54 protein-coding genes and 1 pseudogene (1 of these 55 running past the window's edge) are annotated in these 56,990 nt (G+C 60.8%); 36 read left to right on the top strand and 19 right to left on the bottom strand.

What is annotated here, in order from left to right; all coding sequences use genetic code 11:
* The 6 genes in view from rfbA to HU742_RS26630 are tightly spaced (at most 36 nt apart) and all read left to right on the top strand, a layout consistent with a single transcriptional unit that may run on beyond the window.
* Positions 1–744: the 3' portion of a glucose-1-phosphate thymidylyltransferase RfbA gene (rfbA, locus tag HU742_RS26655; RefSeq protein ID WP_186638914.1), read on the top strand. Its footprint begins 132 nt before the window's first position; only the last 744 of its 876 coding nucleotides appear in the window; its start codon lies beyond the left edge, outside the window; it ends in the stop codon at positions 742–744.
* Positions 741–1,286 carry a dTDP-4-dehydrorhamnose 3,5-epimerase gene (gene rfbC, locus HU742_RS26650; protein ID WP_186638916.1) on the top strand — a complete coding sequence of 182 codons (546 nt, stop codon included), beginning with the start codon at positions 741–743 and terminating at the stop codon, positions 1,284–1,286. The genes rfbA and rfbC overlap by 4 nt, the downstream gene beginning before the upstream one ends.
* Complete coding sequence (rfbD, locus tag HU742_RS26645) at positions 1,283–2,164, top strand: dTDP-4-dehydrorhamnose reductase (protein ID WP_186638918.1); 882 nt, start codon at positions 1,283–1,285, stop codon at positions 2,162–2,164. The genes rfbC and rfbD overlap by 4 nt, the downstream gene beginning before the upstream one ends.
* Positions 2,165–2,200: 36 nt before the next feature.
* Complete coding sequence (locus HU742_RS26640) at positions 2,201–4,009, top strand: sensor histidine kinase (RefSeq protein WP_186638920.1); 1,809 nt, start codon at positions 2,201–2,203, stop codon at positions 4,007–4,009.
* Positions 4,006–5,397 carry a sigma-54-dependent transcriptional regulator gene (locus HU742_RS26635; RefSeq protein ID WP_186638922.1) on the top strand — a complete coding sequence of 464 codons (1,392 nt, stop codon included), beginning with the start codon at positions 4,006–4,008 and terminating at the stop codon, positions 5,395–5,397. Before HU742_RS26640 ends, HU742_RS26635 begins: the two co-directional genes overlap by 4 nt.
* A 36-nt stretch (positions 5,398–5,433) precedes the next feature.
* Entirely contained in the window at positions 5,434–5,889 is a 456-nt protein-coding gene (locus tag HU742_RS26630; protein ID WP_186638924.1) for a YiiD C-terminal domain-containing protein, read from the top strand.
* Positions 5,890–6,021: 132 nt separating this feature from the next.
* Here HU742_RS26630 and cysQ read toward each other — a convergent pair whose 3' ends face one another.
* Positions 6,022–6,849, bottom strand: coding sequence for a 3'(2'),5'-bisphosphate nucleotidase CysQ (gene cysQ / locus HU742_RS26625; protein ID WP_186644479.1), 828 nt, complete (start codon positions 6,847–6,849; stop codon positions 6,022–6,024).
* Positions 6,846–7,412 carry an ADP compounds hydrolase NudE gene (nudE, locus tag HU742_RS26620; protein ID WP_186612611.1) on the bottom strand — a complete coding sequence of 189 codons (567 nt, stop codon included), beginning with the start codon at positions 7,410–7,412 and terminating at the stop codon, positions 6,846–6,848. Before nudE ends, cysQ begins: the two co-directional genes overlap by 4 nt.
* A gap of 88 nt (positions 7,413–7,500) precedes the next feature.
* On the opposite strand from nudE, the gene yrfG reads away from it, so the two are divergent.
* Positions 7,501–8,163 carry a GMP/IMP nucleotidase gene (gene yrfG / locus HU742_RS26615; protein WP_186638928.1) on the top strand — a complete coding sequence of 221 codons (663 nt, stop codon included), beginning with the start codon at positions 7,501–7,503 and terminating at the stop codon, positions 8,161–8,163.
* Between the two features lie 47 nt (positions 8,164–8,210).
* On the opposite strand, the gene lysM is transcribed toward yrfG, so the two are convergent.
* Positions 8,211–8,651 carry a peptidoglycan-binding protein LysM gene (gene lysM / locus HU742_RS26610; protein ID WP_186638930.1) on the bottom strand — a complete coding sequence of 147 codons (441 nt, stop codon included), beginning with the start codon at positions 8,649–8,651 and terminating at the stop codon, positions 8,211–8,213.
* A 136-nt stretch (positions 8,652–8,787) separates the two neighbouring features.
* Here lysM and HU742_RS26605 point away from each other — a divergent pair, with 136 nt between their 5' ends.
* The 4 genes from HU742_RS26605 (at position 8,788) to HU742_RS26590 (ending at position 13,687) form a co-directional block, all read left to right on the top strand.
* Positions 8,788–9,675, top strand: a complete 888-nt coding sequence (locus HU742_RS26605) for a LysR family transcriptional regulator (protein WP_186638932.1) — start codon at positions 8,788–8,790, stop codon at positions 9,673–9,675.
* A 93-nt stretch (positions 9,676–9,768) separates the two neighbouring features.
* Positions 9,769–10,608 (top strand): formate dehydrogenase accessory sulfurtransferase FdhD, encoded by an 840-nt coding sequence (gene fdhD, locus HU742_RS26600; RefSeq protein WP_186638934.1) that lies wholly within the window; start codon positions 9,769–9,771, stop codon positions 10,606–10,608.
* Positions 10,605–12,953 (top strand): FdhF/YdeP family oxidoreductase, encoded by a 2,349-nt coding sequence (locus tag HU742_RS26595; protein WP_186638936.1) that lies wholly within the window; start codon positions 10,605–10,607, stop codon positions 12,951–12,953. The genes fdhD and HU742_RS26595 overlap by 4 nt, the downstream gene beginning before the upstream one ends.
* A gap of 251 nt (positions 12,954–13,204) precedes the next feature.
* Complete coding sequence (locus tag HU742_RS26590; protein WP_186638938.1) at positions 13,205–13,687, top strand: glycine zipper domain-containing protein; 483 nt, start codon at positions 13,205–13,207, stop codon at positions 13,685–13,687.
* Positions 13,688–13,771: 84 nt separating this feature from the next.
* On the opposite strand, the gene HU742_RS26585 is transcribed toward HU742_RS26590, so the two are convergent.
* The 7 genes from HU742_RS26585 to HU742_RS26555 form a co-directional block, all read right to left on the bottom strand.
* Positions 13,772–14,191, bottom strand: coding sequence for an acyl-CoA thioesterase (locus HU742_RS26585; RefSeq protein WP_186638939.1), 420 nt, complete (start codon positions 14,189–14,191; stop codon positions 13,772–13,774).
* Between the two features lie 48 nt (positions 14,192–14,239).
* Positions 14,240–15,466: a 3-hydroxyacyl-CoA dehydrogenase gene (locus HU742_RS26580; protein WP_186644478.1), complete on the bottom strand. Its 1,227-nt coding sequence runs from the start codon at positions 15,464–15,466 to the stop codon at positions 14,240–14,242.
* A gap of 107 nt (positions 15,467–15,573) precedes the next feature.
* Complete coding sequence (locus HU742_RS26575) at positions 15,574–17,502, bottom strand: RecQ family ATP-dependent DNA helicase (RefSeq protein WP_186644477.1); 1,929 nt, start codon at positions 17,500–17,502, stop codon at positions 15,574–15,576.
* 194 nt (positions 17,503–17,696) lie between these two features.
* Positions 17,697–17,924, bottom strand: a complete 228-nt coding sequence (locus tag HU742_RS26570; protein ID WP_186644476.1) for a hypothetical protein — start codon at positions 17,922–17,924, stop codon at positions 17,697–17,699.
* Positions 17,925–18,234: 310 nt separating this feature from the next.
* The gene (locus HU742_RS26565) at positions 18,235–19,779 is read right to left on the bottom strand and encodes a phosphoenolpyruvate carboxykinase (RefSeq protein WP_186638948.1); all 1,545 of its coding nucleotides are present in this window, start codon (positions 19,777–19,779) and stop codon (positions 18,235–18,237) included.
* A 178-nt stretch (positions 19,780–19,957) separates the two neighbouring features.
* Positions 19,958–20,860: an Hsp33 family molecular chaperone HslO gene (gene hslO / locus HU742_RS26560; RefSeq protein ID WP_186644474.1), complete on the bottom strand. Its 903-nt coding sequence runs from the start codon at positions 20,858–20,860 to the stop codon at positions 19,958–19,960.
* Positions 20,861–21,100: 240 nt separating this feature from the next.
* On the bottom strand, positions 21,101–21,505 hold the full coding sequence (locus HU742_RS26555) for a S4 domain-containing protein (protein ID WP_186639054.1): 405 nt from the start codon (positions 21,503–21,505) through the stop codon (positions 21,101–21,103).
* A gap of 235 nt (positions 21,506–21,740) precedes the next feature.
* Here HU742_RS26555 and rimB point away from each other — a divergent pair, with 235 nt between their 5' ends.
* Positions 21,741–22,223: a retropepsin-like aspartic endopeptidase RimB gene (gene rimB / locus HU742_RS26550; RefSeq protein WP_458132189.1), complete on the top strand. Its 483-nt coding sequence runs from the start codon at positions 21,741–21,743 to the stop codon at positions 22,221–22,223.
* Positions 22,220–23,125, top strand: coding sequence for a 30S ribosomal protein S6--L-glutamate ligase (rimK, locus tag HU742_RS26545; RefSeq protein ID WP_003196697.1), 906 nt, complete (start codon positions 22,220–22,222; stop codon positions 23,123–23,125). The genes rimB and rimK overlap by 4 nt, the downstream gene beginning before the upstream one ends.
* Positions 23,126–23,201: 76 nt before the next feature.
* Here the strand turns inward: rimK and HU742_RS26540 are convergent, their stop codons facing one another.
* Both HU742_RS26540 and ompR read right to left on the bottom strand, forming a co-directional pair.
* On the bottom strand, positions 23,202–24,515 hold the full coding sequence (locus tag HU742_RS26540; protein ID WP_186612585.1) for an ATP-binding protein: 1,314 nt from the start codon (positions 24,513–24,515) through the stop codon (positions 23,202–23,204).
* Positions 24,516–24,622: 107 nt separating this feature from the next.
* Complete coding sequence (ompR, locus tag HU742_RS26535) at positions 24,623–25,363, bottom strand: osmolarity response regulator transcription factor OmpR (protein ID WP_003186825.1); 741 nt, start codon at positions 25,361–25,363, stop codon at positions 24,623–24,625.
* Between the two features lie 356 nt (positions 25,364–25,719).
* Here ompR and HU742_RS26530 point away from each other — a divergent pair, with 356 nt between their 5' ends.
* From HU742_RS26530 to tauD, 7 genes are all read left to right on the top strand, one after another.
* Positions 25,720–28,044, top strand: coding sequence for a Tex family protein (locus tag HU742_RS26530; protein WP_186638951.1), 2,325 nt, complete (start codon positions 25,720–25,722; stop codon positions 28,042–28,044).
* Positions 28,044–28,427, top strand: a complete 384-nt coding sequence (locus tag HU742_RS26525) for a PaaI family thioesterase (protein ID WP_186638953.1) — start codon at positions 28,044–28,046, stop codon at positions 28,425–28,427. Before HU742_RS26530 ends, HU742_RS26525 begins: the two co-directional genes overlap by 1 nt.
* A 179-nt stretch (positions 28,428–28,606) precedes the next feature.
* Entirely contained in the window at positions 28,607–30,190 is a 1,584-nt protein-coding gene (gene gshA / locus HU742_RS26520) for a glutamate--cysteine ligase (RefSeq protein WP_186638955.1), read from the top strand.
* 246 nt (positions 30,191–30,436) lie between these two features.
* Positions 30,437–31,414, top strand: a complete 978-nt coding sequence (gene tauA / locus HU742_RS26515) for a taurine ABC transporter substrate-binding protein (protein ID WP_186638957.1) — start codon at positions 30,437–30,439, stop codon at positions 31,412–31,414.
* Positions 31,415–31,440: 26 nt separating this feature from the next.
* A complete protein-coding gene (gene tauB / locus HU742_RS26510; protein WP_186638958.1) occupies positions 31,441–32,235 on the top strand; it encodes a taurine ABC transporter ATP-binding subunit in 795 nt (264 codons plus the stop codon).
* The gene (gene tauC, locus HU742_RS26505; RefSeq protein ID WP_186638960.1) at positions 32,232–33,071 is read left to right on the top strand and encodes a taurine ABC transporter permease TauC; all 840 of its coding nucleotides are present in this window, start codon (positions 32,232–32,234) and stop codon (positions 33,069–33,071) included. Before tauB ends, tauC begins: the two co-directional genes overlap by 4 nt.
* Positions 33,072–33,120: 49 nt before the next feature.
* Positions 33,121–33,963 (top strand): taurine dioxygenase, encoded by an 843-nt coding sequence (gene tauD / locus HU742_RS26500; protein WP_186644472.1) that lies wholly within the window; start codon positions 33,121–33,123, stop codon positions 33,961–33,963.
* A 182-nt stretch (positions 33,964–34,145) separates the two neighbouring features.
* Here tauD and mgrA read toward each other — a convergent pair whose 3' ends face one another.
* The 4 genes and pseudogenes from mgrA to HU742_RS26480 form a co-directional block, all read right to left on the bottom strand.
* Positions 34,146–35,183 (bottom strand): L-glyceraldehyde 3-phosphate reductase, encoded by a 1,038-nt coding sequence (mgrA, locus tag HU742_RS26495; RefSeq protein ID WP_186644470.1) that lies wholly within the window; start codon positions 35,181–35,183, stop codon positions 34,146–34,148.
* A 60-nt stretch (positions 35,184–35,243) separates the two neighbouring features.
* The gene (locus HU742_RS26490; protein ID WP_186639056.1) at positions 35,244–35,645 is read right to left on the bottom strand and encodes a type II toxin-antitoxin system HicB family antitoxin; all 402 of its coding nucleotides are present in this window, start codon (positions 35,643–35,645) and stop codon (positions 35,244–35,246) included.
* Positions 35,646–35,737: 92 nt separating this feature from the next.
* Positions 35,738–35,815: pseudogene (locus HU742_RS26485) on the bottom strand (type II toxin-antitoxin system HicA family toxin); the annotation flags it as partial.
* Positions 35,816–35,857: 42 nt separating this feature from the next.
* Positions 35,858–36,748, bottom strand: a complete 891-nt coding sequence (locus tag HU742_RS26480; protein WP_186644468.1) for a LysR family transcriptional regulator — start codon at positions 36,746–36,748, stop codon at positions 35,858–35,860.
* Between the two features lie 129 nt (positions 36,749–36,877).
* Here HU742_RS26480 and HU742_RS26475 point away from each other — a divergent pair, with 129 nt between their 5' ends.
* Entirely contained in the window at positions 36,878–37,618 is a 741-nt protein-coding gene (locus HU742_RS26475) for an SDR family oxidoreductase (protein WP_186638967.1), read from the top strand.
* Between the two features lie 12 nt (positions 37,619–37,630).
* On the opposite strand, the gene betT is transcribed toward HU742_RS26475, so the two are convergent.
* A complete protein-coding gene (gene betT / locus HU742_RS26470) occupies positions 37,631–39,592 on the bottom strand; it encodes a choline transporter BetT (RefSeq protein WP_186644547.1) in 1,962 nt (653 codons plus the stop codon).
* Between the two features lie 337 nt (positions 39,593–39,929).
* On the opposite strand from betT, the gene HU742_RS26465 reads away from it, so the two are divergent.
* From HU742_RS26465 to HU742_RS26410, 12 genes are all read left to right on the top strand, one after another.
* Positions 39,930–40,928: a D-cysteine desulfhydrase gene (locus tag HU742_RS26465; protein WP_186638969.1), complete on the top strand. Its 999-nt coding sequence runs from the start codon at positions 39,930–39,932 to the stop codon at positions 40,926–40,928.
* Positions 40,929–41,141: 213 nt separating this feature from the next.
* Positions 41,142–41,942 carry a cystine ABC transporter substrate-binding protein gene (gene tcyJ / locus HU742_RS26460; protein ID WP_186638971.1) on the top strand — a complete coding sequence of 267 codons (801 nt, stop codon included), beginning with the start codon at positions 41,142–41,144 and terminating at the stop codon, positions 41,940–41,942.
* A complete protein-coding gene (gene tcyL, locus HU742_RS26455; RefSeq protein ID WP_186644466.1) occupies positions 41,942–42,607 on the top strand; it encodes a cystine ABC transporter permease in 666 nt (221 codons plus the stop codon). The genes tcyJ and tcyL overlap by 1 nt, the downstream gene beginning before the upstream one ends.
* Positions 42,608–42,610: 3 nt before the next feature.
* Positions 42,611–43,372: an L-cystine ABC transporter ATP-binding protein TcyN gene (tcyN, locus tag HU742_RS26450; protein WP_186638973.1), complete on the top strand. Its 762-nt coding sequence runs from the start codon at positions 42,611–42,613 to the stop codon at positions 43,370–43,372.
* Between the two features lie 458 nt (positions 43,373–43,830).
* Entirely contained in the window at positions 43,831–44,598 is a 768-nt protein-coding gene (locus tag HU742_RS26445) for a hypothetical protein (RefSeq protein ID WP_186638975.1), read from the top strand.
* Positions 44,599–44,890: 292 nt separating this feature from the next.
* Positions 44,891–46,132: an SfnB family sulfur acquisition oxidoreductase gene (locus HU742_RS26440; protein ID WP_186644464.1), complete on the top strand. Its 1,242-nt coding sequence runs from the start codon at positions 44,891–44,893 to the stop codon at positions 46,130–46,132.
* Positions 46,133–46,155: 23 nt separating this feature from the next.
* A complete protein-coding gene (locus HU742_RS26435) occupies positions 46,156–47,349 on the top strand; it encodes an SfnB family sulfur acquisition oxidoreductase (RefSeq protein ID WP_186644462.1) in 1,194 nt (397 codons plus the stop codon).
* A complete protein-coding gene (locus tag HU742_RS26430; protein ID WP_186644460.1) occupies positions 47,349–48,710 on the top strand; it encodes an LLM class flavin-dependent oxidoreductase in 1,362 nt (453 codons plus the stop codon). The genes HU742_RS26435 and HU742_RS26430 overlap by 1 nt, the downstream gene beginning before the upstream one ends.
* 21 nt (positions 48,711–48,731) lie before the next feature.
* Entirely contained in the window at positions 48,732–49,541 is an 810-nt protein-coding gene (locus HU742_RS26425; protein WP_186638981.1) for a MetQ/NlpA family ABC transporter substrate-binding protein, read from the top strand.
* A gap of 2 nt (positions 49,542–49,543) precedes the next feature.
* A complete protein-coding gene (locus HU742_RS26420; RefSeq protein ID WP_186644458.1) occupies positions 49,544–50,668 on the top strand; it encodes a methionine ABC transporter ATP-binding protein in 1,125 nt (374 codons plus the stop codon).
* On the top strand, positions 50,658–51,302 hold the full coding sequence (locus HU742_RS26415) for a methionine ABC transporter permease (RefSeq protein WP_186638985.1): 645 nt from the start codon (positions 50,658–50,660) through the stop codon (positions 51,300–51,302). The genes HU742_RS26420 and HU742_RS26415 overlap by 11 nt, the downstream gene beginning before the upstream one ends.
* Before the next feature lie 99 nt (positions 51,303–51,401).
* Positions 51,402–52,028: a class I SAM-dependent methyltransferase gene (locus HU742_RS26410; RefSeq protein ID WP_186638987.1), complete on the top strand. Its 627-nt coding sequence runs from the start codon at positions 51,402–51,404 to the stop codon at positions 52,026–52,028.
* Between the two features lie 35 nt (positions 52,029–52,063).
* On the opposite strand, the gene HU742_RS26405 is transcribed toward HU742_RS26410, so the two are convergent.
* On the bottom strand, positions 52,064–52,630 hold the full coding sequence (locus HU742_RS26405) for a transporter substrate-binding domain-containing protein (RefSeq protein ID WP_186638989.1): 567 nt from the start codon (positions 52,628–52,630) through the stop codon (positions 52,064–52,066).
* A 133-nt stretch (positions 52,631–52,763) separates the two neighbouring features.
* On the opposite strand from HU742_RS26405, the gene HU742_RS26400 reads away from it, so the two are divergent.
* Positions 52,764–53,189 carry a DUF4399 domain-containing protein gene (locus HU742_RS26400; RefSeq protein WP_186644456.1) on the top strand — a complete coding sequence of 142 codons (426 nt, stop codon included), beginning with the start codon at positions 52,764–52,766 and terminating at the stop codon, positions 53,187–53,189.
* Between the two features lie 82 nt (positions 53,190–53,271).
* On the opposite strand, the gene serA is transcribed toward HU742_RS26400, so the two are convergent.
* Positions 53,272–54,501, bottom strand: coding sequence for a phosphoglycerate dehydrogenase (gene serA, locus HU742_RS26395; RefSeq protein ID WP_030140520.1), 1,230 nt, complete (start codon positions 54,499–54,501; stop codon positions 53,272–53,274).
* Positions 54,502–54,704: 203 nt separating this feature from the next.
* Between serA and HU742_RS26390 the strand changes: the two genes are divergently transcribed.
* Both HU742_RS26390 and HU742_RS26385 read left to right on the top strand, forming a co-directional pair.
* The gene (locus HU742_RS26390) at positions 54,705–56,099 is read left to right on the top strand and encodes a D-2-hydroxyglutarate dehydrogenase (protein WP_186644454.1); all 1,395 of its coding nucleotides are present in this window, start codon (positions 54,705–54,707) and stop codon (positions 56,097–56,099) included.
* A 43-nt stretch (positions 56,100–56,142) separates the two neighbouring features.
* Positions 56,143–56,808, top strand: coding sequence for a fumarylacetoacetate hydrolase family protein (locus tag HU742_RS26385; RefSeq protein WP_186612536.1), 666 nt, complete (start codon positions 56,143–56,145; stop codon positions 56,806–56,808).
* The last annotated feature ends 182 nt before the right edge of the window (positions 56,809–56,990 follow it).

Raw genomic sequence — 56,990 nt, 5'->3', positions numbered from 1 at the left:
GCCGGAATCAAGGACATCCTGGTCATTTCCACCCCGCAGGATCTACCTCAATATCGCAATCTGCTGGGCGATGGCGCCCAGTTCGGCGTGAATTTCAGCTACGCCGAACAGCCAGCTCCCGATGGCCTGGCCCAGGCATTCCTGATTGGCGAGCAATTCATTGGCAAGGACCCGGTGTGCCTGATCCTGGGCGACAACATCTTCCACGGCCAACATTTCGGCGAGCAGCTGCAAACCGCCGTCAACCGGCAAAGTGGCGCAACGGTGTTCGGTTATTGGGTCAAGGATCCGGAGCGTTTCGGCGTAATCGACTTCGATTCAGAAGGGTGCGCGGTTTCCATCGAAGAGAAGCCTGCCGCCCCCAAGTCCAGCTATGCGGTGACCGGTCTGTATTTCTATGACAACGACGTGATAGAGATCGCCAAGGCCATCAAGCCATCCGCACGTGGCGAACTGGAAATTACCGACGTCAACAATGCCTATCTGCAACGCGGGGACTTGCATGTCGAGCGTTTCGGCCGCGGTTTTGCCTGGCTGGACACCGGCACCCACGACAGCCTGCTGGAGGCCTCGCAATACGTGCAGACCATTGAGCATCGCCAAGGCCTGAAGGTCGCGTGCCTGGAAGAAATCGCCTACCAGCAGGGCTGGGTCAGCCGCGAACACGTGCTCGAGCGTGCGAGTTACTTCGGCAAGACCGGCTACGGCCAGTACCTGTTCAAGATTGCTGGAGAAACACGTTGAACGTCATCGCCACACGACTGCCGGACGTGCTGATCATCGAGCCGAAGGTGTTTGGCGATGATCGCGGTTTCTTTTATGAGAGTTTCAATGCACGAGCGTTCGCCGATGCCACGGGGTCTACGCTCCCGTTCGTCCAGGACAATCACTCGCGCTCGGCCAAGGGCGTGCTTCGCGGCCTGCACTATCAGATCGAACAGGCCCAGGGGAAACTCGTGCGGGTCACGGCGGGCGAAGTGCTGGACGTTGCGGTGGACATCCGTCGCAGCTCGCCTACTTTCGGCCAGTGGACCGGCGTACGCCTGTCGGCGCAGAACCACCGTCAGCTGTGGATTCCGCCAGGATTTGCCCACGGCTTCGTCGTGCTCAGCGAGTCCGCCGATTTCCTATACAAAACCACCGACTTCTACGCGCCCTCCGCCGAGCGCTGCATTCGCTGGGACGATCCGCAACTGGCGATTGACTGGCAATTGCAAGGCGCGCCGATCCTGTCGCCCAAGGACCAGACCGGCAAGGCCTTGCATGAGGCAGACCTGTTCCCATGAGTGCTTCCCTGCGCATCCTGATCATCGGCCAGAACGGCCAAGTGTCCCAGGCGCTTCAATCGCGCCTGGCCGGCATGGGCGAACTGATTGTGCTGGGTAGCAACCAGCTCGACATGGCGCAGCCGGATCAAATCCGCCCGCCGGTCGAGGCCGTGCGGCCCGACCTGATCATCAACGCCGCCGCCCACACGGCCGTGGACCAGGCCGAGAGCGAAACGCAACGCGCGTTCGCCATCAACGCCAGCGCACCGGGCATCCTTGCCCAGGTTGCTGCTGAGCTGGACGCTCCGCTGATCCATTACTCCACCGACTACGTCTTCGATGGTCGAAAGCCCGAGCCATACACCGAAGATGACACGCCCAACCCGCTGAGCGTCTACGGTCGCAGCAAACTGGCTGGCGAAGAGGCCATCCACCAGGCCGGTGGAGAACACCTGATCTTGCGCACCAGCTGGGTCTATTCCTCGGCGGGACGCAATTTCCTGTTGACCATGCAACGCCTGCTGCAGGAAAAACCTCACCTTAGGGTAGTGGCTGATCAAGTCGGCGCACCGACCTGGGCTGGCACCATCGCCGAGAGCACCGCGCAGCTGATCGAACGCTGGCAGGCCGGGCGGTGCGGCGCCTGGGGTACTTATCACCTGACAGCCCAGGGCCAGACGTCATGGTTCGGCTTTGCCCAAGCCATCGGCGAAGACCTCGTCGAACGCCACAAGCCTTGCGCGGTGCTTGAGCCTATCCCGTCCAGCGCGTACCCGACCCCGGCGCCGCGTCCACTCAATTCACGGCTGGACTGCACGCGCCTGACCCAGGAATGGGGTGTAAGCCAGCCAGACTGGCGAAGCGCGTTGCAGCAGTGTCTTGCCGGACAAGCCTAGGCATAATGCGCTTGTCACCACAGGCGCCCGATGCTCATGAATTCCACCCTTCCCCGCAGACCTCGTTGGCGCAGCCTGGCCCTGCTTGCGCTGTGCCTGGCGCCATTGCTATGGCCGCTAGAGCATTTGGCCGAGCGTTATTACCGCAGCGAACTGGCTGGACAAAACCGCCAGACGCTTGACCTCTACGTGGCCAACCTCCTCGGGACCCTGCACCGCTATGAAGTGCTGCCGCAGATTCTCGGCGAGCTGCCGGCCCTGCGCGCGACCCTGTCGGCGCCGGACGATGGGGTCACCCAGGGCAATGCCAACCGGTTGCTGAAAAATATCAGCGCCCAGACCGGCGCCGAAGTCATGTATCTGATGGACGCCTCTGGCAAGACCCTGGCGGCATCGAACTGGGACAAGCACGACAGTTTCGTCGGACGCAACTTCGCCTTCCGTCCTTACTACATCGAAGCCATGGCCGGGCGTCTGGGGCGCTTCTTCGGCCTGGGCACCACGTCAGGCAAGCGCGGTTATTTTTTCGCCGCCGCGGTACGCGATCGCGAAAAAGTCATCGGCGTATTGGTGGTCAAGGTTGACCTCGACCACACCGAAAGCCTCTGGGGCAAGACACCTGAGCAGTTGCTGGTTACCGACCACAACGGCGTAGTGATCCTGACCTCGCGCCAGGAATGGAGATTTCGCGCGACTCGCCCCTTGAGCGAGGAAGAAAGCAAGGCAATCAGTGCGGTGCAGCCTTATCCGACCCGAGATCCCAAGCCGTTGAACCTGAACACCAACGCCTGGCTGACCCAAACCCAGACCATCGAAGAAACCGGTTGGAGCGTGAGCATCCTCGCTCCGCGCACGCTGATCGACCGGCCAGTGCGCACGGTGGTGGCCACCGGCGGTGCAGCACTGCTGGTGTTGATGCTGTTGCTCGGGTTGATGATGCAGCGCCGGCGGCATTATCTGGACCGGATCGCCTTCGAGGCCAAGGCTCGTCACGAACTGGAGGGCCGGGTCGCGGAACGTACCAGCGATCTGGAGGGACTCAACCGTCGCCTGAAACAGGAAGTGCTTGAACGCGAGCAGGCCCAACAGGAACTGGTCCGCGCCCAGGATGATTTGGTACAGGCCGGCAAGTTGTCAGCCCTGGGCACCATGTCGGCCAGCATCAGCCATGAACTCAATCAGCCGCTGGCGGCGATCCGGAGTTACGCCGAAAACGCCGAGATATTGCTCGATCACCAGCGCACCGAAGACGCTCGGGGCAATCTCAAGCTGATCAGCGAACTGACCGGGCGCATGGCCTCGATCATCGCCCACCTGCGCGCCTTCGCCCGCCGGGACCGCCACGCCCCGGAAAGCGTCGCCCTGCAACCGGCGCTGGACGACGCCCTCGCGCTGCTCGCCAAACGACGGCGCAGCATGGAAGTGGAGCTGATCCGCGACCTGCCGGCAGCTGCCTTGTGGGTGGAGGCCGGCGAAACGCGCCTGCGCCAGGTGCTGGGTAACCTGCTGGCCAACGCCCTTGATGCTCTGACCGAAAAGGGACCACCGCGCAAACTGTGGCTCAGTGCCCAGGCGACGGAAACCGGCGTCAACTTGTACATCCGCGATAACGGTCCGGGATTCTGCATGGAAGCCCTGGGCCGCGCCGGCGAGCCGTTCTACACCACCAAGACGCGCACCCAGGGGCTTGGCCTCGGGTTGGCGATCTGCGACACCCTGATGCGTGCCTTCGGCGGCGAACTGTTGTTCGCCAACCACAAGGAAGGCGGCGCCCTGATTACCCTGAAGCTGCGCGCCGGTGCGCCCGGGGTGAGCCTGCAACCGTCCGAGGACCGAAGTGTATGACCATCGATAACCAGATTGAGGTGGTGCTGATCGACGACGATCCCCATCTGCGTCAGGCCCTGAGCCAGACCCTCGACCTGGCTGGACTGAAGATCCTGCCCTTGGGCGAGGCCAACGGCCTGGCCGGGCAATTGCCCCGCGATTGGCCGGGCGTGGTGGTCAGTGATATACGCATGCCGGGCATGGACGGCCTCGAACTGCTGGGCCAATTGCACAGCCAGGATCCGGAGTTGCCGGTGCTGCTGATCACCGGTCATGGCGATGTACCGCTGGCGGTCCAGGCGATGCGCGCCGGGGCGTACGACTTCCTCGAAAAACCGTTCGCCAGTGACCAGTTGCTCGATAGCGTACGCCGGGCCCTGGCCTTGCGGCGCCTGGTCCTGGATAACCGCAGCCTGCGCCTGGCCCTCAGCGACCGTCATGAACTCAGCGCCCGGCTGGTCGGACAATCGGCCCCCATGTTGCGCCTGCGCGAGCAGATCGGCGCCTTGGCCGCGACCCGCGCCGACGTGCTGATCCTCGGCGAAACGGGGGCCGGCAAGGAAGTGGTCGCCCGCGCACTGCATGACCTGTCTGGCCGGCGTAACGGGCCGTTCGTGGCCATCAATGCCGGCGCGTTGGCCGAGTCCGTGGTGGAAAGCGAATTGTTCGGCCATGAACCCGGCGCCTTCACTGGCGCGCAGAAGCGCCGTATCGGAAAATTCGAGTTCGCCAACGGCGGCACATTGTTCCTCGATGAAATCGAAAGCATGAGCCTGGACGTACAGGTCAAGCTGCTTCGCCTGCTGCAAGAACGCATGGTGGAGCGCCTGGGGGGCAATCAGCAAATCCCCCTGGACATCCGGGTCATCGCCGCCACCAAGGAAGACCTGCGCCAAGCCGCCGACCAGGGCCGTTTTCGCGCCGACTTGTACTACCGCCTGAACGTCGCGCCGCTGCGCATCCCACCGCTGCGCGAAAGGGGCGAGGACGTGCTGATGCTGTTCCAGCATTTCGCTGATGAGGCCAGCGCGCGCCACGGCCTGCCGCGCCACGAACTGCTGCCGGCCCACCGTGCGCTGCTGTTGCGCCATGACTGGCCGGGCAATGTCCGCGAATTGCAGAACGCCGCCGAACGCTTCGCCTTGGGCTTGGAACTGGCCCTGGACAACAGCGCACCCGACACTGGCCCCGGCGCGCCGGTGGAAATCATCAGCGGCGGCCTGAGCGAGCAGGTGGAGAATTTCGAAAAGACCCTGATTGCCGCCGAGCTGGCCCGCCCCCACGGCTCGGTACGCAGCCTCGCCGAAGCGTTGGGCATTCCGCGCAAGACCTTGCACGACAAACTGCGCAAGCATGGGCTTACATTTGGCGACAGCAACCCTGGCTCTGCCGATGAGTCCGATTGAGCGCCTGCCAACTCACCTTCAAACAAGAGGGCCTGCATGAACCGCGACAGCCGTTACCTGGAAACGACCCTGCACCGGGACATCCCGTTGACCCAGGACATGGGCCTGAGAGTGCTCGATTGGCAGGCGCGACAACTGCGCCTGTTCCTGCCGCTTGCGGCCAACGTCAATCATAAAAGCACCATGTTCGGCGGCAGCCTGTATTGCGGCGCGGTACTTGGCGGCTGGGGCTGGCTGCACCTGGCCTTGCGCGAGGAAGGCATCGAGGATGGACACATCGTGATTCAGGAAGGGCAGATCACTTATCCGCTGCCCGTCACTGGCGATGCGACTGTCATTTGTGACGCACCGGAGGAAAAACCCTGGAAACGCTTCCTGGCCACCTATCGGCGTTATGGCCGGGCGCGGCTGGCGTTGCAGACGCGAGTGATGAATGCAGGCAGCGAAGAGGTGGCGGTGCAATTCGAGGGGCAGTACGTGTTGCACCGTTAATTGGCGCAACAGGCCCCTGTGGCGAGGGAGCTTGCTCCCGCTGGGCAGCGAAGCGGCCCCAAAGCGTCTGCTGCGCAGCCGAGCGGGAGCAAGCTCCCTCGCCACAAAAGCTTCCTGGCCAAAGATCGGGGTTTAAGAACGAGCAAGCTCCAGCAACTTTCCACGCCATGCCGCTTTGGCCGGCAGCGCCAGGAACGAAGTGTTCAACAGTGACTCCCGCGCCGGATAACAAAATGGCTGGCCGCTCAAGTCCAACACTTCGCCACCCGCGCCTTCCAGTACGCCCTGGGCGGCGGCGGTATCCCACTGGGACGTTGGCGCCAACCGCGGATAACAATCAGCCGCGCCCTCGGCCAGCAGGCAAAACTTCAAAGAACTGCCAATGTTGGTCAACTGCAAGGGGCCCAGGCTTTCGCTTAACCCGCTCAACAGGCGCTCCTGCTCCGGGCTGGTGTGGCGACGGCTGGCGACTACGGTAAACACGTCACCGGGCGCCATCGCGTGCCGTGCTGCGATAGGCGAAGGCTCGGCGTCCTTGTCGGCACGCCAGGCGCCCAGTCCCGCTCCGCCAACATAAAAGCGACCACTGGTGGGCATCGAGACCACGCCGAACACCACGCGACCGTCCTCGATCAACGCAATGTTGACGGTGAATTCCTCACTGCCGGAAATGAACTCCTTGGTCCCATCGAGCGGGTCCACCAACCACCAGCGTTTCCATTCGGCGCGCACGCTTTGGGCAATATCGGCGTCCTCCTCCGAGAGGATCGGGATATCCGGTGCCAGCGCGGTCAGCCCAGCCACGATGACATCGTGGGCAGCCATATCCGCAGCGGTCACTGGTGATTCGTCAGCTTTGTGCGCAACTTCTACGTTGGCTCGCCAGAACGGCAGGATCGCCGCACCAGCTTCAAGCGCCAGCTCGATGACGGGCGCCATCAGGGGATGGGGGAATTTCATGGCAGGTAGGCTCCGCGCTGGGTCAGCAGGTCACGCGCCAGATACAACGCCGCCAACGCTCGGCCTTCGGTGAATTGGGGATTCTGGGCCAGGGCCGACAATTCGCCCAGGTTGACCTTGTCCACACGCATCGGTTCGGGCTCGTCGCCCTCCAGCCGCTCTTCATACAGGTCGGTCGCCAGCACCACTTGGATCTTCTGGCTCATGTAGCCGGGAGACAACGACAGTTCGGTCAGATGCTCCAGTTGACGCGCGCCAAAACCGGCCTCTTCCTTGAGCTCGCGCTCGGCCGCCGCCAGCACATCTTCGCCCGGCTCGATCAGCCCCTTGGGCAGCGAGAGCTCGTAGGCATCGGTGCCGCCGCAATATTCTTCCACCAGCACGGCATGGTCGGCATCAAGCATCGCGACGATCATCACCGCGCCGTAGCCTGCGCCCTTGCCCGCCAGGCGTTCGTAGGTGCGCTCAACACCGTTGGAAAAGCGCAGTTTCAGTTCCTCCACGCAAAACAGGCGGCTGGTGGCGACGATCCGTCGGTCGAGTATGGTGGGTTTCTGGCGCATAAACGGCTCCCTGGGCGATAGCGGGCTACTATACCCGGCCTATTCTGATTGTTTGTGTCGGATATCTGCTTACCGCTGGAGAAGTTTTATGGCCTTGTTGCCCTGGCATGAGATCGATACGGTTCTGCTGGACATGGACGGCACCCTGCTGGACCTGCATTACGACAACCACTTCTGGCTGGAGCACCTGCCCCAGCGTTATGCCGAACTGCATGGGGTCAGCCGCGCGATGGCCGAGATGGAGTTGCAGCCGCTGTTCGAGCGCAACGCCGGTCAGTTGCAGTGGTACTGCCTGGATTTCTGGAGCGCCGAGCTGAAGCTGCCGGTGCGTGAACTGAAACTTGAAACCGCCCACTTGATTGCCCTGCGCCCAGACGCGGATACATTCCTCGCGGCCATCCAGCGCGCAGGAAAACGGGTCGTGATGATTACCAATGCCCACCGGGATTCGCTGTCGCTGAAGCTGGAACGCATCGAACTGGCACCCTACTTCGAACGCTTGATCAGCTCCCACGACTACGGTTTCCCCAAGGAGAGCCCGCAGTTTTGGGACGCGCTGCAAGCCGACCTGAGCTTCGACCCAGCCCGCAGCCTGTTTATCGACGACACCTTGCCGGTGCTGCGCAGCGCCCGGGACTTCGGCGTGGCGCACCTGCTGGCGGTCAGCGAGCCGGACAGCCGCAAGGGGCCGAAGGATACGGGGGAGTTCGACGCGGTAACGGATTATCGGACGCTGATCCAAGGGCTCTAGTGCAAGCCTTTGGCGAGGGACTTACTCCCTCGCCACGGGGGTACGGGTTACTCAGGGATACGCAGTGACTGCCCGGGGTAGATCTTGTCTGGATGCGACAACATCGGTTTGTTGGCTTCGAAAATCTTGTTGTACTGGCTCGCGTCACCATACTCGGCCTTGGATATGGCGCTGAGCGTGTCACCTTTTTTCACCGTCACGAAACGCGCGGCCTTTGCCACCGGCCCAGTCACGGTGATCTGGTCATCCACGCTGCCGACACCGACGATGTTGCCCGCGGTCAACAGGATCTTTTCTTTCTCCTCCTGGCTACCGACTTCACCGGTCAGGGTGACTTTGTCTCCGTCTATCGTCGCTTGCACATTCGGATTGCCCAGCCCGACCTTGCTGATGTGTTCCTTCAACTGCTCGCTGGCATTGGCATTGCCGGGAGTCAGCAGGTCGATAAGCTTTTCTCCCGCTTCCTTCACAAAGCTAAAAATACTCATGGCGCACGCTCCTTGGGTTTAAATGTCCAGACGGATAAGACTAGACCAAGCCAACCGAGCCCATTCTCCAACCGACCAATGACCTCACCACGCCCAAGGCGCTAGAATCACAATCTTCCCGCGCCCAGGAGCGAAGATGGACATCAAGCAGCTGAAATTTCTCATCGCGCTCGAAGAAACCCGCCACTTCGGCCAAGCCGCCGCCCGTTGCCACATCACCCAACCCACCTTGTCAATGCGCCTGCGCAGCCTGGAAGAAGAGCTCGGCCTGCCGCTGGTCAACCGCGGCCAGCGCTTCGAGGGCTTCACCGCACCGGGGGAGCGGGTGCTGGCCTGGGCACGCACGGTGTTGGCGGCTTATGACGGGCTGCAGGCCGAAGCGGCGGCGTGCCGCGGCAATCTGGTGGGTACGCTGCGCCTGGGCGTGGTGCCGCTGTCGGACTTCGATCCGCTGTCGATGATGCAGCGCCTGCACACCGACCACCCCAGCCTGCGTTTCGAATTATCGTCCTTGAGTTCCGAACGCATCCTCGAACAGCTGGCGAACAACCGCATCGACTTGGGTATTTCCTACCTGGAACGCCTGGACAACGATCGTTTCGAGGCCCTGCCCTTCAGCCATACCCGCATGGGCCTGCTGTATGACCAACGCTTTTTCTTTTTTGGTGAAGAACCGCTGACCTGGGAAGCGCTGGTGGAGCTGCCCCTGGGCATGCTTACCAGCGGCATGCATTTCCGCCAATCCATCGACCACAGTTTCCACAGTCGAGGCCTAGCCCCCCAACCGCTGCTGCAAACCGACGCGGTGCATCAATTGTTACAAGCTGTGCATGGTGGATTGTGCTGCGCCGTGGTGCCGCTGGAGAGCGGACTGAACGTCCTCACCGAAGACCTGCGGATCCAGCCTATCGAAAGCGCCCAGACCCTGGTCCCGCTGGGGCTGATCATGCGGCGCGGCGCTCCACGTTCGGCCTTGGCCGAGGCTTGTTTCGCCCTCTATCAGAAATCAACGACCATCTCTTGATCGACGTCATCTATTGGAAGATCAGTAATAGCAATTAGACGTGGCAGATTGCCGCATTTAGTCTTAACACTATTCTCACTTTCAGTGATGCCCATGAACGACAAGCCTCCGGTCTGTCCAGTGCCTGCTGTGGAACCCTCCACGCCAGCCGCCAGCCAGAGCTATCGCTACTGCAACCTCGATCACTCTCAATCGGACAGCACCGCGCTGGCCGAGGAAGTGGCGTTGGCGATCGCCTATAACGGCATCAGCCAAGCGGTGATGTTGGTCACGCCCACTGACCTTGAAGACTTTATCGTCGGTTTCAGCCTCGGCAGCGGCATCATTGAAGACCCGGCCGATATCTATGACCTGCAGCTGAGCGGGGCGGGTTCCGCGCAGTACGCCCAAGTCACGATCGCCAACCGCGCTTTCTGGAATCTCAAGCAGCAACGCCGCCAGCTAGCTGGCACCAGCGGCTGCGGACTCTGCGGAGTCGAAGCCGTTGAACAAGCGCTGCCAAACCTCAAAGCCTTGCCCGGCGCCCCGCTACCGCCTGCGCAATGGCTCGACGGTCTGCGCCAGCGTATCAGCCAGTTCCAGCCGTTGGGCCAGCACTGCGGCGCGGTACACGCAGCGCTGTTCATGAACGCACAAGGCGAACTGCTGCTTGGGCGCGAAGACATTGGTCGCCACAACGCACTCGATAAATTGATCGGAGCGCTGATCCGGCAGCAAGTCCCGGTCGCTGGAGGGTTGGCGATCGTCACCAGCCGCTGCAGTCTCGAACTGATTCAAAAAGTATTGCGCGCGGGCGTCCAGACCCTGGTCAGCCTGTCGTCACCCACGGGCCTCGCCGTGCAGTGGGCCCGCCAACACAACCTCAATCTCATCCACCTGCCGCAAAAAAGTGCGCCGCGGGTCTACAGCCCTGCGATGGAGAATCAAGCGTGAGCAATCATCAACAAGCCAACCAGAAACCCGCACCGCGCTACAAGCCCTACAAGGGCCCGGCCGGTGGTTGGGGCGCGCTGATCAGCGTTGCCCAGGCCTGGCTGACCAGCGATAACGCGCTGAAGAATATCCGCATGATGCTCAAGACCAACCAGAACGGCGGCTTCGACTGCCCGGGCTGCGCCTGGGGCGACTCGCCGGAAAGCGGCATGGTCAAGTTCTGTGAGAACGGCGCCAAGGCGGTGAACTGGGAAGCCACCAAGCGTCGCGTCGACGGTGCGTTCTTTGCCAAGCACAGCGTGACCTCGTTGCTGGAGCAGAGCGATTACTGGCTTGAGTACCAGGGCCGCCTGACCGAGCCGATGAGCTATGACGCCGAAACCGACCGCTACAAGCCCATCAGTTGGGAGGCGGCATTTGCCTTGATCGGCAAACACCTGCAAGGACTTTCCAGCCCGAACCAGGCCGAGTTCTACACGTCGGGCCGAGCCAGCAACGAAGCGGCCTATCTGTATCAGTTGTTCGTGCGCGCCTACGGCACCAACAATTTCCCCGATTGCTCGAACATGTGCCATGAAGCCAGCGGCGTAGCGCTGTCCCAGAGCGTCGGCGTGGGCAAAGGCACGGTAACCTTCGACGACTTCGAGCACGCCGATGCTATTTTTGTCTGGGGCCAGAACCCGGGTACCAACCATCCGCGGATGCTTGAACCACTGCGCGAAGCAGTGAAGCGCGGTGCACAGGTGGTGTGTATCAACCCGCTCAAGGAGCGTGGCCTGGAGCGCTTCCAGCATCCGCAACATCCGCTGGAAATGCTCACCAACGGCGACAAACCGACCAACACTGCCTATTTCCGCCCGGCCTTGGGTGGCGATATGGCCATACTGCGCGGCATGGCGAAGTTCTTGCTGCAATGGGAACGTGAAGCCCAGAAAAACGGCGCTCCCGCGGTGTTCGATCATGCATTTCTCAATGAGCACAGCGCCAACACGCTGGAATACCTGGCGGTGGTCGATGACACCTCGTGGGAGCAGATCGTCGAGCAATCCGGCCTGACCCTGGCCGAGATCGAGCAGGCAGCCCGTATGTACGCCAAGGCCAGCAATGTGATCATGTGCTGGGCGATGGGCATCACCCAGCACCGCCATTCGGTGGCAACCATTCAGGAAATCGCCAACCTGATGATGCTGCGCGGCAACATCGGCAAGCCAGGCGCGGGACTCTGCCCGGTGCGTGGCCATAGTAACGTGCAGGGCGACCGGACCATGGGCATCAACGAGCGCCCGCCCGTTGCATTCCTCGACGCGCTGGAGCGGCGCTTCCAGTTCAAGGTGCCGCGTGAAAACGGCCACAACGTGGTCGAGTCGATCCATGCCATGGCCGAGGGCCGGGCAAAAGTGTTTATCGCTCTGGGTGGCAACTTCGCCCAGGCGACGCCAGACAGCCATCGGACCTTCGAAGCTTTGGGCAACTGCGACCTGACCGTCCAGATCAGCACCAAGCTCAACCGCAGCCACCTGGCCCACGGGAAAGAGGCGCTGATCCTGCCGTGCCTGGGCCGTACCGACATCGACGTGCAAGCAGAAGGCCCGCAAGCGGTGACCGTGGAAGACTCCTTCAGCATGGTCCACGCCTCGAATGGCCAATTGCAGCCGCTGTCGAACCAGATGCGCTCCGAGCCGTGGATTGTTGCAGGCATCGCCGCTGCCACGCTGGGCAGCCGTCCGGTGGATTGGAACTGGCTCGTGGCCGACTACAGCCGTGTTCGCGACTTGATCGCCGAGACCATTCCCGGCTTCAAGGACTTCAACGAAAAGCTCAAGAACCCCGGTGGCTTTTATCTGGGCAACAGCGCTGGCGCCCGTCGCTGGAATACCCCATCGGGCCGCGCCAACTTCAAGCCTAACCGGTTGCCGACCGATTTGATTCATGAGCGCACCCACGCCACGGGCAAAGTGCCGGACCTGATCCTGCAATCCATGCGCTCGCACGATCAGTACAACACCACCATTTATGGCCTCGATGACCGTTATCGCGGCGTAAAGGGTCAACGTGATGTGTTGTTCGTCAACGAAGCGGACATCATCCGCCTGGGCTTCAAGCCGGGGCAAAAGGCTGACATCGTCTCGCTCTGGGAGGACGGGCGTGAGCGGCGCGTCAAGGGCTTCACGTTGCTGGCCTTCGACATCCCGGCCGGACAAGCTGCTGCCTATTACCCTGAAGTGAACCCCTTGGTGCCGCTGGAAAGCACCGGCGACGGCAGCCACACCCCAACCTCGAAGTTCGTGGCGATCCGCCTGGAAGCAGCGAGCGAGAGCGGGTTGATCATGGCCAAGTCAGCCTGACATGATCTTGTGCGAGGGTGCTTGCGCCCTCGCCACGTTACGATCGTATTTTCAAACGCCCACAAAAAAGACCATTTCCCAAAGAAAACGGCCTGTCCGAAGTAGCTAAAGACCGGCAAAAACACCTTAAGTTCCGCACTAAAAACAATAACTTAGCCAATTGTGCACAAGTCGTGTTACTCGTCGGATTTCGATTGTAACCAAGCGAAGCCAGCCTCAGGATCGCGCCGTCATCCCTTTGAGGCTCCTCTATGAAGTTCTCCTCCATTCTCTTGTTGTCCCTTGGCCTTGTCAGTGGCGTCGCTTCTGCCGGCGGTACTGCCGAAGCAGGTGTAGGCGGCGCATTGGGCGGGGTTTTGGGTTCGGTCGTCGGCCAGTCCCTGGGCGGCAACACCGGCTCCACTATCGGCGCAGCCCTGGGCGGCGCGGGCGGTAGCGCAGTCGGCGCAGACAAACATAGCCGCGGCGAAGCGGCAATCGGCGGCGCGCTGGGCGCAGCCGGTGGTAACGTGGTCGGCCGTAGCGTAGGCGGCAGCACAGGGAGCCTGATCGGTGCCGCAGCGGGCGGCGGCGCCGGTGGCGCGCTGGGTAACTACATGGGCAAGGACGACGATGACGATCGTTATGAAGGTCGTCGTGGTGATCGTCGCTACTACCGTGATGGCCACCCGGGCCGCGGCCATGCCTATGGGCATCGCAAGCACAAGCACAAACATCGCTATCACGATGACTGACGGTTGGTTTAATCCAGACCGTTAAAAAGATCGCAGCCTTCGGCCGTTCTCGTCAGAGAATATCCGGAGGCGGCGATTTTCGTTTCAGACCACCAGCCGCTCCAAGGCCCCACGCAACCGCTCCGGAATCGCTGCCGGCCGGTTCGACGCGCGGTCCACGAACACATGCACGAAGCGCCCCGCCGCACAGGCTTCATCCTCCCCCGCCTTGAACACCGCGAGCTCGTATTGCACGGAGCTGTTGCCCAGTTTTCCGACGCGCAGGCCAATTTCAATCCGATCCGGGAAAGCGATTGATGCAAAGTAATCGCACGCCGAGCTCACGACGAAACCCACCACGTCTCCCTCATGAATATCCAGGCCGCCGGTCTCGACCAGATAGGTATTCACCGCCGTATCGAAAAAGCTGTAGTAGGTGACATTGTTGATATGGCCGTACACGTCGTTGTCGTGCCAGCGTGTGGTCACGGGCTGGAAGTGCAGATACTCGCTGCGTTGGGGCATCACGTGTCCTTAGGGTTATCAGTTTTGGGCTTGTTGCCGGCCCCTGGGCTACCGCTGCGAGAAGCCCTTGCCTTGCGCCGCCAGTTCGCCGATCAAGCGAGCAGGCTTCCATTGGTCGCCCTGCTTCGTTTCGAGCTCCAGCAAGCGCGCGTGGATGTCCCCAAGCCCTTGCTGGTCAGCCCAGGCCATCGGGCCGCCCTTGTCTGCCGGAAAACCGTAGCCGTTGAGGTAGACCAGGTCGATGTCGTGGGAAGACTCGGCAATGCCCTCCTGGAGAATCTTCGCGCCTTCGTTGATCAATGCCAGCAGGCAACGCTCAAGAATTTCCTCAGGGCCTATCTCGCGCCGCTGGAAACCCAGCTCTTCGCTGACCCGCTGCACCAGCGCGTCGACCTCGACATCGTGTTCAGCCTGACGACTGCCCGGTTCGTAGTGATAGTACCCGTTGCCGCTCTTCTGGCCGAACCGTCCCAACTCGCACAGGCGGTTATCCACCTGCACCTCGGGCGCGTCCTGGCCTTGGCCCGCCAGTTCGCGCGCACGCCACTCCAGGTCGATCCCGACCACGTCGTACATGCGAAACGGCCCCATGGCGAAGCCAAAACCTTGTAATGCCGCGTCGACTTGATAGGGAAATGCCCCCTCCAGCAGCATCTTGCGCGCCTCAAGCACATAAGGCCGAAGCATCCGGTTGCCAATGAACCCGTGGCAATTACCCGAGATCACGCTCACCTTGCCCATGCGTTTGCCCAACACCAGGGCAGCGTCCAGCACAGCTTTTGACGTCTGCGCGCCGCGGACGATCTCCAGCAGCTTCATGATGTGAGCGGGGCTGAAGAAATGCAGGCCGAGCACTTGGGTTGGCCGGCGTGTGGCCGCGGCAATGGCATCGATGTCCAGCGCCGAGGTGTTGCTGGCCAGAATCGCTTCGGGCTTGAGCATGCCATCCAGCTCGCGGAATATTTTCTGTTTGAGTTCGAGGTTCTCGTAGACCGCTTCGATGACCAGGTCCACATTACGAATCGCCGCGTAGTCATCCGCCCGTGTTATCCGGGCAATCCGGGCGTCGGCCTCGCTTTGTTCGATACGCCCTTGGCGCACGTTGTGGGCGTAGGTATCGGCCACCGTGGCCAGCGCTTGTTCAAGCATCTGCAGATTGTTATCGACCCACTGCACGGCGACGCCAGCGTTGGCCAGGCACATGACAATGCCGCGCCCCATGGTGCCTGCACCGACCACGGCGGCGCGCTGGATATCGAAGGATGTCTGGCTCATGTTTGCTCTCTTGTTGGCGATCCAAAGACAGCCTTCACAGTAGTCAGCCACCGAACATTTTTGAAATTTATTCGTGTGATGGAGGGCATTCAGCAGATGGATGCAGCTTACAGGTGAGCCTGGGTCCAATGACGCACCTGCGCGTAGGAATACTCCTCCAACGCGGCATATCCACGGATCGTCCGCGCCTTCAGTTTGGTGAACAGCGGTACGCTGATTCCGCACAGGAAGCGGGTCAGCCGCTCGGCGGTCGGCAAACTGCCGACGACTTGCTCATGCTTGTGGATGAAATCGCCACACAAATCACCGAAATTCTTATCCACAAGCGTCGGCAACGGTGGTGGTTCCGGCAGGCAAGCGACATGCCCGTGACACACCGAACAGTGCCCACACTGTGGTGGCGCATTTTCATCGCCAAAATACTGCGCCAATCGGTAACCGAGGCAGCGGTCCGTGGCAAACAGCTCGAGCATGGCGTGAACCCGGGCAATTTCAGCCTCCTCATGCCGGGTGAAATCAGCATGCAGCTCGATGCTCAAATCCTGAGAATCGAAGTTCGCTTCCAAGACGTTGTAGACCTCGGTCATCTGCTTGCTTTCCAGCTCGATCCAGCCCTTCTCGTGAAAAAAATCCAGCGCCTTGACCACACGACTGCGCTCGGCGCGATATTGCTGGTACATCCCATCGAAATTCACCGTTGCCCAGGTCCGCGCGCGGCTGGAGGTCTGGATGATGGCCGCGACAAAGTCCTTTCGCTCACCTTCGAAGCGTTCCAGCAAGACCTGCGGTTCGGTGAGGAATTTGAAGCGATACTCAGCGTAATAGGCATAGCGCGGTGCGATCAGCCGTCGCAGTTCGAGCTGGACCAGCAGCGTCTTGAGCGGCAATTGCCGGATGTTGCTCTGATCCGCCAACGGCCCGAGCAAGAACTCCCATTGACCTTCGCCGGCAGCGGCTTTCAGCTCGTCGAGCACGCAACGAATGCCCGCCAGTTCAGGGGTATCGCCGTACACAAAATTCTCAAGAATGTTCAGGCTGTCCCGGTTGGCCAACACCAGGCAATCGGACGGCTGGCCGTCCCGTCCCGCGCGGCCGATTTCCTGGCTATAGTTTTCGATGGATTTGGGCAGGTCGAAATGCACCACGTTGCGAATATCGCTTTTGTCGATGCCCATGCCGAACGCGATAGTCGCGACGATGCAATTGCATTGGCCGCCCATGAAACGCCGCTGGATAGCTTCGCGCTGCTCATGAGGCAGCCCGGCGTGATAGGCCTCGGCCTCGATGCCGTGCTGACTCAGGTGCCCAGCGATCTGCTCGGCGGTGCGCTGCAAGGTGACGTAGACGATGCTCGGCTGCCCGGGCCGCTCGCCCAGCCACTGCACCAGCCGCTGACGCTTGTCCACGCCACGCACGGGTTCGACCAGCAAGTTGAGATTGGGACGGTAGAAACCTGTCGTCACCACATCGTCGGCGGCGATGGAGAACTTCGCCTGCATGTCGGCGATGACCTTCGGGGTCGCGGTGGCCGTTAGCAGCAGCACCTGGGGGATATTGAACTGGCGCTGGTAAGCGGGAAGCTTGAGATAGTCCGGGCGGAAGTTGTGCCCCCATTCGGAGATGCAATGCGCCTCGTCGATCACCAGCAATGAAATCGGCACCTGCTGCAGGAAATTGCGAAAGCGCTCGTTCTTCAGTCGCTCCACAGAAACCATCAGGACCTTCAACTCACCCGAGCGCACCCGCGCCATCGCGTCGTTGGCTTCATCGCGACTCTGGGCCGAATCGATACTGGCGCAGGCAATACCGTGACGCTGCAGGAACGCCAGTTGATCCTGCATCAGCGCCAACAGCGGCGAAACCACCAATGTCAGGTGGGGCAACAGCAAGGCCGGCAACTGATAACACAGGGACTTGCCCGAGCCGGTAGGAAAAATCGCCGCCGCCGACCGACCGGCAAGGATCGCGCCGATGGCGGCTTCCTGACCGGGGCGAAACTGTGGATAACCAAAAACCTGTTCCAGGGTGCTGTGCATAAGCGGTCGCTCCTTTGACTGCTGTGATGCCCAAAGCCTAGCCGGGCAGCGCAGCGGGTCGAGAAAAGGTTGGGTTAAAAACGATACTGGATGATACAGCCTGGTACCTCTGACTTGACCATAAGGCGATACAACTCCGGGCGAACTGACCTTTCGTCTAGCTCCTTTCGCTCGTTAAAGTATGCCGTTGGAGGTTATTCACCTGACGTTAGGTACAGATCAAGATCTTCGGGTAAAGCCAGCGACGCCAAGCGCTCGATTTCAAGAATCTGTTTCGTAGAAAGCCTGAAATCAGCGCCGATATGATCGATGTTATTGGTCCAATCCATCACGGGGACCAAGTCCTCTACTGATAGGTTGATGCTCTGCTCAAATACCAATTCTTCCTTGCCTGGATAAAATCCCAATACAGCAAAGCTCATGGTTCTACCTCCCTCGTCTTAATCGCTTTTTGGTCTGTTCGCCCATGATCCGATTAAACTCACCTAAATGTTTTGGAACGTCTTTTTTAGCTCTCGTCATCCTCCGACCTTGCCGTTACCTTAAAAGGCGCGGCAAACCTTACCGCGCGCCTCAAGGAGCGCTCGCCGGACGGTTCCGAGACTGTCGTAAGAGCTTTCTTTATTTTCAGAAACAATCCAGGCGCAACGACGAGATATGCAGGGAATGGAAAAATAGCCGCCCACAAAAAAGCCGCCCTGAAGGGCGGCTTTCTCATTTTTGAAGCAAACCTTACAACTGCGGACCGGCCGCCTTGATCGCGTCGCTCACTTCGAACTTCTTGAAGTTCTCGATGAACAGACCGGCCAATGCCTTGGCGGCTTCGTCGTAGGCGGATTTGTCGGCCCAGGTGTTGCGTGGGTTCAACAAGCCAGTCTCGACGCCTGGAACAGCCAGCGGCACGTCCAGGTTGATGATGTCCAGGTGTTCGGTTTCAGCACCGATCAGCGCGCCGCTCTGGATCGCCGCGATCACCGCACGGGTGGTCGGGATGTTGAAGCGCTTGCCGACACCGTAGCCGCCGCCGGTCCAACCGGTGTTGACCAGATAGACCTTGGAGCCGAAACCACGGATGCGCTTGATCAGCAGCTCAGCGTATTCACCGGCTGGGCGCGGGAAGAACGGGGCGCCGAAGCAGGTGGAGAACGTCGACTTGATGCCGCTGCCCGAGCCCATTTCGGTCGAGCCCACCAGTGCGGTGTAGCCGGACAGGAAGTGGTAGGCGGCTTGCTCTTCGCTGAGGATCGACACGGGCGGCAATACGCCGGTCAGGTCGCAGGTCAGGAAGATCACCGCGTTTGGCTCGCCACCGAGATTTTTTGGCGCGCGCTTTTCGATCAGCTCACGCGGGTAGGCAGCGCGGCTGTTCTGGGTCAGGCTGTCGTCGGCGTAGTCGGCTTTCTTGGTGACTGGGTCGAGGACGACGTTTTCCAGTACGGCGCCGTGCTGGATGGCTTTCCAGATGACCGGCTCGTTCTTCTCGGACAAATCGATGCACTTTGCATAGCAGCCGCCTTCGATGTTGAAGACCACACCCACGCCCCAGCCGTGTTCGTCGTCGCCGATCAGGTAACGGCTTTCGTCTGCGGACAGGGTGGTCTTGCCGGTGCCCGACAGGCCGAAGAACAGGGTCACGTCGCCGTCTTCGCCCATGTTCGCGGCGCAGTGCATTGGCAGCACGTCAACAGCGGGCAGCAGGAAGTTTTGCACGGAGAACAGGGCTTTCTTCATTTCACCGGCGTAGCGCATGCCGGCGATCAGCACTTTCTTGGCCGCGAAATTGATGATCACGGTGCCATCGGAATTGGTGCCGTCACGCTCAGGCTCGCAGACGAAGTTCGGTGCGTTGAGGATCTGCCACTCGTCCTTGCCCCCGGCGTTGTATTGCTCGGGGTTGATGAACAGGCAACGGCCGAACAGGTTATGCCAGGCCGTCTCGGTGGTCATCTTGACCGGCAGGTAGTGCGCAGGATCGGACCCTACATGCACGTGGGAGACAAAACGCTCGCGCTCGCCCAGGTAGGCTTCGACGCGGTTCCACAGGGCGTCGAACTTGTCGGCCGGGAACTTGCGGTTGATCGGGCCCCAGGCAATGGCGTCCTGGGTGGTCGGCTCTTCCACGATGAAACGGTCAACCGGCGAACGACCGGTACGATGACCGGTACGAACAACCAGCGCGCCAGTATCGGCAAGCTCGCCTTCACCGCGATTCAGGGCTTCTTTGACCAGATCATCGACACTCAGATCGGTGTACACGGCGTTATTGGCTTGCGTCATGAGATTCCCCGTCGGCCCGTGGCCGAGTGCTCCAAACGTTTTGTAGTAGGAAGTCGCGCACTACTACCCGAAAAAAGTGGGCCGGATTATGCCAGAAAAGCCCAAAAAAAGTAGGGCCCTCCCGTCAGTACGGCGTAAAACCGGCGTTTGCTAGGAGATTTACCTGCGCTGAACCGTTTTAGTGACGAGTATCTGACGGTGTGTCGACACCCGCCCCAGCGAACAATTGCGTAATGTCCGCCGCGTCGAACAGGTAGCGCTCATTGCAAAACTGGCAATCGACTTCGATGGCCCCGCCATGCTCGATCACCAGTTGCTGCGCATCTTCCAGACCCAGACTGACCAGCGCATTAGCGGAACGTTCACGAGAGCAACTGCATTCGAAGCGCAACGGCTGCCCCTCGAACAGGCGTACCTGCTCTTCGTGGTAGAGGCGATGGAGGATGGTTTCGTTGTCCAGGCCCAGCAATTCATCGGCGCTCAAGGTGCTGGCCAGAGCGGTAACGTGCTGCCAGCTGGCATCGCGATCTTCCGGGTCTCGGATGCGGTCGGCGGGCAGTTGCTGCAGCAGCAGACCACGGGCGCGCCGGCCGTCGGCGTAGAGCCAGAAACGGGTGTTGGTCTGTTGGGACATGACGAAATAGTTGGTGAAGCAATCGGCCAACGTCGCCCCGTCGAGATCGACGATGCCTTGGTAGCGCTGGCCTTGGGTCGGGTCGACCGTCAGGGCCAGCACGCCGTTGGGCATCATATCGGCCAGCGTCGCGTCGGGGGCGATCTGCTCGGCGTGATAACGGGCCAGGCCACGAATCTGGCGCTCGCTGGAGCATTCGATCATCAACAGCGGCACCGGGCCCTCGGAACGGGCCTGCAGAATCAGCAAGCCATCGAACTTCAAGGTACCCACCAGCAACGCCGCCGCCGCCATCAATTCGCCGAGCATTTGCGCGACCGGCTCCGGATAGGGGTGCTTGGCGAGGACTTCGGCGTAACTACGCTCCAGCGCCACCAATTCGCCACGAGCATCGCTGTCATCGAAGATGAAACGCTGGGTGTAGTCGGTATCCGGTAAATCAGTCATAGGGTCTGGTATCTGAGGTGATGACAAATGATGGCGGGCATTTTATGGGCATTCAGGGTGGGTTCCAAGCAAGGCATGATGTTGCCTGACGGGAAGGGCTGAGCGCCTGTCTGCATGTCAGTGCTGTTGTGGCGAGGGAGATTGCTCCCGCTCGGTTGCGTAGCGACCGCAAGATTTTGTGACTGCCGCGCCATCCAGCGGGAGCAAGCTCCCTCGCCACGGGGCAACCTCAATGCCATGTTAATCGCTATTACTGCCATGAAACTTGAACAGGTCCCGTCGCTGTTTCTTGCTCGGCTTGCCATCGGTGCTCACACCCAAGGCGCCGGCCTTGCGTTGCGCCGCCGCAGCCTCACGCTTGGCAATGCTGGCTTCGGTTTCCCGATACAGCGCCTGCGCTTCTGGCGCGCCGCGACGCACGATTGACAGGGCCTCGACCACCACGGTCTTCTCATCGAACCCGGTACGGATGACGAATTCATCACCGATGCGTGGCTCTTTGCCAGGCTTGCAACGCTCGCCTCGATGATGAACCTTACCGCTTTCGATGGCCGCCTTGGCCAGTGCACGGGTCTTGTAGAATCGCGCCGCCCACAGCCATTTATCGAGACGAACCTTGTCGTCCTCTTCGTTTTTTTGTGCCACTGCCATTCCTCATTCCAACCAATAGCCAGAACTGTACTACCGTTTTTGTCGGGCGCACGAATCCGATCAGACAGATAGAATGCCCGCCCGAACCGCCCACGCGCTTGGCCAGGGTCGCTATCGGTTACAAGCGCAAACATCTGTGTAGATAACTGTCGCCATTTTGTGATTATTCTGCGTGAATACCGCGATTCGCGGGCCCACGATCCGATGTGCCGATTGCAGGTTGTTTTTATTGAAGACTTTTGACCATCTGACCGTCGTCGGTCTGCGCGAATGGGTGGCGCTCCCGGATCTGGGAGTCGCTGGCTTGCGGGCGAAAATCGACACCGGCGCCAGCACTTCCAGCCTGCACGCCACCGACATCGAGCCCTTCGAGCGCGACGGTGAAAAATGGGTACGTTTCACCGCGCACCTAGGGACGGTGGTGCAGTTGCGCCATCGTCGCTGCGAAGCGCCACTGGTGGCGCGCAAGACCATCAAGAGCTCCAACGGCCACGCCCAGGTCCGCTACGTGATCAGCACCACGTTGGCGCTGGGCGATCGGTTCTGGCGGGTCGAGTTCACCCTGGCCTGCCGCAAATCCATGCGATATCGCCTTTTGCTGGGTTCCAAAGCCTTGATCGACGGCCAACTGGTGGTCAATCCAGGCATCAAATACGTTCAAGACAAGCCGGCATTCCCGGCGTCCACTACCTCCGCCACAGGTGTTGCATGAAGATCGCTGTGCTGTCGCGAAATCCGCGTCTGTATTCCACTCGTCGCCTGGTTGAGGCCGGAACCGAACGTGGCCATGAAATGGTGGTGATCGATACCCTGCGCGCCTATATGAACATTGCCAGCCACAAGCCGCAGATCCATTACCGCGGCAAACCGCTGGAAGGCTTCGATGCGGTGATTCCACGCATCGGCGCATCCGTGACGTTCTATGGTTGCGCGGTATTGCGCCAGTTCGAAATGATGGGCGTGTTTCCCCTCAATGAGTCCGTCGCGATTGCCCGCTCCCGGGACAAGCTGCGCTCTCTGCAATTGCTGTCCCGGCGCGGTATCGGTTTGCCCGTGACCGGCTTTGCCCATTCTCCCGACGACATTCCTGACCTGATCGCGATGGTCAACGGCGCGCCGCTGGTGATCAAGGTATTGGAGGGCACACAGGGCATCGGCGTGGTCCTCTGTGAGACCGCGACGGCGGCGGAATCGGTGATCGAGGCGTTCATGGGCCTCAAGCAGAACATCATGGTCCAGGAATACATCAAGGAAGCCGGTGGCGCGGACATTCGCTGCTTCGTGGTCGGTGACAAGGTCATCGCCTCGATGAAACGCCAGGCCAAGCCAGGCGAGTTTCGCTCCAACTTGCATCGCGGCGGCAGCGCGAGCCTGATCAAGATTACCCCGGAAGAACGCATGACCGCCCTGCGCGCGGCAAAAGTCATGGGCCTGGCCGTGGCGGGCGTGGACATCCTGCGTTCCAATCACGGGCCGCTGGTGATGGAGGTCAATTCCTCGCCGGGACTGGAAGGGATCGAGACCACCACCAGCAAGAACGTGGCGGGGATCATCATCGAGCATTTGGAAAAGAATGGCGGGCCGAACATGACCCGGACCAAAGGGAAAGGTTAAGAAGCAGCTATGAGCCGCAAGCTACAAGCTGAACCGCTTTAACTTGCAGCTTGCAGCTTATAACTCGTAGCTGCCTCTATACCGCATCCCTGGGCAACATCAACCCCAACGGCAAGCGCACCCGAGCCTCCAGCCCGCCGCCGACGCGGTTGCGCAACTCCACGTTGCCGCCATGCATCGAAGCAATGCGCTTGACGATAGCCAGGCCCAGGCCGGTGCCCTTCCCTCCCCGGGCGCGGTCGCCGCGGGTGAACGGGTTGAAAATGGCTTCCAGTTCGGACGGATCAATACCGGCGCCTCGATCCATGACGCTCAGCACCACGTAAGGCGCGCTGGTGTCGCCAGAAACATAGGCAGCGACTTCCACTCCGGTGCCGGCGTGATTCAGGGCGTTGCCAATCAGGTTGTTCAGCAAACGCTTCATCGACACGCGGCGTAGCGGGAACGGCTGGATCGGTTCCAGGCGCAAGTGGACTTTTTCCTCGTTCTGGTTATAGGGCGCGGCCACCTCCCGCACCAATTCGCTGAGGTCCACTTCTTCCACCGACTCATCGCGACCGTCGCGAATAAACGCCAGGAACTGGTCGAGAATCGCATCCATGTCTTCGATATCGCGAACCATTTCATCGGTCAGGTCGGTATGCTCACCCATCAGCTCCAGTGACAGCCGTAACCGGGTCAAGGGCGTGCGCAAGTCATGGGAAACACCGGCGAGCATCAGCTCGCGCTCGCGCCCGGCCTGTTCGACATCCTCCGCCATCTGGTTGAAGGCGCGGTAGACTTCGGTCATCTCGCTGGGCGTATCGCTGACCGGCAACCGCACGCTTCGACCCTGGCCCAGTTGGCGAGCGGCGTAGACCAGGCGCTTCAACGGCTGGTTGAGCTGGCTGACGAAGATCCACGCCGAAGCGGTTGATAACAGGCCGATTGCGAGGAACCAACCAAGCACGTTCCAGATTTTCTGGCCGCGCAATGGATGAGGGTACAGCGGCACCTTCAGCCAACCGTCCCCCAGGCTCGGGGCACGCACCCACAAGGCCGGCGGCGAGTGCATGCGCAGTCGCACTTCGGTATCGGCGCCCAGTTCGTCCTGCATCTGGCGTTGATAGATCTCGCTGTACGGCCAGTGCTGCTCCCCTTCTGGCACGCCGGCACCGACGACCCGGATCAACGTTGCCGCTTCTGCGATCTTCGCTCGATTGGTTTCGTCGGCTGCCCAGTAGGCGCGCAAGGTCAAGGCAACGCCGTGACTGTATTGGCGATCCACCAGCACGTCCTCGTTCATCAATAGATAAACCAACGTCAGCGCCTTGGAAAAAAGCACGACGATCAGCACCAGCCAGAGGGTGCGAGAGAAGAAACTCTGGGGGAACCACACAGGGGTTTTCATGAAATAACCGCTACATACTTGCAGGAGCGAGCGATGCTCGCACAATGACGGATCGCGAGTCGCCTGGAAAATATCCAGCCAGGCCACCCGCTCCTACAAATCGCCGATCACTTGCTGGCGGCGCCATCCGGCACGAACACGTAGCCTACGCCCCAGACGGTCTGGATATAACGCGGCTTGGACGGGTCGGGCTCGATCATCCGACGCAGGCGGGAAATCTGCACGTCGATGGAGCGCTCCAGCGCATCCCACTCCCGACCGCGGGCCAGGTTCATCAACTTGTCACGGGTCAGCGGCTGGCGCGCATTCATCACCAGGGCCTTGAGTACCGCGAATTCGCCGGTGGTGAGCATGTGGATCTCGTTGCCACGCTTGAGCTCGCGAGTGGCCAACGACAGCTCGTAGTCGCCGAAGGTCACGCTTTCGTCTTCGCTGCCCGGCGCGCCTGGCACCGGGGCCGACTGGCGACGCAAGACCGCCTTGACCCGAGCCATCAGTTCATCCGGGTTGAAAGGCTTGGCCAGGTAATCGTCGGCGCCCAACTCCAGCCCTTTGATACGGCTCAGTTCGTCGCCCTTGGCGGTGAGCATGATGATCGGGATCTGGTTGTTGGCACCGCGCAGGCGACGGCAGGCTGTCAAGCCGTCTTCGCCGGGCAGCATCAGGTCAAGGACCACGAGGTTGAAAACCTCACGGGCCAGCAGCCGATCCATTTGCTCGGTGTTTGGTACGGTACGGGCGCGGTAGCCCTTGCTGACGAAAAAGCGTTCCAACAGGCTGCTCAGCCCTGGATCGTCATCAACAATCAGAATTTTTTCGCCTTCAGCAGTTTGTGCAGTGCTGCTCATAGGAAGCTCCTTTGATCTTGGCGCGCATTATGGCTTAGCTGCCGTTATACGCACCGTGTGCATTGTTAGCAGATTTTTCCTCTATCTCCAGCGATCGTCCTATCAAGCGCACGTTTCACGACGCCCCCGAACAGCGGAACGCTGGTTATAATGCGCGGCCTTTGGCGCCAGGATGTGCCGGATCGTTACACCGATGCGGCGGTTTCCCCTCTGGCCAGGCAGCACTTTTTGAATTTAACGGGTCAATTGGCAGCCTCTTGACCCAGGCAGCGGCGCACCCCGGGCCGCTCAACCAGTCTCGTCGAGCCCGGCTTCTGTGGTGGCGAGCCTGATTTCACAATTTGTCAGGTGGTTTTATGGACAGCATCAACAGCCGCATCGCCGAGGAACTCGGCGTACGCCCACAACAGGTCGAAGCGGCCGTCGCGCTACTGGATGAAGGCTCCACGGTACCTTTCATCGCCCGTTACCGGAAAGAAGTGACAGGCAGCCTCGATGACATCCAACTGCGTCATCTTGAAGAGCGCCTGCGCTACCTGCGAGAACTCGACGAACGGCGCATCAGCATCCTGGCCAGCATCCAGGAGCAAGGCAAGCTGACCCCGCAACTTGAACGCGACATCAAGCTGGCCGACACCAAGACCCGTCTCGAAGACTTGTACCTGCCCTACAAGCAGAAGCGCCGCACCAAGGGCCAGATCGCTCTGGAAGCCGGCCTCGGCGAGCTGGCCGACGGCCTGTTCAGCGACCCGACCCTGGCCCCGGAAACCGAAGCCGCGCGCTTCGTCGATGCCGAAAAAGGCGTGGCGGACGTGAAGGCCGCGTTGGAAGGCGCCAAGTACATCCTCATGGAGCGTTTCGCCGAAGACGCCAATCTGTTGGAAAAACTGCGCAACTTCCTCAAGCAGGAAGCCATCCTCAGTGCCCGAGTGATCGCGGGCAAGGAAGAGGAAGGCGCGAAGTTCCGCGACTACTTCGAACACGACGAGCCGCTCAAAAGCATGCCATCCCACCGCGCCCTGGCGATTTTCCGCGGTCGCAACGAAGGCATCCTCAGTTCCGCGCTGAAGGTCGGTGAAGAATTGCCCGGAACCATGCACCCGTGCGAAGGCATGATCGGCCAGCAGTTCGGCATCCAGAACCAGAACCGCGCAGCCGACAAATGGCTGGCCGAAGTGGTGCGCTGGACCTGGAAGGTCAAGCTCTACACCCACTTGGAAACCGACTTGCTCGGCGAATTGCGTGATAACGCCGAGACCGAGGCGATCAACGTGTTCGCCCACAACCTCCACGACCTGTTGCTGGCCGCACCGGCCGGCCCGCGGGCCACGCTGGGCCTGGACCCGGGTCTGCGCACCGGTTGCAAAGTGGCGGTGGTGGACTCCACCGGCAAACTGCTGGACCACGCCACGGTCTACCCGCACGTGCCCCACAACAAGTGGGACCAGACCATCGCCATCCTTGCCGCCTTGTGCGCCAAGCATTCGGTCGACCTGATCGCCATCGGCAACGGCACCGCCAGCCGCGAGACCGACAAGCTGGCCGCCGAGCTGATCAAGAAATACCCGGCCATGAAAATGACCAAGGTCATGGTTTCCGAGGCCGGCGCTTCGGTTTATTCGGCGTCGGAACTGGCGTCCAAGGAATTCCCCGACCTGGACGTGTCGATCCGTGGCGCGGTGTCCATCGCCCGTCGCTTGCAGGATCCGCTGGCGGAACTGGTGAAGATCGACCCGAAATCCATCGGGGTCGGCCAGTACCAGCACGACGTTTCCCAACTGAAACTGGCGCGCGGCCTGGACGCGGTGGTGGAGGATTGCGTGAACGCCGTGGGCGTGGACGTGAACACTGCTTCGGTGGCGTTGTTGGCGCGCATTTCGGGCCTGAACGCCACGCTGGCGCAGAACATCGTCACCCACCGCGACGAACACGGCGCATTCAAGACCCGCGCCGCGCTGAAAAAAGTGCCGCGCCTGGGTGAGAAAACCTTCGAACAGGCCGCAGGCTTCCTGCGTGTCATGAACGGCGATAACCCGCTCGATTCCTCTGCGGTCCACCCGGAAGCCTACCCGCTGGTGCAACGCATCGCTGCCCAGACCGATCGTGACATTCGCTCGCTGGTCGGTGACGCCGCGTTCCTCAAGCGCCTGGACCCGAAGAAATTCACCGACGAAACCTTCGGCCTGCCGACCGTCACTGACATCCTGCAGGAACTGGAAAAACCGGGGCGCGACCCGCGTCCTGAATTCAAGACCGCCGAGTTCCAGGACGGCGTCGAAGACCTCAAGGACCTGCAACCGGGCATGATTCTCGAGGGCGTGGTGACCAACGTCACCAACTTCGGCGCATTCGTCGACATCGGCGTGCATCAGGACGGTCTGGTGCATATCTCGGCGTTGTCCGAGAAGTTCATCAAGGACCCGCGCGAAGCGGTGAAGGCCGGTGATGTGGTGAAAGTGAAGGTCATGGAAGTCGATATTCCGCGCAAACGCGTCGGCCTGTCGATGCGCATGAGCGACACGCCGGGCGAGAAAGTCGACGGTGCCCGCGGTGCGCGTCCTGGCTCGACGCCACGTCAATCGCAGAACACCGCGCCGCGCAAGGAAACCGCTACGGCGGCTCCTGCCAACAACGCCATGGCCTCGCTGTTCGCCAACGCCAAGCAGTTGAAGAAACGCTGATGGACGCGCCGGCCGGGTTAGTGGAAAGCGCCTTTTTCAAGCTGCTCGGCTGCCGCCTGCAAAGCCTTGGGGACGGGGTGGCGCAAGTCGCCCTGAGCCTTGAGCCGCCGTTGCGCAACCGTGGCGGCAAGCTGCACGGTGGCGCGCTGTTCAGCCTGGTGGACATCGCCATGGGACTGGCCTGCTCCAGCGTCCATGGCTTTGACCAGCAGAGCGCGACCATTGAATGCAAGATCAACTACATTCGCGCCGTGTCCGACGGCGAGGTTCTGTGCACTGCCCGGGTCATCCACCCGGGGCGGCGCACGCTGGTGGTCGAGGCCGAGGTGATGCAAGGCGACAAGCTGGTCGCAAAAGCGCAAGGCACGTTCGCTGTCCTATAGCTCAGTGTCATCGATTTGGGTTAATTTCGACGCCATGAATGCAGCGGCGAAGCCCCTGTGGGTTGCGATGACTAGCCTTTGGCATACAAACCAGGCGACTACGCCAGTTTTAACTTCACCCTTGTAGACCGTCTTGCCCACCCCCATATTGGGGCGACTGACGCGTGAAGGAATTCAACTTGAGCGACCTTTTAAACCGCCGCCTGGCCCTGCTCGGCGAGCGCGCCAACCTCTCCCTGCTCGAACAATGCCTGCATGGCATCGAGCGTGAATGCCTGCGCGTCACGGAAAACGGGCAACTGGCGCAGACGCCGCATCCCCAGGCCCTGGGTTCGGCGCTGACCAACGAACAGATCACCACCGACTATTCCGAGTCGCTGCTGGAGTTCATCACGCCGGCGCTGGCCAACCCGGCCGACACCCTGCGCAGCCTCGACAAGATCCACCGGTTTGCCTACAGCAAACTCGGCGACGAGTACCTGTGGAGCCCTTCGATGCCGTGTCCGCTGCCGGCCGAAGAAGACATCCCGATTGCCTATTACGGCACCTCGAATATCGGCCGGCTCAAATATGTCTACCGCAAGGGTTTGGCCCTGCGCTACGGCAAGACCATGCAATGCATCGCCGGCATTCATTACAATTTTTCCCTGCCGGAAAAGCTCTGGCCGCTGCTCCGGCAGGACGAAGCCAGTGACGTCAGCGACCGCGATTTCCAGTCGTCGGCCTACATCGCGTTGATCCGCAATTTCCGGCGCTACAGCTGGCTGCTGATGTACCTGTTCGGCGCCTCGCCGGCCTTGGACGCCGGCTTCCTGCGTGGCCGCCCGCATCAGTTGGAACAGCTGGATCCGGACACCTTGTACCTGCCGTACGCCACCAGCCTGCGCATGAGCGACCTGGGTTACCAGAGCAACGCCCAGGCCGGCTTGACCCCCTGCTACAACGATCTGACAAGCTACACCGACAGCCTGCGCAAAGCGGTGGCAACCCCTTACGCGCCGTATGTGGAAGTCGGCACTCACCAGAACGGCGAATGGGTGCAGCTCAACACCAACATCCTGCAGATCGAAAACGAGTACTACTCCAACATCCGCCCCAAGCGCGTGACGTATACCGGCGAGCGCCCGATCCAGGCGCTGATGGCCCGTGGGATCCAGTACGTCGAAGTGCGTTGCCTGGACATCAACCCGTTCCTGCCGATGGGCATCGACCTCACCGAGTCGCGGTTCCTCGATGCGTTCCTGTTGTATTGCGGCCTCAACGACAGCCCGCAGTTGGAAAACAACGAATGCAGCAACGCTACGAGCAACTTCCTGACCGTGGTCAAGGAAGGCCGCAAGCCAGGCCTGCACCTGCAACGCCAGGGCCAATCGGTGGACATGCAAGCCTGGGCCATGGAATTGCTGGAAAAGATTGCTCCGCTGGCCGCCCTGCTTGACCAGAGCCAAGGCGGTGATGCCCATCGCCAGGCTCTCGACGCGCAACAGGCAAAAGTCCGCGACCCGTCGCTGACGCCGTCTGCCAAGGTCTTGGCCGCCATGGCCGAGCACCGCGAAAGCTTCGCCCAGTTCTCCCTGCGCCAGAGCAAGGCCCACGCCGAGTTCTTCCGCGCCCAGCCGCTGTCGACCGAAGAGCAAGCCGCGTTCGAAGAAACCGCCCGCCAGTCCTTGGTCCAGCAAACCGAGCTGGAGCAGAACGAGGTGGGAGACTTTGACGTGTTCGTGGGTTCGTATCAGGCGAGCATCCTGGCGATCAGTAACTGACTTTCCTCTTGATGAGGACGCTTCTGTGGCGAGGGAGCTTGCTCCCGCTGGTCTGCGCAGCAGGCCCATCTTGCGGCCGCTACGCAGCCGAGCGGGAGCAAGCTCCCTCGCCACGGGGTTATTAGCCATCTTGGATAGATGTGTTCGCAAATAAGCTAATTCGAAAAAGTTATTTATTTACTGATTCTTAGATCATTTAGTCTCCTCCAACGCCGAACATCCGGCGGCCTGTTGAGGAGCTTTGCCATGTCTCTGACTTTCCCCCTTCGCTTTCTCGCGGCCGCTTCCCTGGCCGCGGCGAGCCTTTTTGCCCAGGCGACGGATCTGACCGTCGCCTACCAGACCACCGTCGACCCGGCAAAAGTCGCCCAGGCCGATGGCTCGTATGAGAAAGCCACCAAGGCCAACATCGACTGGCGCAAGTTCGACAATGGCGCCGATATCATTGCCGCCATCGCTTCGGGCGATGTGCAGATCGGCTACCTCGGTTCCAGCCCGCTGACCGCTGCCATCACGCGCAAGGTTCCGGTAGAAACTTTCCTCATCGCCACGCAGATCGGCGCCGCCGAAGCCTTGGTGGTGCGTGACGGCTCCGGCATCAAGACTCCACAAGACCTGATCGGCAAGAAAATCGCCGTGCCATTTGTCTCCACCGGTCATTACAGCCTGCTGGCCGCGCTGAAACACTGGAATATCGACCCGTCGAAAGTCACCGTGCTCAACCTCGCGCCACCGGCCATCATCGCCGCCTGGAAGCGCGGCGACATCGATGCCACGTACGTCTGGGACCCCGCTTTGGGCGTGGCCAAGGAAAACGGCAAGGTGCTGATCACTTCAGCTGAGCTGGCCCAGTTTGGCGCACCGACGTTCGATGCCTGGATCGTGCGCAAGGATTTCGCCCAGAAGCACCCCGAAATTGTCACGGCCTTCGCCAAAGTCACCCTGGACGCCTACGCCCAGTACCGCAAGGATCCACAAGCCTGGCTGGCCGATGCGTCCAACATCGACAAGCTGGTGAAACTCTCCGGGGCCAAGTCCAGCGACATCCCCCTTTTGCTACAAGGCAACGTCTTCCCGCTGGCCGCCGATCAAGTGGTGAGCCTCGGCGCACCGACCACCCAGGCCATCACCAACACCGCCGCGTTCCTCAAGGAGCAAGGCAAGGTCGAAGCCGTGCTGCCGGATTACGCGCCATACGTCAGCGCCCAATACATCACGCGCTGATCAAGACGAAAAAGGGAGACGCCAAGATGGCCTTGCTACAGCTGGAGCGCATCAGCGCACAGTACCCCGGCGCAACAAAACCGGTGCTGGCGGATATTTCACTGACCCTGGGCCCGGAGCAACTGCTGGTTGCCCTCGGCCCCTCCGGCAGTGGCAAGACGTCGCTGTTGAACCTGATTGCCGGGTTCGTCGAGCCCAGCGCTGGGCAGATCACCCTGGACGGCGTGCCAGTGTCGGGTCCGAGCGCCGAACGCGGCGTGGTGTTCCAGGACGATGCGCTGTTGCCTTGGCAGGACGTGCTGGCGAACGTCGGGTTCGGCCTGGAACTGGCAGGCGTCGCGAGGGATAAGCGCGAGGCCCGCGCCCGGGAAATGCTCGCCTTGGTCGACCTCGCCGGTTTCGAGAAACGTCGCGTCTGGCAGCTTTCGGGCGGCCAGAAGCAACGCGTCGGCCTGGCCCGCGCGTTGGCTGCCGATCCGCGCGTGTTGTTGATGGACGAGCCTTTCGGCGCCTTGGATGCGTTCACTCGCGAACAGATGCAGGAACTGCTGTTACAAGTCTGGCAACGCACCGCCAAGCCCGTGTTCCTGATTACCCATGACATCGAAGAAGCCGTGTTCCTTGCCACCGATCTGATCCTGCTGGCGCCCGATCCTGGGCAGATCGTCGAGCGCCTGAGCCTGGATTTCGGCCGCCGTTACGGGGCCGGGGAATCAGCGCGGTCGATCAAGTCCGACCCACGCTTCATCGAGACTCGCGAGCACGTGCTTGCCAAGGTATTTTCCCAACGCAGCGCCACTCGGCAGCAGGAGCGCGCATGAGCAGTTACGAAATTCCAGCCGTGGCCCACGACCCCGAGCCCGCGCGCCCTCCTCTACGCGCTCAATGGCAGCTGAGTACGCGCTGGATCAGCGGCCTGACCCTGATCGTATTGTTGGCGCTTTGGTGGGCAGTCACCGCCAGCGGCCTGATCGAACCGCTATTCCTGCCGCCGCCCTCCGCCGTGCTGCAAAAAGGTTGGCTGCTGGTTACCAGCGGCTACATGGACTCCACGCTCTGGCAACATTTGGGCGCAAGCCTCGGGCGGATTGGCCTGGGTCTGTTGTTCGCGGTGCTGACCGCCGTGCCGGTGGGCATTGCTATCGGCGCGAACCGAATCGCCCGCGGCGTGCTCGATCCGTTGATCGAGTTCTACCGGCCGATTCCGCCGCTGGCTTATCTGCCACTGATCGTGATCTGGTGCGGCATCGGTGAGCTGTCGAAAGTCCTGCTGATCTACCTGGCGATCTTCGCCCCGATCGCCATCGCCACCGCCACTGGGGTGCGCACCGTCGACCCGGCCAAACTGCGAGCCGCGCAATCGCTGGGCGCCACGCGCGCGCAGTTGATTCGCCATGTGATCGTGCCCAGTGCCCTGCCGGACATCCTCACCGGTGTTCGCATCGGCCTGGGCGTGGGTTGGTCGACGCTGGTGGCCGCCGAACTGATCGCCGCCACCAGTGGCCTGGGGTTCATGGTGCAGTCAGCGGCGCAGTTCCTGGTCACCGACGTGGTGGTGCTGGGGATCCTGGTGATCGCACTGATCGCCTTCGCCATGGAAATGAGCCTGCGCGCCCTGCAACGCAAACTGGTGCCCTGGCACGGCCAGACCCATTGATCCCCAATGACCACGCCGACGATTCGGCGCCCAGACCGAGAACATTGAGATGAATCGCCCGACCATTACGCCTTTGAGCTCCGCCCTCGGCGCGCAGATCGAGGGGATCGATATCAGTCAGCCGCTGAGCCTGGAAGATCGCGACATCCTCGAGCGGGCGTTGCTCGATCATCAGGTGCTGTTTTTCCGCGACCAGCCGATCGAACCGCCACAGCAGGCACGTTTCGCCGCGTATTTTGGCGACCTGCACATCCATCCGATCTACCCCAACGTGCCGGAGCAACCCGAAGTTCTGGTGCTCGACACCGCCGTCACCGACGTCCGCGACAACGCTGTGTGGCACACCGACGTGACCTTTCTCCCGACACCCGCCTTGGGCGCGGTGCTCAGCGCCAAGCTGCTACCGGCGTTTGGTGGCGACACATTGTGGGCCAGAGGCATCGCGGCATACGAAGCCTTGTCGGCGCCGCTGAAAATCTTGCTGGAAGGGCTGACGGCGACGCACGACTTCACCCGCTCCTTTCCCTTGGAGCGCTTCGGCAATAGCGCCGAAGATCTTGCGCGCTGGGAACAAGCACGCCGCAAGAACCCACCGCTGTCCCACCCGGTGATTCGCACGCACCCGGTGAGCGGCCGTCGCTCGCTGTTCGTCAACGAAGGCTTCACCACGCGTATCAACGAACTGTCGGAAACCGAAAGCGAGGCGATCCTGAAACTGCTCTTTGCCCATGCCACCCGCCCGGAGTTCACCCTGCGCTGGCGCTGGCAGGTCAATGACGTGGCGTTCTGGGACAACCGCGTCACCCAGCATTTTGCCGTCGACGACTACCGTCCCGCCCGGCGCGTGATGCACCGGGCGACAGTGTTGGGGGATGTACCGTTTTTCAGGTGAGTAGCAATAGAGCCGGAGTCACCTTTGTGGCGAGGGGATTCATCCCCGCTGGGCTGCGAAGCGGCCCCAAACCTGAGCATGCGGTGCGTCAGGTGGAATCGAGTAGGCTGCTTTGGGGCTGCTGCGCAGCCCAGCGGGGATAAATCCCCTCGCCACAGGGATTTGTGTGCACCCTACTTGCGTTACTCAGCCGACGAAGGCTTCTCCCAAAGATTGATCCCGCCTTCCTGGGCAAACCGATCGATCTCGGCCAGTTCCTCGGCGCTGAAACTCAGATTCTTCAAGGCGCCGACGTTCTCGATAATCTGCTCCGGCCGGCTGGCGCCGATCAGTGCGCTGGTGACGCGCGGGTCGCGCAAGGTCCAGGCCAAGGCCATTTGCGCCAGGCTTTGGCCGCGACGCTGGGCGATTTCATTCAGGGCGCGTACGTGGGCAATGTTTTCCTCGGACAAGTGCGAAGCCTGCAACGAACCGCCACCAGGACGGTTGACCCGAGCATCGGCCGGAATGCCTTTGAGATACTTGTCGGTCAGCAGGCCCTGGGCCAGCGGCGTGAAGGCGATCACGCCGGTGCCCAGCTCTTCGGTGGCATCCAGCAAGTCTTTCTCCACCCAACGGTTGAGCAGGTTGTAGGCCGGTTGATGGATCAACAGCGGGACTTTCCATTCCTGGAGTAGCGCGGCCATTTCCCGGGTTTTCACGCCGGAATAGGAAGAAATGCCGATGTACAACGCCTTGCCCTGCTGCACCGCAGTGGCCAGGGCGCTGGCGGTTTCTTCCAGTGGCGTGTCGGGGTCGAAACGGTGGGAATAGAAGATATCCACATACTCCAGCCCCAGACGTTGCAGGCTCTGGTCGAGGCTGGCCAGCACGTATTTGCGCGAGCCCCCGCCCTGGCCGTAAGGCCCCGGCCACATGTCCCAACCGGCCTTGCTGGAGATGATCAACTCATCGCGGTACTGCTTGAAATCTTCGCGTAGCAAGCGGCCGAAATTGATCTCGGCGCTGCCGTAGGGCGGGCCATAGTTGTTGGCCAAGTCGAAGTGATTGATGCCCAGGTCGAACGCTGTACGCAACAGTGCTCGCTGAGTCTCGATCGGCGTGCTGTCACCAAAGTTGTGCCACAACCCCAGCGACAACGCCGGCAGCACCAGCCCGCTGCGCCCGACGCGGCGGTAAGGAATGGACTCGTAGCGGTTTTGCGCAGCGGTGTAGGTCATCGAAAAGGCTCTCTGTTCGGACGGCTGGAGGCAGAAGCTAACATTTCACAGACGCCTCGGTCAGGCGGAAAGTTCGCGCAAGGCCGCCGCGGCCAAGAAACCCGAACGCGAGCTGTAACGCTGGTCCCGTCGCACGGTTTGATCGATGCGCTCAAGCAATTGCTCGGGCAGCGTGGCGTTGAACCGCACTGATTTTCCGAAATAGGGCGTGACATCGAACTCAACCACGCCCCAGATCCCCCCGGCGTATTGCGGATCGTCGAGATGATCGTCAATGTCATGGATCTGTGGCAGCGGTTCGCCGTCGGCTATCAGGCCTTCATAGTGCAACGAAAGCGCCTCTTTCACATTTTCGAATGCCTGGCTCACAGTACTGCCTGCGGAGAAACAACCCGGCACATCCGGGACCGTCACGCCGTATTCGGAGTCGGCATCCTTGTGCAGAACGACCGGAAATTTCATGTGGACGAATCCTTCCTCAAGATCCGGCAACCGCAGCAACCGGTCTGATAACAATGCATCCCCACCGGGGATTTCGTAATCGGTCATGGGCTTCATTTCAGGCCCGCCTGTTTCAATATGCTATTGATCGTGCCCCTGGGCAGATCCGCGTCAGGGTGCTTGATCGTCACCTAGCTCAACTCGCCAACCAATGTACCGTCACCACAATCCAGTCATTTCGCGTGCGCAAACACCTCGGCCACCCAATCCACGAACACCCGTACCCGCGGCGACATGTGCCGATTGTGTGGATAAAGCACCGACACCGGCATGGGCGGCGGTGGGGTGGCGGTGAGGACTTCCTGGATCAGGCCCTGCTTGATCTGCTCTTCCATCCGGTAGTGCGGGCATTGGATCAGGCCCAGGCCGGCGATGGCCGAGGCGGCGTAGATTTCGGCACCGGACACCGACAACGCACCGCCGATGGGTACCTCCTTGAGTTCGCCATCGACCATGAACTCGAATGGATACAGTTTGGCGGTGGTGCGCGAGACGTAGTTCACCGCCCGATGGTGGCGCAAGTCATCGAGGCTTTTCGGTTCGCCGTACTCGCGCAAGTAGCCGGGGCTGGCACAAGTGATCTGCCGAAGAGTGGCGACACGCCGACCGATCAATGACGAATCCCCCAGCGTACCGGACCGCAGCACGCAATCGACACCTTCGGCAATCAGGTCGACGAAGCGATCGGCCTCGCTGATGAACAATTCGATCTCCGGGTAGCGGGCCATGAATTGTGGCAACGCCGGAATCACGAAATACCGGGCCTGGGTTCCGTGCAGGTCCACCCTCAACTTGCCTTTGGGCGCCACGCCGCGAAACGCCAGCTCGGCCTCTTCGAGTTCCGCCAGCAACTGCACGCAGCGCGGGTAGTAGGCCTCGCCATCGAGGGTCGGGCGCACCTTGCGGGTGCTGCGCTCGAGAAGACGCACGCCCAGCCAGGCCTCGAATTGATTGAGCGTATGGGTCAGCGTGGCGCGAGGCATGTTCAAGTCTTCGGCGGCCAGGGTGAAGCTGCTGCGCTCGTATATTCGAACAAACACCCTCATTGCCCTGACTTGATCCATCTGATCGGCGCGCCTTGATTGTTGCTGGATATTGAACAGTCAAGACAACTCTCGTGCATTTATCGCCGATAGTAAACATGTGAATCTGGCTCCAACGAATCACAGCACTCCCCAAAAGGAATTCTTGCCATGACTGTCCAGAACTCGAAAGTCGCCATCGTGACCGGTGCCTCCCGCGGCATCGGCGCGCAGATCGCCAAGCAACTGGCCAGCGACGGTTTTGCCGTTGCCCTCAACTTCGCCAACAGCGCCGCCGAGGCCTCGAAGCTCGTGGTGCAGTTGCGCCAGGCCGGGCACCAGGCCATAGCGGTGAAAGCCGATGTGTCTGTCGCGGCGGATGTCAGCCGGATGTTCGATGAAGTCGAAACACAGCTGGGCAAAGTCGATGTGCTGATCAACAACGCTGGCATTCTCCAGGTCATGCCCCTGGCGCAGCACAGCGACGAGCTGTTCGACCGCACATTCGCCATCAACACGCGCGGCACTTTCAACACCCTGCGCGAAGCCGCGACCCGGTTGAACGATGGCGGCCGCATCGTGAATTTTTCCAGCAGCACCGTAGGCCTCAACCTGCCCGGCTACTCGGTGTACATTGCCAGCAAGGCCGCCGTGGAATCCCTGACCCAGGTGTTCGCCAAGGAGCTGCGCGGTCGCCAGATCACCGTCAATGCCGTGGCCCCCGGGCCAGTCGCCACCGAGCTGTTCATGCACGGCAAGAGCGAAGAGCAGGTCCAGCACTACGCCAAGATGCCGCCCCTGGAGCGCCTCGGCCAACCGGAAGACATCGCCAGCATCGTGTCCTTCCTGGCCAGCCCGGCCGCCGGTTGGGTGAACGGGCAGATCCTGCGGGCAAACGGTGGGCTGGTCTGAGGCCCCTTCCGATCAGCGCACCAGATGCAGGAACTGCATGTGCCGCTCGTACTGGTCGAGGATGTCGTTGATGACCTGTTCCTTGGAGTAGCCCACCAGGTCGTAATCCTGACTGCCTTCGCTCAGGTGCACTTCGGCACGGTAATAGCGGCGATTGTTGATTTGCTTGGAGCCCATGCCGCCGCGGGCGAAGGACGGCGTGAAGTAGCCACGCATCTGCACCTGGTAGATGAACGAATGCTGCTCGCCGTGACCGATCTCCAGGCTGACGCTGTCGTTGGCCGGATCTGGCTGGGTCATCACGGTCAGGCCTTTTTCGGCGAATACCGCTTTCACTTCCTCGATGGCCGGACGCACCGTGGTGTCGAGGAAGCGGTATACCTCGTCGCGAGAAGGAAAGTGCACCGCCTGGCTCAGGCGCTGGCGCCAGCCACCCGTGCCGCGCCGTGAAGCCGACACCGGTGCCAGGGAATGCAATTGCGCGATCTGCTTCTGGGATTCGAGGTAGAACGCCTTGTGCAGGCCCCACATCATCAGCAAGAGAATCAACGAGAACGGCAAGGACGTCAGCACCACGGCTGACTTGAGCGCATCGATACTGCCGGAAAACAACAACGCACTGGTCACCAGGGCGGTCATTGCGCCCCAGAACACTCGCAACCATTTCGGCCCGTCTTCATCCGGGTTGCCGCCCTTGGCGGACAGCGTCGACAGCACCACGGTGCCGGAGTCGGCGGACGTGACGAAAAACACGAAGCTGATGAATACCGTGACCGCGATGACCGTCTTGCTCCACGGATAGGTTTCCAGCAGCAGATAAAGGCTCATCGACGGGTTTTCCAGGGCTGACATGCCCAGGGCGCTCATGCCGTGGTTGAGCACCTGGTCGATGGCGCTGTTGCCGAAAATCGACATCCACGCCAGGGTGAAGCCCAAAGGGATCAACAGCACGCCAAACACGAATTCGCGAATGGTGCGGCCACGGGATATACGCGCGATGAACAGTCCCACGAACGGCGACCAGGCGATCCACCAGGCCCAGTAGAACACCGTCCAGCCACCCAGCCAGTCGCTGGGCTCGTTGTAGGCGTAAAGGTCGAAGCTCTTCATCGGCAGGGCGCCGAGGTAATCGCCGATGTTCTGGATCAAGGTGTTGAGCAAATGCTGGGTCGGCCCGGCAAACAGCACGAACAGCAACAGCGCGCAGGCCAACAGCATGTTGATGTCGGACATGACCCGCACGCCTTTGTCGACACCGGCCACCGCGACGATGATCGCTGCCCCCATCATCAGCACGATCAGGCCGACCTGGATCCATTGGGTGTGGGCGATGCCGAACAGGTAATCCAATCCGGAATTGAGGTGCAGCACACCAAACCCCATGTCCGCGCCAAGGCCAAACACCGTCGCGATGATGCCGAAGCCGTCCACCGCATAACCGATAGGGCCGTTGATGCGTTTGCCAATCAGCGGATACAACGCCGAACGCAAGGCCAATGGCAGATTGTGCCTATAGGCAAAGTACGCCAGCGCCATGCCGACAAACGCAAACACTCCCCAGCCGTGCAGGCCCCAGTGCAAAAACAGGATCTGCATGGCCTGGCGCGCCGCGTCGGCGGTTCCGGCCTCGCCCTGGGGCGGCTGGACCAAGTGGGTCAGCGGCTCGGAGACGCAGAAGAAAAACAGCGTGATGCTGATCCCGGCTGCGAACAACATGCCGGCCCAGGACAGGTAGCTGAATTCGGGCTCGTCGTGGTCGGCACCGAGCTTGATCTTGCCGTAGCCGGACAAGGCGGTGACCACCACGAAGACCAGATACAGCGTCATCGCCAGCATGTAATACCAGCCGACCGTGTTGGCCGCCCAGTTCTGTGCCGCCAGCAGCCAGGCGCCGGCCTGCTCCGGCGCGGCAATGACGACCAGGCCGAACAGCAGGATGAAGGTCGCCGCGAAGTAGAACACCGGCGGATTCATGCGGACCTGGCCGCTGGATGGAAGGGACGAAGTACTCATCGACGAAGCACCTCGCAAAACGAAATCATGACGTGCGCAAACGGACTCGGCAAAGGCAAGCCTCCTGTTGTGAGCGGGCAGCAAACCAAGGGTTTAACTTGAATGAACGTTCAAGTTAAACATGAATAGGCTGCTAAGGACTAATCGCAGGGCTCGACGGCACGCTTCCTACACTAGTCCATGGGTGGGTATGACGCTGCCGGGAGCGCATTCGTTCAGTGCTCCCTTCCACACGCCAGTTGCCCCTGAATATCGGCGTGCCTATAGTCCGATATCGCCTACAACCAGTACGGACCCCATGATCAAAGAACAGTTGTCTCGCTTCAGTCGTCTCGACCTGCTCGGCCATCCGACACCGCTGGAAAAACTTGACCGCCTCTCCCGTTGGCTCGGCCGGGACATCTACGTCAAGCGCGACGACCTGACGCCCCTGGCACTCGGTGGCAACAAACTGCGCAAGCTCGAATACCTGGCCGCCGACGCATTGGCCCAAGGTGCCGACACGCTCATCACCGCCGGCGCGATCCAGTCCAACCACGTCCGCCAGACCGCAGCCCTGGCCGCGAAGCTCGGCCTGGGTTGCGTCGCCCTGCTGGAAAACCCCATCGGCACCGAGGACAGCAATTACCTGGGCAACGGCAATCGGCTGTTGCTTGAGCTGTTCGACGCTAAAGTCGAGCTGGTGGACAACCTGGACAATGCCGACGAACAGCTGCAGGCGCTCGCCGGCCGCCTGCGCAGCAACGGGAAAAAGCCCTACCTGGTGCCGATTGGCGGCTCGAACGCGTTGGGCGCGTTGGGGTATGTGCGCGCTGGCCTGGAGTTGGCCGAACAGATCAAGGACACCGGCATCGAATTCGCCGCCGTGGTGCTGGCCTCGGGCAGCGCCGGTACCCACAGCGGCCTGGCGCTGGCCTTGAGCGAAACCCTGCCCACGCTTGCGGTCGTTGGTGTAACAGTGTCCCGTAGCGAGGAGGACCAGTTTCCGAAGGTCCAGGGCCTGGCCGAGCGCACGGCAGCGTTGCTCGGAGTCGCCCTTCCGGAGGCGTTCAAAGTGAATCTATGGGACGAGTATTTCGGTCCCCGCTACGGCGAACCGAACGCCGGCACGTTGGCGGCGGTCAAGCTGCTGGCCAGCCAGGAAGGCCTTCTGCTCGATCCGGTCTACACCGGCAAGGCCATGGCCGGCCTGCTCGATGGCCTGGGTCGCGACCGCTTTGACGACGGTCCGATCATCTTCCTGCACACCGGCGGCGCGCCAGCGTTGTTTGCCTATGACTCGGCGCTAGGGGCTTGAAACTCCTGACAATGGCGACATTCCACTTTGGAATATACGGATGATTTAATATTATTTTCCAATCTATGAAACGCAACTTATAGTCGCGCCGCAGGCGTATTTGCCACGAGACGCATCACCTGTTTTTAAGGCAGGATGTGACAGCACTTTCGTATCGCGGCTACGCCTTCTCTTGCCGATAAACGTCTTCATAAGAAAACACAGGGGCTTGTCATGAATTTTTCCGCATTACGTCGCAACCTGCTGGTAGGTTCGCTGGGCCTGGCACTGAGCGCCGGTCTGCTGGGGCAGGCGGTTGCCGGTGAGCAACTGCAAAAAATCAAGGATGCCGGCGAGATCAAGATCGGCTTGGAAGGCACTTATCCACCGTTCAGTTTCGTGGATGATGGCGGCAAGCTGACCGGCTTCGAAGTGGAGTTTTCCGAAGCCCTGGCCAAGGAGCTGGGTGTGAAGGTCAAGCTGCAGACCACCCCATGGGCGGGCATTCTCGCGGCGTTGGAATCCAAGCGTCTGGACGCCGTGGTCAACCAAGTGACCATCTCCGAAGAACGTAAGAAAAAATACGATTTCTCCGAGCCGTACACCGTCTCCGGGATTCAAGCGCTGGTACTGACCAAAAAAGCCGATGAGCTGAACATCAAGAAAGCTGCCGACCTGGACGGTAAAAAAGTCGGCGTGGGCCTGGGCACCAACTACGAACAGTGGGTGAAAGCCGAAGTACCGGGCGCGCAAGTCAAAACCTATGACGATGACCCCACCAAATTTCAGGACCTGCGCGTCGGCCGCATCGATACCATCCTGATCGACCGTCTGGCCGCGCTGGAATACGCCAAGAAGGCCAAGGACACCACCGTCACCAGCGAAGCGTTTTCTCGCCAGGAGTCGGGTATTGCCCTGCGCAAAGGCGAGCCTGAGCTGTTGGCAGCCGTGAACAAAGCCATCGAAAAACTGCGCGCCGACGGTACGCTGAAGAAGCTCTCGGAAAAATACTTCAGCGCTGACGTCACCCAATAATGGAAGCAGCTCTTCAACTCGCACTGGATTCCGCGCCCTTTCTGCTCAAGGGCGCGTACTACACGGTCATCCTCAGCCTGGGCGGGATGTTCTTCGGCTTGTTGCTGGGGTTCGGCCTGGCGCTGATGCGTCTGTCGCGTTTCAAGTTGGTGAACTGGATCGCGCGTATCTACGTGTCGTTCTTTCGCGGCACGCCGTTGCTGGTGCAGTTGTTTGTGATTTATTACGGACTTCCGCAACTGGGCATCGAGCTGGATCTGCTGCCGGCGGCCCTGATCGGTTTCTCGCTGAACATGGCGGCCTATGCGTGTGAAATCCTGCGGGCCGCCATCAGTTCCATCGAGCGCGGTCAGTGGGAAGCGGCGGCCAGTATCGGCATGACCCGTGCCCAGACACTGCGCCGGGCCATCCTGCCGCAAGCCGCACGCACGGCGCTGCCACCGTTGGGCAACAGCTTCATTTCCCTGGTCAAGGACACCGCCCTGGCGGCGACCATCCAGGTACCGGAACTGTTCCGCCAGGCGCAGCTGATCACTGCTCGCACCTTCGAAATCTTCACCATGTACCTTGCCGCCGCGCTGATCTACTGGGTTCTTGCCACCGTGCTTTCGCACCTGCAGAACGTATTGGAAGCCCGGGTCAATCGGCACGACCAGGAGTCCTGACCCATGATTGTCGTGGAAAAACTGACAAAGCAATTCAAGGGTCAGGTGGTGCTCAACGGCATCGACCTGAGGATTGAAGAAGGCGAAGTGGTAGCGATCATCGGCCCCAGCGGATCGGGCAAGACGACGTTCCTGCGCTGCCTGAATTTCCTCGAAGAACCCACCAGCGGACGGATCAAGGTGGGCGATATCGAGATCGATGGCAGTCGCCCGCTGAACCAGCAGCAAGGGCTGGTCCGTCGTTTGCGCCAGCAGGTGGGCTTCGTGTTCCAGAATTTCAATCTGTTTCCCCATCGCACCGCACTGGAAAACGTCACAGAAGGTCCGCTGGTGGTGAAAAAGACCCCGCGGGCCGACGCTGAAGCCCTGGGCCGCAAGCTACTGGCCAAGGTCGGCCTGGCCGGCAAGGAAGACGCATATCCCAGGCGCCTGTCCGGTGGTCAGCAACAGCGCGTGGCTATCGCCCGGGCGCTGGCGATGGAACCTGCAGTGATCCTCTTCGACGAGCCAACCTCGGCCCTCGATCCGGAACTGGTGGGTGAAGTGCTGGCAACCATCCGGGGCCTGGCCGAAGAAAAACGCACCATGGTCATCGTGACTCACGAGATGGGCTTCGCCCGGGATGTAGCCAATCGCGTGGTGTTCTTCGACAAAGGCGTAATTGTTGAGCAAGGTGAAGCCAAGGCGTTGTTCGAAGCTCCGAAAGAAGAGCGCACTCGGCAGTTTCTCAGCAAGTTCCTCTCGGCTGGACATGGCGCGCAGTAATTAATTGGCTTGTCGACACTTCCAGGGAGGGAAGTGAAACAAGTCCAACTTTAAAAAGCCAAAACCACCGCATCAAAAATAACTTTCAATCGTCATCTCTCCTCCGCTACCCCAATAACGAACAGACCGACTTTGGGCACGCTCTACTTCCTTTGATCTCTCCACCGACGCCAGCCCAAAGGCGCCTGTCCTGGCGGCAACGAGCGCGACATTCCGAGGAAAAGTGCGCTCGACGCCGCGCATTAATAACTCCGATGCGTAGGACATTTCTGAAGACTTGCTTAATCAAATATTAGGCAATCGTCGCTATTGACAGTGAAACTGTCAAACCTATATCTAGAATGAACAAGCATCACGCGTTATTTATTTTCGGTAGTAACGTATCACAAAGTGTCGCGACTATCAGCGTCTTTGAACTTTCGGGAACATAGTTCGTTTTAGACATCAAGGAGAACACCATGACAAGTATGTCGAATTTCCCTGAGTTGGCCGCGCCCACCTTGGCCAGCGGCCAACGTACCGGCATCAACATCACCAGCGCCGAGCATCTGGAAGTCGTCATTGCCCCTTACCCAGGCATGGACCCAGGCGACCTGATCGAACTGTTCTGGGACAACTGCTATGTTGGCTCGCGCCTGCTGTCAGAGGCAGATATGCATGGCAGCGTCAGTTTGCGCGTCCCGGAGAGCTTCATCGTCAACGGCACCTCGCGCATCCACTATCGGATCATGCAAATTGGACGAGGGCCGTCGCTGTCAGCAACGCAACAGGTGCAGGTCAAGCTCGATTGCCCCGGGGGGCGGCCTTCATCCTTGCTCGGCGACGAGAACCAGAGCCTGGCGCCGGTGCGTATCCCGGACACCATCCGCCGCCAAGGCGTGAATCCCAATCAGATCAAACGCGGCGTGCCGTTGACCATCGAGCCCTACCTGAACATGGCGGCCAGCGATGCGATCACCCTGCGTTGGGGCGACGTACGCATGGATCTGCCACCCATAAAGCCTGGCGAGGTGGGAATGCCGGTTCACGTCTGGGTGCCGCCGGAAGTCATCATGGAAGCAGGTGAAGACCTGCGTCTGGAAGTGACCTATTGCATCATCGACCGGGTCGGCAACAACTCCCACTGGGCGCCACCACGGACTTTGAAAATCGGTTGCGCCAACCCCTATCCGAAGCATCCTGCGAAAGAACCGCTCATGGTCGCCGAATCGCATCACCGAAAATAATGGTGACGCTCGTTTTTTGTGGCGAGGACTTTTGCTTCCTCGCCACAGAAACCGCTTCGCCCAAGGGGCGTACACCTTCGATTTAAAACCAACCTATAGATATTCTTAAAAGTTAGTTCAAAAACTTTTTATACGCGTTTAGGGTATATGAACCGGACCACCGGACATTCTTGATTTTTGTTCACCGCATTCATCGCGGTGTTTTCTTGAGATGTGAGGTGGGTATGGTACGGAACACAATCACCCCAGTGCAGGGCGCCAAGGCACTGCATGCAGCCACGGAGTGGCTGTGATGTCCGATCTGGCGCAAGCAAAGGTCCAGAGCGACCAAGACATTGCTCCCTTGTTATTGCCGGCACAGGTCCTGCGCACCGACGCCGAAGCCATCAAGGCCGCCCATGAACTGGCACAGGTCGCCCGACAGCAGGCCGCGCGTCGCGACCAGCAGCGTAAACTTCCCTGGTCAGAAATCGAACAGTTCACCCGCAGCGGGCTCGGCAGCATTGCCGTTCCTCGCGAATATGGCGGTCCGCAAGTTTCCGCCGTCACCGTCGCCGAGGTGTTCGCGATCATTTCCACGGCTGACCCGGCCCTCGGTCAAATTCCCCAGAACCAGTTCGGCGTGCTCCAGCTAATTCTCGCCACAGGCACCGAACGGCAGAAAAAAATTCTCCTCCAGAGCGTGCTCGAAGGCTGGCGCATCGGCAACGCCGGGCCGGAGCGTGGCACTCGCAACACCCTGGAACTCAAGGCGCGGATCACCGGCGACGGTGACGGCTTTGTCATCAATGGGCAGAAGTTCTACTCCACTGGCGCGCTGTTCGCCCATTGGGTCGCGGTCAAGGCATTGGACGACGAGGGTCGCCAGGTATTGGCGTTCGTTCGACGCGGTACACCAGGTCTGCGGATTGTCGATGACTGGTCGGGCTTCGGCCAGCGGACCACGGCCAGCGGCACCGTGCTGCTGAACAATGTGCGGGTCGATGCCGAGCTGGTGCTGGCCAACTGGCGCATCAACGACACGCCGAATGAACAAGGCGCGTTCTCCCAACTGATCCAGGCCGCTATCGACGTAGGTATCGCCCGGGGCGCGATTGATGATGCGATCGCCTTCGTTCGCGAACGCGCCCGGCCGTGGATCGACGCCAAGGTCGAGCGCGCCAGCGATGATCTTTATGTCATCGCCGACGTCGGCCGGTTGAAGATCGAACTGCACGCCGCCGAAGCGTTGCTGCGCAAGGCTGGGCAGGTACTGGACCAGGTCAACACCGCGCCGATTACCGCTCAGTCCGCCGCCCACGCGTCGATAGCCGTGGCCGAAGCCAAGGTGCTGGCGACTGAGGTCGCCCTGCACGCCAGCGAAAAACTCTTCGAGCTGGCCGGCAGCCGCGCCACCCTTGCCGAATTCAATCTCGATCGCCACTGGCGCAACGCGCGGGTCCACACCCTGCACGACCCGGTGCGCTGGAAGTATCACGCAGTCGGCGACTATCGCCTGAACGGCACCTTGCCGGCCCGACATTCCTGGATCTGACGACCCGACCTCTGGAGCAGCACATGACGCTTTCCCAACACGTCGCGGTAATCACCAGCGATGAACAAGCCCTGATCGTGGCCAGCGACCTGGCCGATGACTTCAAGCGCGACAGCGCCCTGCGCGACCGCGAACGTCGCCTGCCATACCCGGAATTGGAGGCTTTCTCCCGCTCCGGCCTGTGGGGCATCAGCGTGCCCAAGGCCCACGGCGGTGCGGGCGTATCCAACGTCACGCTGGCCAAGGTCATTGCACTGATCGCCCAGGCTGACGGCTCGCTTGGGCAGATCCCGCAAAACCATTTCTATGCGCTGGAGGTGTTGCGGGTAAACGGCAGCGAAGCGCAAAAACAACGCCTGTATGCCGAAGTCCTGGCCGGCCAACGTTTTGGCAATGCGTTGGCGGAGCTCGGAACCAAGACCGCCCACGACCGCACCACGCAATTGCGTCGCGACGGTGAAGGCTACCGGATCAATGGTCGCAAGTTCTACGCCACCGGGGCGATCTATGCGCAGCGCATTCCGACCTCGGTGGTGGATGAGCACGGCGTGCAGCAATTGGCATTCGTCCCGCGCAACAGCAAAGGCCTGACCGTGATCGACGACTGGAGCGGTTTCGGCCAGCGCACCACGGGCAGCGGCTCGGTGGTGTTTGAAGATGTACAGGTCGCCGCCGCAGACGTCGTGCCGTTCCAGAGCGCCTTCGAACGCCCTACACCGGTAGGCCCGCTGGCGCAGATTCTCCATGCGGCCATCGACACCGGCATTGCCCGCGCCGCCTATGAAGACGCCATGCATTTTGTCCGCAACAAAACCCGCCCGTGGATCGACGCCACCAGCGACGTCGCCACCCAGGACCCGCACACCCTCAAGAGCTTCGGCCAACTGAGCATTCGCCTGCATGCCGCCGAAGCCCTGCTGGAACGCGCCGGTGAATTTCTCGACCTGGCCCAGGCCGATACGAACGCCGAAACGGTGGCGGCAGCCTCGATCGCGGTGGCCGAAGCCCGGGCCATCAGCACCGAAATCTCGCTGTCCGCCGGCAGCACGCTGTTCGAACTGGCCGGCAGCCAGGCGACCCTCGCCGAACACGGCCTGGATCGCCACTGGCGCAACGCTCGGGTGCACACCTTGCACGACCCGGTGCGCTGGAAATACCACGCGGTCGGCAATTTCTACCTCAACGATGAAAACCCGCCGCTGCGAGGGACCATCTGATGGCCCACGGCAAAAAGAAGATCCTGCTCAACGCGTTCAATATGAACTGCATCGGGCATATCAATCACGGCCTGTGGACCCACCCCCAGGACACGTCTACCCAATTCAATACGATTGAATACTGGACCGGGCTCGCGCAGTTGCTCGAGCGCGGATTGTTCGACGGGCTGTTCATCGCCGACATCGTCGGGGTCTACGACGTCTATCAGCAATCGGTGGATATCACGCTCAAAGAGTCGATCCAGTCGCCAGTCAACGACCCGTTGCTGCTGGTCTCGGCGATGGCAGCGGTTACGAAGAACCTGGGCTTCGGCCTCACCGCGAACCTCACCTATGAACCGCCCTATCTGTTCGCCCGACGCATGAGCACACTGGACCACCTGACTCGCGGCCGGGTTGGCTGGAACATCGTCACCGGTTACCTGGACAGCGCCGCCAAGGCCATGGGCCTGGCCGCCCAGGTCGAGCACGACCGTCGCTACGACCAGGCCGACGAATACCTGCAGGTGCTTTACAAATTGTGGGAAGGCAGCTGGGAAGACGACGCGGTGATCAATAATCGCCAGCAACGGATCTACGCCCAGCCGGAGAAAGTGCACAAGGTCAGCCACCGGGGTGAGTTCTATCAGGTCGAGGGCTATCACCTCTGCGAACCGTCCCCGCAACGCACACCGGTGCTGTTCCAGGCCGGCAGTTCCGAGCGCGGCTTGCAGTTCGCCGGGCGCCATGCCGAGTGCGTGTTCATCAGCGGCCAGAACAAAGCCGCGACCAAGGCCCAAGTCGACAAAGTCCGCACCAGCGCCGTCGCGGCTGGGCGACATCCCGAGGACATCAAGGTGTTCATGGGCCTGAACGTGATCGTCGGGCAGACCGAAGCCGCCGCCTGGGCCAAACATGCCGAGTACTTGAGCTATGCCAGCGCCGAGGCCGGCGTCGCGCACTTTTGCGCGTCGACGGGCATCGATTTTTCCGAGTACGCGTTGGACGAACCGATCCAGTACGTCAAGAGCAATGCCATCCAGTCCGCTACCAAGACCCTGCAGAACAACGACTGGACCCGACGCAAACTGCTGGAGCAACACGCCTTGGGCGGTCGCTACATCACCGTGGTCGGTTCGCCCGCGCAGGTGGCCGACGAGCTGGAATCGTGGATCGCCGAGACCGGCCTCGACGGCTTCAACCTGACCCGAATCGTCACGCCCGAGAGCTATGTGGACTTCATTGACCTGGTGATTCCCGAGCTGCAGCGACGCGGCTCGTACAAGACCGAATACGACGACGGCACGCTGCGCGCAAAGCTCTTTCAGGGAGGCGCCCGATTGCCCGAACAACACACCGGCTCCACCTACCGGCACTCTTAATCAATGACTGGAACAACCGACATGACCAAGCACCTCCTGACCCTGCCATTCAAAGCACTGGCCCTGGCCCTCGGCCTGTTCAGCTCAGCTCTCTTTGCGGCTGATGCTCCGTTGAAAATTGGCACCACCGCCGCCTTCGCCATCCCGCTGGAGGCCGCTGTCGAAGAGGCGGGCAAACAAGGCCTGAAGGTCGAACTGGTGGAGTTCAGCGACTGGATCGCACCCAACGTCAGCCTCGCTTCCGGCGACATCGACGTGAATTACTTCCAGCACATCCCTTTCCTGGAAAACGCCAAGGCCGCCGCCGGATTCGATCTGGTGCCGTTCGCGCCGGGGATCATCAACAACGTGGGGCTCTATTCGAAACGCTACAAAAGCTTCGACGAGCTGCCCGAGGGCGCGAGCATTGCCATTGCCAACGACCCGATCAACAGCGGGCGCGGCTTGCAACTGCTGGCCAAGGCCGGGCTGATCCAGCTCAAGCCGGACGTGGGCTACAAGGCCACCGAAGACGACATCATCGCCAACCCCAAGAAGCTCAAGATTCTGCAAGTCGAGGCCGTGCAACTGGTGCGCGCCTATGAAGATGCCGACCTGGTGCAGGGCTATCCGGCCTACATCCGGTTGGCAAACACCTTCGATGCCACGTCCGCCCTGCTGTTCGACGGCCTCGACCACAAGGAATATGTGATCCAGTTCGTGATCCAACCCAAGAACAAAAACGATCCTCGGCTGATCAAGTTCGTCGACATCTACCAGCACTCCCCCGCCGTGCGCGCGGCCCTGGACAAGGCCCACGGCAAGCTCTATCAAGCCGGTTGGGAAAGCTGATCATGAACGCCGTCAACGCTCTGCTCAAACAGCAAACACCCAAGCCGCGCACTGCCGAGCACACTGAACTGCACCCGCAGCTCAATCGCGCCCACGTGCGTTTCATCGGCCTGGGCAAGACTTACACGGGTGCCCAGGGACCGGTCGATGCGCTGCAGGGCATCGACCTGGCGATCCAGCACGGCGAGGTGTTCGGGATCATCGGCCGCAGCGGCGCTGGCAAGTCATCGTTGATCCGCACCATCAACCGGCTCGAACAACCCACCAGCGGGCGCGTGCTGATCGATCAGGTGGACATTGGCGAGTTCGATGAGGATCGCCTGGTGGCGCTGCGCCGACGCATCGGCATGATCTTCCAGCACTTCAACCTGATGTCGGCCAAGACGGTGTGGCAGAACGTGGAGCTGCCGCTGAAAGTGGCCGGCGTGCCCAAGGAACAACGGCAACAAAAAGTCCGCGAGCTGCTCGAACTGGTGGGATTGCAGGGCAAGCACGGGGCTTATCCGGCGCAGCTCTCGGGCGGGCAGAAGCAGCGAGTCGGGATCGCCCGGGCGCTGGTCCACGATCCAGAGATCCTTCTGTGTGACGAGGCCACTTCGGCGCTGGATCCGGAGACGACTCAATCGATCCTCGGCTTGCTGCGCCAGATCAACCAGCGGCTGGGCCTGACGATTGTTCTGATTACCCATGAAATGGCGGTGATCCGGGAAGTCTGCGACCGAGTGGTGGTGCTCGAACAGGGGCGAATCGTCGAGCAAGGGCCGGTTTGGGAAGTCTTCGGCACCCCGCAGCACGACGTCAGCCGGACGCTGCTGGCGCCGCTGCAGCACGCGCTGCCTGAGGAGTTGCAGAACCGCTTGCAGCCACAACCGGCGTCGGCGGTTGCCGCCACGGTGCTGCGCCTGCAATTCACCGGGACAAGCCGTGATGAACCGGACCTCGCGGCGTTGTTCAATGCCCTCGGCGGACGGGTGCGGCTGCTGCATGGCGGCATTGAACGGATCCAGGGCCATGGGCTCGGGCAATTATTGCTGGCGGTGAGCGGCTCCTCATGGGGCGCGGAAGAACTGCGCCAACGGGCAGGCGCCTGGGCGCAACACGTGGAGGTGCTGGGATATGTGGCTTGATCGGTTATTGCAGGGTTTTATCGACACGTTCCTGATGGTCGGTGTGTCGTCGTTGATCGCTTTGCTGGCGGGCATTCCGTTGGCGGTGATCCTGGTCACCAGTGGCAAGGGCGGAATCTATGAAGCGCCCGCCGTGAACAGAGCCCTGGGCGCGTTCGTGAACCTGTTTCGCTCGATACCTTTCCTGATCCTGATGGTGGCACTGATTCCGTTCACCCGGTTGATCGTCGGCACCACCTACGGCGTGTGGGCCGCAGTGGTGCCACTGACCATTGCCGCCACGCCGTTCTTCGCCCGGATCGCCGAAGTCAGTCTGCGGGAGGTCGACCATGGCCTGATCGAAGCCGCGCAGGCCATGGGCTGCCGGCGCTGGCACATCGTCTGGCACGTGCTGCTGCCCGAAGCGCTGCCAGGTATCGTTGGCGGTTTTACCATCACGCTGGTGACCATGATCAACTCATCCGCCATGGCCGGGGCAATCGGCGCCGGAGGGCTGGGCGATATTGCCTACCGTTACGGCTACCAGCGTTTCGACAGCCAGGTGATGCTCACGGTGATCGTGTTGTTGGTAGCGCTGGTGGCGGTGATCCAGTTGGGTGGCGACCGTTTGGCGCAAGGCCTGAACAAACGCTGAAACGCGGCATCACGGGAGCGAGCCTGCATGCCGGTGCCGATTAAGCCGCAAGCCTGCTTGCGGTATAGTCGACCAACGCTCCCCACCCAAGCCGTGATCATGAAACACACACCCGACGACCTGCGCACCATCACCGCCACGACCCTGGGTCACTACAACGAGGTGGCAGAAGATTTTCGCCAAGGCACACGCGACCACGATGTCAGCCAGAACATCGACGCCTTGCTGAGACATATCCAAGGCCAGGCGCCGTTTCATATCCTGGACTTCGGCTGCGGTCCGGGACGGGATCTGCGCACGTTCACCGCCATGGGTCATGTTGCGGTCGGCCTCGACGGCTCAGAAGAATTTGCCCGGATGGCGCGCCAGGACAGCGGATGTGATGTGTGGCGCCAGGACTTCTTGCAGCTCGACCTGCCAGCCGAACGCTTTGACGGGATTTTCGCCAACGCGGTGCTGTTTCATGTTCCCGTCCAGGAACTGCCTCGGGTGCTCAAGCAATTGCACGCCACGCTCAAACCCGGCGGCGTGTTGTTCAGCTCAAATCCTCGGGGCGAAAACCAGGAAGGCTGGAACGGCCAGCGCTTCGGGGCGTATCACGATCTCGACGCCTGGCGGGCGTTGCTCACCGAGGCGGGTTTCGTCGAGCTGGAGCACTACTACCGGCCGGCGGGGCTGCCGCGAGAGCAGCAGCCTTGGCTGGCGAGTGTGTGGCGTAGAGCTTGAGAACTACCCCCGCAAGGGAAAGCGCTCAAACCAAATCACTCCGGCTTGACCAGCCACTTCTGCGACAACTGTTCCAGCCGCCCGTCACCCTTGATTCGACTCAGGGCATTGTCCAGGCTGGCCTTGAATGCCGGGTTGCCCTTCTGGAACGGAATCACCAGGCTGGGCGGCGGGCCCTGCTTTTCCTCCGGCTGGAATGACTGGACCAGGACCAGCGGACGTTGCGGCTCATCCTTGCTGGCCAGCAACTGTGCATCCGGCTGGCTGTAAGTCGCGCTGGTGTCGAAACGTTCCGCCAGTTCCGGGGTCATTGCTATGTGGTTGATGGCGACGTCGTACTTGCCGCTTTCCACACCGGCCAGCAGATCCGCGGCATCGGTGACGACAAAATCGGGCCGTACATCGAGTTCACTGGCAAGCATTTCACCCAGTTCCACTTCGAAACCGGTGAGCTTGCCGTCCTCCTTGAAGTTGAAAGGAGCCGTGTTGGCCTCGAGGGCGATCCGCAATTCGCCACGGTCGTTGATGTCGTCGATCAGTTCCGCATGGGCCAGAGGGCTCAACAGGGGTAGCAGGCAGATCAGGCCAGGCAGAAAACGCATGGTCACTCCTTTGTATTTATACAAGCGACGCTCGTTTCAGGCTCGCTTTGCTATGGTTGTTGCAGGCTTCGACAACGATTGGTCATGAAGTTGTCATGACCAGGCGGATTTCATGGAAAAACTGGAGAAAAAAATGAAAAGCTTTATGTCTCGTGCCGCGTTGGCCGGTCTGTTATTGGGCGCTTCGATGCTGGCAAGCGCCGCTACCCCGGCGCCCAAAGGTGCAGAAGTGTTCATCGTTTCCCCGGAAGACGGCGCCACCGTCAGCCAGGAATTCAAGGTCAAGTTCGGCGTCAAGAACATCGCCCTGGCCCCGGCGGGCGATGTGACCAAGAACACTGGCCACCATCATTTGCTGATCGATGTCGACGACCTGCCAGAGGAAGGCGCACCGATCCCGACCGACGCCAACCACATGCATTTCGGCAAGGCGCAGACCGAAGCCACTATCAAGCTGGCTCCAGGCAAGCACACCTTGCAATTGATCCTGGGCGACAGCGGCCACATGCCGTTCGACCCGTCGATTGTCTCCGAAAAGATCACTGTGACCGTGAAGTAACGGTCCCGGTAAAAAAACGGGAGCCCTTTTCGGGGCTCCCGTTTTTTTTCGCAAGCCAAACCTCGACTTGCAGTCAGCTTTCCTAGAACAGCACGCGGCAACGAATGGTGCCGTTGATGTGCTGCAGCTTCTCTTGCGCCAAGTCTGAGTATTCGGCATCGACGTCGATCACGACGTAGCCGACTTTCTCGTTGGTCTGCAGGAACTGACCGGAAATGTTGATGCCGTTTTCCGCGAAGACCTTGTTGATCTCGCTCATCACACCCGGGATGTTCTCGTGGATGTGCAGCAGGCGATGCTTGCCAGGGTGGGCCGGCAGGGCCACTTCCGGGAAGTTCACCGACGATACCGAGGTACCGTTGTCGCTGTACTTGACCAGTTTTTCCGCCACTTCCAGGCCGATGTTGGCTTGGGCTTCAGCGGTGGAACCGCCGATGTGCGGGGTCAGGATCACGTTGTCCAGGCCACGCAGCGGGCTTTCGAAGATGTCGTCGTTGGAGCGCGGCTCCACCGGGAACACGTCGATGGCAGCGCCGATCAGGTGCTTGTCCTTGATCGCTTCGGCCAAGGCGTCGAGCTTGACCACCGTACCGCGCGCGGCGTTGATCAGGATCCCGCCTTTCTTGATGGCACGGATTTCCTTCTCGCCGATCATCCACTGGGTGGCGGCGGTTTCCGGCACATGCAGGGTGACGATGTCGGACATGCCCAGCAACTCGTGCAGGTTGTTCACCTGGGTCGCGTTGCCCAGCGGCAGCTTGGTCACGGTGTCATAGAAGAACACCTGCATGCCCAAGCCTTCAGCCAACACGGACAGTTGCGTGCCGATCGAGCCATAGCCGACGATACCCAGCTTCTTGCCACGGATTTCAAAGGAATTGGCCGCGCTCTTGATCCAGCCGCCACGGTGGCAGGAAGCGTTTTTCTCAGGGATGCCGCGCAGCAGCAGGATCGCTTCGGCCAGCACCAGTTCGGCAACGGAGCGGGTGTTGGAGTACGGCGCGTTGAACACCGCGATACCACGCTCACGGGCTGCGTTGAGGTCGACCTGGTTGGTGCCGATGCAGAAGCAGCCGACCGCGACCAGTTTCTTGGCGTGGTCGAAGATCTCTTCGGTCAATTGGGTACGGGAGCGAATGCCGATGAAGTGAGCATCGGCGATCTTTTCCTTGAGCTGGGCTTCCGGCAGAGAACTGGTGATGTACTCGATGCTGGTGTAGCCCGCCGACTTGAGGACGTCGACAGCCGATTGGTGGACGCCTTCGAGAAGAAGGAACTTGATCTTGCTCTTATCGAGAGAAGTCTTGCTCATCTGCGTAAACCTGTGTCCCGGAGAAAATGGCAGGGAATCGGGCAGCATAGGCTGGCCCGACCGGCATGACAGCCGTCGCCGCAGAACAGCCGTTGGGCACTACGCTGCGGGGTCGGTATGCTAGCATATGCCCCCCGCAAACACCCATTCCTGCGACGTGAAGCGTTCTCAGGATGACCATGAATTGTTCGAGAGTTCTGTCGATGACCAATCCTGCCGTGATAGATGAGCTGAAGACCCTGGTTGAGCCTGGCAAGGTCTTGACCGACGCCGACTCGCTGAATGCCTACGGCAAGGATTGGACCAAGCATTACGCACCCGCACCGACCGCCATTGTCTTTCCCAAGACCACCGAGCAGGTCCAGGCCATCGTGCGCTGGGCCAATACGCACAAGGTCGCGCTGGTCCCCTCGGGGGGGCGTACAGGGCTTTCCGCCGCAGCCGTGGCGGCGAACGGTGAAGTCGTGGTGTCTTTCGACTACATGAACCAGATTCTCGACGTGAACCTGACTGACCGCACTGCCGTGTGCCAGCCGGGCGTGATCACCGAGCAATTGCAGAACAAGGCCGAGGAACACGGCCTGTACTACCCGGTCGACTTCGCTTCGGCGGGCTCCAGCCAGATTGGCGGCAATATCGGCACCAATGCCGGCGGGATAAAGGTCATTCGCTACGGCATGACCCGTAACTGGGTCGCGGGCATGAAGGTCGTCACCGGCAAGGGCGACCTGCTGGAACTGAACAAGGATTTGATCAAGAACGCCACCGGCTACGACTTGCGGCAGCTGTTCATCGGCGCCGAGGGCACGCTGGGCTTCGTCGTCGAAGCCACCATGCGCCTGGACCGGGCTCCGAAAAACCTCACTGCCATGGTTCTCGGGACGCCGGACTTCGACTCGATCATGCCCGTGCTGCATGCCTTCCAGGGCAAGCTCGATCTCACCGCGTTCGAATTTTTCTCCGACAAAGCCCTGGCCAAGGTGCTCGGTCGTGGCGACGTGCCCGCGCCGTTCGAAACCGACTGCCCGTTCTATGCCCTGCTGGAATTCGAAGCGACCACCGAAGAAGTCGCCAACCATGCGCTGGAAACCTTCGAACACTGCGTCGAGCAGGGTTGGGTGCTGGACGGCGTGATGAGCCAGAGCGAAACCCAATTGCAGAACCTGTGGAAACTGCGCGAGTACATCTCCGAAACCATCTCCCACTGGACGCCGTACAAGAACGACATCTCGGTCACGGTTTCCAAGGTCCCTGGCTTCCTGCGGGAAATCGACGCGATCGTCGGCGAACATTACCCGGATTTCGAAATCGTCTGGTTCGGCCACATCGGCGACGGCAACCTGCACCTGAACATCCTCAAGCCGGAAAACCTGAGCAAGGACGAGTTCTTCGCCAAGTGCGCGACCGTGAACAAATGGGTCTTCGAAACCGTGGAGAAGTACAACGGCTCGATCTCCGCCGAACATGGCGTGGGCATGACCAAGCGCGACTATCTGACGTACAGTCGTTCTGCGGTTGAAATCGACTACATGAAAGCGGTAAAGGCCGTGTTCGACCCTAACGGCATCATGAATCCGGGCAAGATTTTCGCGATTTGACCCATAAACACCTGATGACAATTCGAAAAGGCAGGAGTCGGTAATGAGCTATCAGCACCAGTATCTCGACGGTACGCGTATTCATTTCCCGCTGGGCAAGGTGGTGTGCATCGGCCGCAACTATGCCGAACACGCCAAGGAATTGGACAACCCGGTGCCCACCGAGCCCTTGCTGTTCATCAAGCCAGGCAGTTGCGTGGTGCCACTGGAAGGTGGTTTCAAGATCCCGACCGATCGCGGCTCGGTGCACTACGAGGCGGAAATCGCCGTGCTGATCGGCAAACCGCTGTCCACCAAACCCAGCGTCGAAGAAGTGCTGGACGCTATCTCAGGCTTCGCCCCGGCCTTGGACCTGACCTTGCGCGACAAGCAGGCCGAGCTCAAGGGCAAAGGCCTGCCGTGGGAAGTCGCCAAGTCCTTCGACGGCGCGGCAGTGATCGCCCCCTTTGTCTCGAAGGACGCGTTTGCTGACCTGACCGACATCCCCGTGCGTTTGACCATCAACGGTGAAGTACGCCAGGACGGCAACAGCAGCCTGATGCTCAACCCTATCGTGCCGATGATTCAATACATGGCGGGCTGCTTCTCGCTGCAGGCCGGCGACGTGATTCTCACCGGTACTCCGGCGGGCGTCGGACCACTGAACGTGGGCGATGAGCTGGTGCTGGAGTTGCCTGGCGCGAGCCGTTTCGAGAGCAGCGTTCGTTAATCGCAACGATCGTTCCCGCGCTCCGTGTCCAATAGCAGGACGCGGAGCGCTCGTTGACGCATTCCTATGCAGAACACGGGAACATCGGTGCCGTAGCGTTTACCGTTTTTTCACATGCCATCCGGATAATTCCGGGGAATGCGGCATCTGAGCCCAGCCATTCCCCAAGCACGAATTATCTG

Origin of the sequence: Pseudomonas marvdashtae (assembly GCF_014268655.2) — a bacterium.
Classification (GTDB): Bacteria; Pseudomonadota; Gammaproteobacteria; order Pseudomonadales; family Pseudomonadaceae; genus Aquipseudomonas; species Aquipseudomonas marvdashtae.
Note: the sequence above shows the minus strand (reverse complement) of the source record. Positions and strands in the feature narration are given on the sequence as shown.

Coding starts and splice junctions, on each gene's coding strand:
- HU742_RS26540 (WP_186612585.1), bottom strand. CDS start 24,515: ATGAAAACCCCTGTGTGGTTCCCCCAGAGTTTCTTCTCTCGCACCCTC.
- tauA (WP_186638957.1), top strand. CDS start 30,437: ATGTCTCTGACTTTCCCCCTTCGCTTTCTCGCGGCCGCTTCCCTGGCC.
- tauC (WP_186638960.1), top strand. CDS start 32,232: ATGAGCAGTTACGAAATTCCAGCCGTGGCCCACGACCCCGAGCCCGCG.
- HU742_RS26480 (WP_186644468.1), bottom strand. CDS start 36,748: ATGGATCAAGTCAGGGCAATGAGGGTGTTTGTTCGAATATACGAGCGC.
- HU742_RS26525 (WP_186638953.1), top strand. CDS start 28,044: ATGGACGCGCCGGCCGGGTTAGTGGAAAGCGCCTTTTTCAAGCTGCTC.
- HU742_RS26575 (WP_186644477.1), bottom strand. CDS start 17,502: ATGCACAGCACCCTGGAACAGGTTTTTGGTTATCCACAGTTTCGCCCC.
- tcyJ (WP_186638971.1), top strand. CDS start 41,142: ATGAATTTTTCCGCATTACGTCGCAACCTGCTGGTAGGTTCGCTGGGC.
- tcyN (WP_186638973.1), top strand. CDS start 42,611: ATGATTGTCGTGGAAAAACTGACAAAGCAATTCAAGGGTCAGGTGGTG.
- HU742_RS26420 (WP_186644458.1), top strand. CDS start 49,544: ATGAACGCCGTCAACGCTCTGCTCAAACAGCAAACACCCAAGCCGCGC.
- HU742_RS26430 (WP_186644460.1), top strand. CDS start 47,349: ATGGCCCACGGCAAAAAGAAGATCCTGCTCAACGCGTTCAATATGAAC.
- HU742_RS26570 (WP_186644476.1), bottom strand. CDS start 17,924: ATGAGCTTTGCTGTATTGGGATTTTATCCAGGCAAGGAAGAATTGGTA.
- HU742_RS26530 (WP_186638951.1), top strand. CDS start 25,720: ATGGACAGCATCAACAGCCGCATCGCCGAGGAACTCGGCGTACGCCCA.
- HU742_RS26585 (WP_186638939.1), bottom strand. CDS start 14,191: ATGCCCCAACGCAGCGAGTATCTGCACTTCCAGCCCGTGACCACACGC.
- HU742_RS26590 (WP_186638938.1), top strand. CDS start 13,205: ATGAAGTTCTCCTCCATTCTCTTGTTGTCCCTTGGCCTTGTCAGTGGC.
- tauB (WP_186638958.1), top strand. CDS start 31,441: ATGGCCTTGCTACAGCTGGAGCGCATCAGCGCACAGTACCCCGGCGCA.
- HU742_RS26635 (WP_186638922.1), top strand. CDS start 4,006: ATGACCATCGATAACCAGATTGAGGTGGTGCTGATCGACGACGATCCC.
- HU742_RS26445 (WP_186638975.1), top strand. CDS start 43,831: ATGACAAGTATGTCGAATTTCCCTGAGTTGGCCGCGCCCACCTTGGCC.
- HU742_RS26565 (WP_186638948.1), bottom strand. CDS start 19,779: ATGACGCAAGCCAATAACGCCGTGTACACCGATCTGAGTGTCGATGAT.
- HU742_RS26580 (WP_186644478.1), bottom strand. CDS start 15,466: ATGAGCCAGACATCCTTCGATATCCAGCGCGCCGCCGTGGTCGGTGCA.
- HU742_RS26605 (WP_186638932.1), top strand. CDS start 8,788: ATGGACATCAAGCAGCTGAAATTTCTCATCGCGCTCGAAGAAACCCGC.
- HU742_RS26640 (WP_186638920.1), top strand. CDS start 2,201: ATGAATTCCACCCTTCCCCGCAGACCTCGTTGGCGCAGCCTGGCCCTG.
- nudE (WP_186612611.1), bottom strand. CDS start 7,412: ATGCGCCAGAAACCCACCATACTCGACCGACGGATCGTCGCCACCAGC.
- ompR (WP_003186825.1), bottom strand. CDS start 25,363: ATGAGCAGCACTGCACAAACTGCTGAAGGCGAAAAAATTCTGATTGTT.
- lysM (WP_186638930.1), bottom strand. CDS start 8,651: ATGAGTATTTTTAGCTTTGTGAAGGAAGCGGGAGAAAAGCTTATCGAC.
- HU742_RS26475 (WP_186638967.1), top strand. CDS start 36,878: ATGACTGTCCAGAACTCGAAAGTCGCCATCGTGACCGGTGCCTCCCGC.
- HU742_RS26400 (WP_186644456.1), top strand. CDS start 52,764: ATGAAAAGCTTTATGTCTCGTGCCGCGTTGGCCGGTCTGTTATTGGGC.
- HU742_RS26490 (WP_186639056.1), bottom strand. CDS start 35,645: ATGAAATTTCCGGTCGTTCTGCACAAGGATGCCGACTCCGAATACGGC.
- HU742_RS26465 (WP_186638969.1), top strand. CDS start 39,930: ATGATCAAAGAACAGTTGTCTCGCTTCAGTCGTCTCGACCTGCTCGGC.
- HU742_RS26390 (WP_186644454.1), top strand. CDS start 54,705: ATGACCAATCCTGCCGTGATAGATGAGCTGAAGACCCTGGTTGAGCCT.
- HU742_RS26405 (WP_186638989.1), bottom strand. CDS start 52,630: ATGCGTTTTCTGCCTGGCCTGATCTGCCTGCTACCCCTGTTGAGCCCT.
- HU742_RS26630 (WP_186638924.1), top strand. CDS start 5,434: ATGAACCGCGACAGCCGTTACCTGGAAACGACCCTGCACCGGGACATC.
- HU742_RS26425 (WP_186638981.1), top strand. CDS start 48,732: ATGACCAAGCACCTCCTGACCCTGCCATTCAAAGCACTGGCCCTGGCC.
- mgrA (WP_186644470.1), bottom strand. CDS start 35,183: ATGACCTACACCGCTGCGCAAAACCGCTACGAGTCCATTCCTTACCGC.
- yrfG (WP_186638928.1), top strand. CDS start 7,501: ATGGCCTTGTTGCCCTGGCATGAGATCGATACGGTTCTGCTGGACATG.
- tauD (WP_186644472.1), top strand. CDS start 33,121: ATGAATCGCCCGACCATTACGCCTTTGAGCTCCGCCCTCGGCGCGCAG.
- HU742_RS26415 (WP_186638985.1), top strand. CDS start 50,658: ATGTGGCTTGATCGGTTATTGCAGGGTTTTATCGACACGTTCCTGATG.
- serA (WP_030140520.1), bottom strand. CDS start 54,501: ATGAGCAAGACTTCTCTCGATAAGAGCAAGATCAAGTTCCTTCTTCTC.
- HU742_RS26410 (WP_186638987.1), top strand. CDS start 51,402: ATGAAACACACACCCGACGACCTGCGCACCATCACCGCCACGACCCTG.
- fdhD (WP_186638934.1), top strand. CDS start 9,769: ATGAACGACAAGCCTCCGGTCTGTCCAGTGCCTGCTGTGGAACCCTCC.
- HU742_RS26385 (WP_186612536.1), top strand. CDS start 56,143: ATGAGCTATCAGCACCAGTATCTCGACGGTACGCGTATTCATTTCCCG.
- HU742_RS26435 (WP_186644462.1), top strand. CDS start 46,156: ATGACGCTTTCCCAACACGTCGCGGTAATCACCAGCGATGAACAAGCC.
- betT (WP_186644547.1), bottom strand. CDS start 39,592: ATGAATCCGCCGGTGTTCTACTTCGCGGCGACCTTCATCCTGCTGTTC.
- cysQ (WP_186644479.1), bottom strand. CDS start 6,849: ATGAAATTCCCCCATCCCCTGATGGCGCCCGTCATCGAGCTGGCGCTT.
- HU742_RS26440 (WP_186644464.1), top strand. CDS start 44,891: ATGTCCGATCTGGCGCAAGCAAAGGTCCAGAGCGACCAAGACATTGCT.
- rimK (WP_003196697.1), top strand. CDS start 22,220: ATGAAGATCGCTGTGCTGTCGCGAAATCCGCGTCTGTATTCCACTCGT.
- rfbD (WP_186638918.1), top strand. CDS start 1,283: ATGAGTGCTTCCCTGCGCATCCTGATCATCGGCCAGAACGGCCAAGTG.
- tcyL (WP_186644466.1), top strand. CDS start 41,942: ATGGAAGCAGCTCTTCAACTCGCACTGGATTCCGCGCCCTTTCTGCTC.
- hslO (WP_186644474.1), bottom strand. CDS start 20,860: ATGACTGATTTACCGGATACCGACTACACCCAGCGTTTCATCTTCGAT.